The organism is Nocardioides sp. (genome assembly GCF_014360585.1).
Lineage (GTDB): Bacteria > Actinomycetota > Actinomycetes > Propionibacteriales > Nocardioidaceae > Nocardioides.
The window spans coordinates 1-55873 of sequence record NZ_JACIXG010000004.1 but is presented as its reverse complement, the minus strand read 5'-3'; the positions used below and the strand labels follow the sequence as shown (position 1 = coordinate 55873).

At 68.6% G+C, this 55873-nt stretch carries 58 protein-coding genes and 2 tRNA genes (1 of these 60 cut by a window edge); 42 read left to right on the top strand and 18 right to left on the bottom strand.

The genetic code is table 11. From position 1 onward, the window contains the following. The 3 genes in view from H5T77_RS02450 to H5T77_RS02440 are tightly spaced (each overlapping or abutting the next) and all read right to left on the bottom strand, a layout consistent with a single transcriptional unit that may run on beyond the window. Positions 1-91 carry the 5' portion of a TIGR03086 family metal-binding protein gene (locus H5T77_RS02450; protein ID WP_292644620.1) on the bottom strand. Its footprint begins 482 nt before the window's first position, so 91 of the gene's 573 nt are visible here — the first part of the coding sequence; it begins with the start codon at positions 89-91; its stop codon lies off the left edge, out of view. After that, a complete protein-coding gene (locus H5T77_RS02445) occupies positions 88-576 on the bottom strand; it encodes an SRPBCC family protein (protein ID WP_292644618.1) in 489 nt (162 codons plus the stop codon). The genes H5T77_RS02450 and H5T77_RS02445 overlap by 4 nt, the downstream gene beginning before the upstream one ends. Continuing rightward, positions 573-929 (bottom strand): ArsR/SmtB family transcription factor, encoded by a 357-nt coding sequence (locus H5T77_RS02440; protein ID WP_292644616.1) that lies wholly within the window; start codon positions 927-929, stop codon positions 573-575. The genes H5T77_RS02445 and H5T77_RS02440 overlap by 4 nt, the downstream gene beginning before the upstream one ends. Positions 930-1168: 239 nt before the next feature. Here H5T77_RS02440 and H5T77_RS02435 point away from each other — a divergent pair, with 239 nt between their 5' ends. Both H5T77_RS02435 and H5T77_RS02430 read left to right on the top strand, forming a co-directional pair. Continuing rightward, a complete protein-coding gene (locus H5T77_RS02435) occupies positions 1169-1999 on the top strand; it encodes a GH25 family lysozyme (protein WP_292644614.1) in 831 nt (276 codons plus the stop codon). A gap of 657 nt (positions 2000-2656) precedes the next feature. Next, on the top strand, positions 2657-3919 hold the full coding sequence (locus tag H5T77_RS02430) for an HNH endonuclease signature motif containing protein (protein WP_292644613.1): 1263 nt from the start codon (positions 2657-2659) through the stop codon (positions 3917-3919). Positions 3920-4348: 429 nt separating this feature from the next. Here H5T77_RS02430 and H5T77_RS02425 read toward each other — a convergent pair whose 3' ends face one another. Genes H5T77_RS02425 through H5T77_RS02415 form a run of 3 tightly spaced genes read right to left on the bottom strand, consistent with a single transcriptional unit; the run spans position 4349 to position 6582 of the window. After that, entirely contained in the window at positions 4349-4627 is a 279-nt protein-coding gene (locus tag H5T77_RS02425) for a YciI family protein (RefSeq protein ID WP_292644612.1), read from the bottom strand. Continuing rightward, positions 4627-5259 (bottom strand): MBL fold metallo-hydrolase, encoded by a 633-nt coding sequence (locus H5T77_RS02420; RefSeq protein WP_292644611.1) that lies wholly within the window; start codon positions 5257-5259, stop codon positions 4627-4629. The genes H5T77_RS02425 and H5T77_RS02420 overlap by 1 nt, the downstream gene beginning before the upstream one ends. 57 nt (positions 5260-5316) lie before the next feature. Further along, positions 5317-6582, bottom strand: a complete 1266-nt coding sequence (locus H5T77_RS02415; RefSeq protein WP_292644610.1) for an isochorismate synthase — start codon at positions 6580-6582, stop codon at positions 5317-5319. A 108-nt stretch (positions 6583-6690) separates the two neighbouring features. Between H5T77_RS02415 and H5T77_RS02410 the strand changes: the two genes are divergently transcribed. The 21 genes from H5T77_RS02410 to rarD all read left to right on the top strand — a co-directional run bounded on the left by H5T77_RS02410 (position 6691) and on the right by rarD (position 28021). Next, the gene (locus tag H5T77_RS02410; RefSeq protein ID WP_292644608.1) at positions 6691-7272 is read left to right on the top strand and encodes a hypothetical protein; all 582 of its coding nucleotides are present in this window, start codon (positions 6691-6693) and stop codon (positions 7270-7272) included. Between the two features lie 37 nt (positions 7273-7309). Continuing rightward, entirely contained in the window at positions 7310-7999 is a 690-nt protein-coding gene (locus H5T77_RS02405) for a demethylmenaquinone methyltransferase (RefSeq protein ID WP_292644606.1), read from the top strand. 19 nt (positions 8000-8018) lie between these two features. Further along, positions 8019-8699, top strand: coding sequence for an ankyrin repeat domain-containing protein (locus H5T77_RS02400; RefSeq protein ID WP_292644604.1), 681 nt, complete (start codon positions 8019-8021; stop codon positions 8697-8699). Between the two features lie 62 nt (positions 8700-8761). After that, positions 8762-9412, top strand: a complete 651-nt coding sequence (locus tag H5T77_RS02395) for an HD domain-containing protein (RefSeq protein WP_292644603.1) — start codon at positions 8762-8764, stop codon at positions 9410-9412. A 176-nt stretch (positions 9413-9588) separates the two neighbouring features. Next, entirely contained in the window at positions 9589-10647 is a 1059-nt protein-coding gene (locus tag H5T77_RS02390) for a hypothetical protein (RefSeq protein WP_292644602.1), read from the top strand. 208 nt (positions 10648-10855) lie between these two features. After that, the gene (locus H5T77_RS02385; protein WP_292644601.1) at positions 10856-11212 is read left to right on the top strand and encodes an NADH-quinone oxidoreductase subunit A; all 357 of its coding nucleotides are present in this window, start codon (positions 10856-10858) and stop codon (positions 11210-11212) included. 1 nt (position 11213) lies between these two features. Next, positions 11214-11768, top strand: coding sequence for a NuoB/complex I 20 kDa subunit family protein (locus tag H5T77_RS02380; protein ID WP_292644600.1), 555 nt, complete (start codon positions 11214-11216; stop codon positions 11766-11768). After that, entirely contained in the window at positions 11765-12403 is a 639-nt protein-coding gene (locus H5T77_RS02375) for an NADH-quinone oxidoreductase subunit C (RefSeq protein WP_366816604.1), read from the top strand. Before H5T77_RS02380 ends, H5T77_RS02375 begins: the two co-directional genes overlap by 4 nt. Continuing rightward, positions 12400-13716: an NADH-quinone oxidoreductase subunit D gene (locus tag H5T77_RS02370; RefSeq protein ID WP_292644598.1), complete on the top strand. Its 1317-nt coding sequence runs from the start codon at positions 12400-12402 to the stop codon at positions 13714-13716. Before H5T77_RS02375 ends, H5T77_RS02370 begins: the two co-directional genes overlap by 4 nt. 67 nt (positions 13717-13783) lie before the next feature. Further along, positions 13784-14530 (top strand): NADH-quinone oxidoreductase subunit NuoE, encoded by a 747-nt coding sequence (nuoE, locus tag H5T77_RS02365; RefSeq protein ID WP_292644596.1) that lies wholly within the window; start codon positions 13784-13786, stop codon positions 14528-14530. Then, positions 14523-15878 (top strand): NADH-quinone oxidoreductase subunit NuoF, encoded by a 1356-nt coding sequence (nuoF, locus tag H5T77_RS02360; protein WP_292644594.1) that lies wholly within the window; start codon positions 14523-14525, stop codon positions 15876-15878. The genes nuoE and nuoF overlap by 8 nt, the downstream gene beginning before the upstream one ends. Beyond that, on the top strand, positions 15871-18168 hold the full coding sequence (locus H5T77_RS02355) for an NADH-quinone oxidoreductase subunit G (protein ID WP_292644592.1): 2298 nt from the start codon (positions 15871-15873) through the stop codon (positions 18166-18168). The genes nuoF and H5T77_RS02355 overlap by 8 nt, the downstream gene beginning before the upstream one ends. Continuing rightward, the gene (nuoH, locus tag H5T77_RS02350; protein WP_292644590.1) at positions 18165-19475 is read left to right on the top strand and encodes an NADH-quinone oxidoreductase subunit NuoH; all 1311 of its coding nucleotides are present in this window, start codon (positions 18165-18167) and stop codon (positions 19473-19475) included. Before H5T77_RS02355 ends, nuoH begins: the two co-directional genes overlap by 4 nt. Next, positions 19472-20152 carry an NADH-quinone oxidoreductase subunit NuoI gene (gene nuoI, locus H5T77_RS02345; protein ID WP_292644589.1) on the top strand — a complete coding sequence of 227 codons (681 nt, stop codon included), beginning with the start codon at positions 19472-19474 and terminating at the stop codon, positions 20150-20152. Before nuoH ends, nuoI begins: the two co-directional genes overlap by 4 nt. Then, positions 20149-20853, top strand: a complete 705-nt coding sequence (locus H5T77_RS02340; protein WP_292644587.1) for an NADH-quinone oxidoreductase subunit J — start codon at positions 20149-20151, stop codon at positions 20851-20853. The genes nuoI and H5T77_RS02340 overlap by 4 nt, the downstream gene beginning before the upstream one ends. Beyond that, a complete protein-coding gene (gene nuoK, locus H5T77_RS02335) occupies positions 20850-21155 on the top strand; it encodes an NADH-quinone oxidoreductase subunit NuoK (protein WP_292644586.1) in 306 nt (101 codons plus the stop codon). Before H5T77_RS02340 ends, nuoK begins: the two co-directional genes overlap by 4 nt. Next, a complete protein-coding gene (nuoL, locus tag H5T77_RS02330; RefSeq protein ID WP_292644585.1) occupies positions 21149-23029 on the top strand; it encodes an NADH-quinone oxidoreductase subunit L in 1881 nt (626 codons plus the stop codon). The genes nuoK and nuoL overlap by 7 nt, the downstream gene beginning before the upstream one ends. Then, positions 23029-24453 carry a complex I subunit 4 family protein gene (locus tag H5T77_RS02325; protein ID WP_292644584.1) on the top strand — a complete coding sequence of 475 codons (1425 nt, stop codon included), beginning with the start codon at positions 23029-23031 and terminating at the stop codon, positions 24451-24453. Before nuoL ends, H5T77_RS02325 begins: the two co-directional genes overlap by 1 nt. A gap of 4 nt (positions 24454-24457) precedes the next feature. Then, positions 24458-26002: an NADH-quinone oxidoreductase subunit NuoN gene (gene nuoN, locus H5T77_RS02320; RefSeq protein ID WP_292644583.1), complete on the top strand. Its 1545-nt coding sequence runs from the start codon at positions 24458-24460 to the stop codon at positions 26000-26002. Continuing rightward, positions 25999-27018, top strand: a complete 1020-nt coding sequence (locus H5T77_RS02315) for a polyprenyl synthetase family protein (protein ID WP_292644582.1) — start codon at positions 25999-26001, stop codon at positions 27016-27018. The genes nuoN and H5T77_RS02315 overlap by 4 nt, the downstream gene beginning before the upstream one ends. An 85-nt stretch (positions 27019-27103) precedes the next feature. Next, the gene (gene rarD / locus H5T77_RS02310; RefSeq protein WP_292644580.1) at positions 27104-28021 is read left to right on the top strand and encodes an EamA family transporter RarD; all 918 of its coding nucleotides are present in this window, start codon (positions 27104-27106) and stop codon (positions 28019-28021) included. A 48-nt stretch (positions 28022-28069) separates the two neighbouring features. Here the strand turns inward: rarD and H5T77_RS02305 are convergent, their stop codons facing one another. Genes H5T77_RS02305 through H5T77_RS02295 form a run of 3 tightly spaced genes read right to left on the bottom strand, consistent with a single transcriptional unit; the run spans position 28070 to position 29558 of the window. Next, entirely contained in the window at positions 28070-28528 is a 459-nt protein-coding gene (locus H5T77_RS02305) for an RrF2 family transcriptional regulator (RefSeq protein ID WP_292644578.1), read from the bottom strand. Positions 28529-28567: 39 nt separating this feature from the next. Further along, positions 28568-29062, bottom strand: a complete 495-nt coding sequence (locus tag H5T77_RS02300; protein ID WP_292644576.1) for an SRPBCC domain-containing protein — start codon at positions 29060-29062, stop codon at positions 28568-28570. A gap of 4 nt (positions 29063-29066) precedes the next feature. Further along, the gene (locus tag H5T77_RS02295; RefSeq protein WP_292644574.1) at positions 29067-29558 is read right to left on the bottom strand and encodes a YajQ family cyclic di-GMP-binding protein; all 492 of its coding nucleotides are present in this window, start codon (positions 29556-29558) and stop codon (positions 29067-29069) included. A gap of 138 nt (positions 29559-29696) precedes the next feature. Between H5T77_RS02295 and H5T77_RS02290 the strand changes: the two genes are divergently transcribed. The 5 genes from H5T77_RS02290 (at position 29697) to H5T77_RS02270 (ending at position 32913) form a co-directional block, all read left to right on the top strand. Next, positions 29697-29779 (top strand) — tRNA-Tyr (locus H5T77_RS02290). A 704-nt stretch (positions 29780-30483) separates the two neighbouring features. Then, positions 30484-30966 carry a hypothetical protein gene (locus tag H5T77_RS02285; RefSeq protein WP_292644572.1) on the top strand — a complete coding sequence of 161 codons (483 nt, stop codon included), beginning with the start codon at positions 30484-30486 and terminating at the stop codon, positions 30964-30966. Continuing rightward, entirely contained in the window at positions 30963-32192 is a 1230-nt protein-coding gene (locus tag H5T77_RS02280; protein ID WP_292644570.1) for an NRAMP family divalent metal transporter, read from the top strand. Before H5T77_RS02285 ends, H5T77_RS02280 begins: the two co-directional genes overlap by 4 nt. Continuing rightward, positions 32192-32566 (top strand): hypothetical protein, encoded by a 375-nt coding sequence (locus tag H5T77_RS02275; protein WP_292644568.1) that lies wholly within the window; start codon positions 32192-32194, stop codon positions 32564-32566. Before H5T77_RS02280 ends, H5T77_RS02275 begins: the two co-directional genes overlap by 1 nt. Next, positions 32563-32913, top strand: coding sequence for a hypothetical protein (locus H5T77_RS02270; protein ID WP_292644566.1), 351 nt, complete (start codon positions 32563-32565; stop codon positions 32911-32913). The genes H5T77_RS02275 and H5T77_RS02270 overlap by 4 nt, the downstream gene beginning before the upstream one ends. A 3-nt stretch (positions 32914-32916) precedes the next feature. Here the strand turns inward: H5T77_RS02270 and H5T77_RS02265 are convergent, their stop codons facing one another. Next, entirely contained in the window at positions 32917-33231 is a 315-nt protein-coding gene (locus H5T77_RS02265; protein WP_292644564.1) for a hypothetical protein, read from the bottom strand. Between the two features lie 17 nt (positions 33232-33248). On the opposite strand from H5T77_RS02265, the gene H5T77_RS02260 reads away from it, so the two are divergent. The 5 genes from H5T77_RS02260 (at position 33249) to H5T77_RS02240 (ending at position 35614) form a co-directional block, all read left to right on the top strand. Continuing rightward, positions 33249-33328: transfer RNA gene (locus H5T77_RS02260), tRNA-Thr, on the top strand. 357 nt (positions 33329-33685) lie between these two features. Further along, positions 33686-34264, top strand: coding sequence for a TMEM165/GDT1 family protein (locus H5T77_RS02255; protein ID WP_292644562.1), 579 nt, complete (start codon positions 33686-33688; stop codon positions 34262-34264). A gap of 93 nt (positions 34265-34357) precedes the next feature. Continuing rightward, entirely contained in the window at positions 34358-34666 is a 309-nt protein-coding gene (locus H5T77_RS02250; RefSeq protein ID WP_292644560.1) for a nucleoside triphosphate pyrophosphohydrolase family protein, read from the top strand. A gap of 382 nt (positions 34667-35048) precedes the next feature. Then, a complete protein-coding gene (locus H5T77_RS02245) occupies positions 35049-35459 on the top strand; it encodes a PPOX class F420-dependent oxidoreductase (protein ID WP_292644558.1) in 411 nt (136 codons plus the stop codon). Then, a complete protein-coding gene (locus tag H5T77_RS02240; protein WP_292644556.1) occupies positions 35456-35614 on the top strand; it encodes a hypothetical protein in 159 nt (52 codons plus the stop codon). Before H5T77_RS02245 ends, H5T77_RS02240 begins: the two co-directional genes overlap by 4 nt. 7 nt (positions 35615-35621) lie before the next feature. On the opposite strand, the gene H5T77_RS02235 is transcribed toward H5T77_RS02240, so the two are convergent. Both H5T77_RS02235 and H5T77_RS02230 read right to left on the bottom strand, forming a co-directional pair. After that, positions 35622-36431 carry a carbonic anhydrase family protein gene (locus H5T77_RS02235; protein ID WP_292644554.1) on the bottom strand — a complete coding sequence of 270 codons (810 nt, stop codon included), beginning with the start codon at positions 36429-36431 and terminating at the stop codon, positions 35622-35624. A 95-nt stretch (positions 36432-36526) separates the two neighbouring features. Beyond that, positions 36527-37294: an IclR family transcriptional regulator gene (locus H5T77_RS02230; protein WP_292644552.1), complete on the bottom strand. Its 768-nt coding sequence runs from the start codon at positions 37292-37294 to the stop codon at positions 36527-36529. A gap of 177 nt (positions 37295-37471) precedes the next feature. On the opposite strand from H5T77_RS02230, the gene aceB reads away from it, so the two are divergent. The 8 genes from aceB (at position 37472) to H5T77_RS02190 (ending at position 44523) form a co-directional block, all read left to right on the top strand. Next, positions 37472-39061, top strand: a complete 1590-nt coding sequence (gene aceB / locus H5T77_RS02225; protein ID WP_292644550.1) for a malate synthase A — start codon at positions 37472-37474, stop codon at positions 39059-39061. Continuing rightward, a complete protein-coding gene (locus H5T77_RS02220; RefSeq protein ID WP_292644548.1) occupies positions 39058-40311 on the top strand; it encodes a DUF6986 family protein in 1254 nt (417 codons plus the stop codon). Before aceB ends, H5T77_RS02220 begins: the two co-directional genes overlap by 4 nt. 38 nt (positions 40312-40349) lie before the next feature. Beyond that, positions 40350-40817: a helix-turn-helix domain-containing protein gene (locus H5T77_RS02215; protein WP_292644546.1), complete on the top strand. Its 468-nt coding sequence runs from the start codon at positions 40350-40352 to the stop codon at positions 40815-40817. A 133-nt stretch (positions 40818-40950) separates the two neighbouring features. Beyond that, positions 40951-41457 carry a 2-oxo-4-hydroxy-4-carboxy-5-ureidoimidazoline decarboxylase gene (gene uraD, locus H5T77_RS02210; RefSeq protein ID WP_292644544.1) on the top strand — a complete coding sequence of 169 codons (507 nt, stop codon included), beginning with the start codon at positions 40951-40953 and terminating at the stop codon, positions 41455-41457. Next, a complete protein-coding gene (uraH, locus tag H5T77_RS02205; protein ID WP_292644542.1) occupies positions 41454-41813 on the top strand; it encodes a hydroxyisourate hydrolase in 360 nt (119 codons plus the stop codon). Before uraD (H5T77_RS02210) ends, uraH begins: the two co-directional genes overlap by 4 nt. A 1-nt stretch (position 41814) precedes the next feature. After that, positions 41815-42720, top strand: coding sequence for a factor-independent urate hydroxylase (pucL, locus tag H5T77_RS02200; RefSeq protein ID WP_292644540.1), 906 nt, complete (start codon positions 41815-41817; stop codon positions 42718-42720). Between the two features lie 9 nt (positions 42721-42729). After that, positions 42730-44142: a nucleobase:cation symporter-2 family protein gene (locus H5T77_RS02195; RefSeq protein ID WP_292644538.1), complete on the top strand. Its 1413-nt coding sequence runs from the start codon at positions 42730-42732 to the stop codon at positions 44140-44142. A gap of 147 nt (positions 44143-44289) precedes the next feature. Continuing rightward, positions 44290-44523: a ribbon-helix-helix domain-containing protein gene (locus tag H5T77_RS02190; protein ID WP_292644536.1), complete on the top strand. Its 234-nt coding sequence runs from the start codon at positions 44290-44292 to the stop codon at positions 44521-44523. A gap of 298 nt (positions 44524-44821) precedes the next feature. On the opposite strand, the gene H5T77_RS02185 is transcribed toward H5T77_RS02190, so the two are convergent. The 6 genes from H5T77_RS02185 to H5T77_RS02160 all read right to left on the bottom strand — a co-directional run bounded on the left by H5T77_RS02185 (position 44822) and on the right by H5T77_RS02160 (position 54751). Then, the gene (locus tag H5T77_RS02185) at positions 44822-46123 is read right to left on the bottom strand and encodes a guanine deaminase (RefSeq protein ID WP_292644534.1); all 1302 of its coding nucleotides are present in this window, start codon (positions 46121-46123) and stop codon (positions 44822-44824) included. Further along, entirely contained in the window at positions 46120-46956 is an 837-nt protein-coding gene (gene xdhC, locus H5T77_RS02180) for a xanthine dehydrogenase accessory protein XdhC (RefSeq protein WP_292644532.1), read from the bottom strand. Before xdhC ends, H5T77_RS02185 begins: the two co-directional genes overlap by 4 nt. 1 nt (position 46957) lies before the next feature. Next, complete coding sequence (gene xdhB / locus H5T77_RS02175; protein WP_292644530.1) at positions 46958-49351, bottom strand: xanthine dehydrogenase molybdopterin binding subunit; 2394 nt, start codon at positions 49349-49351, stop codon at positions 46958-46960. A gap of 118 nt (positions 49352-49469) precedes the next feature. Continuing rightward, positions 49470-50966 carry a xanthine dehydrogenase small subunit gene (locus H5T77_RS02170; protein WP_292644528.1) on the bottom strand — a complete coding sequence of 499 codons (1497 nt, stop codon included), beginning with the start codon at positions 50964-50966 and terminating at the stop codon, positions 49470-49472. Beyond that, entirely contained in the window at positions 50966-52918 is a 1953-nt protein-coding gene (gene uraD / locus H5T77_RS02165; protein ID WP_292644526.1) for a 2-oxo-4-hydroxy-4-carboxy-5-ureidoimidazoline decarboxylase, read from the bottom strand. Before uraD (H5T77_RS02165) ends, H5T77_RS02170 begins: the two co-directional genes overlap by 1 nt. 300 nt (positions 52919-53218) lie before the next feature. Continuing rightward, on the bottom strand, positions 53219-54751 hold the full coding sequence (locus tag H5T77_RS02160) for a PucR family transcriptional regulator (RefSeq protein WP_292644524.1): 1533 nt from the start codon (positions 54749-54751) through the stop codon (positions 53219-53221). Between the two features lie 199 nt (positions 54752-54950). Here H5T77_RS02160 and H5T77_RS02155 point away from each other — a divergent pair, with 199 nt between their 5' ends. After that, positions 54951-55775: a hydroxypyruvate isomerase family protein gene (locus H5T77_RS02155; RefSeq protein WP_292644522.1), complete on the top strand. Its 825-nt coding sequence runs from the start codon at positions 54951-54953 to the stop codon at positions 55773-55775. Positions 55776-55873: the final 98 nt, after the last annotated feature.

Genomic DNA, 55873 nt, shown 5'->3' with positions numbered 1-55873 from the left:
CCTCGGCGGATGGGACGAAGTCGACGATCTCGGCGAACCGGGCCGCGTCGTACGCGTGCTGCTCGCCCGGACTCAGGTCGGCGGCGCTCACGACAGCTCCGCGAGGAGCTCGTCGAGCTGCTCGTAGCCCTGGGTCACGCCCGTGTCCATGCCGCTGGCCATGATCGCGGCCTGGGTCTCGAAGGACTCGACGACGCTGAGGCCGGTCAACCGGGTGCGGTCGCCGGGGAGCGGTTCGAGGGTGAGGTATTCCAGCGAGGCGCCGTCGGGCGCGCCGCGCCAGGTGAAGGTCTGGACGATGCGCTCGTTCTCGCGCACCTCGTGGAAACTGCCGAAGAACTGGGTGAACTCGTCACCGTCACGCTCGGCCGAGTAGGCCCACGAGCCGCCGGTGCGGAAGTCCCACTGGGTGATGTTCATGCCGATGTCGCGCGGGCCGACCCACTTGGCGTACAGCTCTTTCTCGGCGTGGGCGCGGAAGACGAGCTCCGGAGGAGCGTCGAACTCGCGGACGATGGTGATCGTCGGGGTCTCCTTGGAGGCCTCGATCGTGGTCTCGTGTTTCGTGGTGGTCATGATGCGTCCTGTTCTCGTGATGCTTCTCGTGGTGTGCTTTCCTGCATCTCCTCGAGCAGCGCGTCCAGTCGGCGGTAGCGCTCCTCGGCCTGCTGTTGGTATCGGTCGATCCACTTCGTCATGAGGTCGAACACCTCCGCTTCGAGACGTACGGGGGCACGGCGCGACTCGCGGCTGACCAGGCCGGCCTCCTCGAGCACCTTGAGGTGCTTGGAGACAGCCTGGAGGCTGACGTCGTAGGGCGCCGCGAGCTCGCCGACCGTCGCGTCGGCTGACGAGAGCCGGGCGACGAGGTCGCGCCGGGTCGGGTCGGCCAGTGCTGCAAAGACTCGGGACAGTCTGTCCTCGCTCATGCGCCGCTCATCTCCTGCTATTTCTCAACCACTTGGTTGACAATGAGCCTAGGCGGCGATCCGCAGTTCGTCAACCGTTCGGTTGAGTAACTTGCTTACCGGAAAATAGCCCGCGGGGGACATCGGTTGCGGGACCATGTTGTGGCCGGACACTTCGTTCGGGCTGATGTCTGTCGATGCACTCTCCTCCTCGGGAAAGGCCTACCCCCATGAGTCCTTCGCGCCGCAGATCCATGAGAGTGACCGCCGTAGCCGCCGGTCTCCTCCTTGCTTTCTCCCTCTCTCCGACCCAGTCCGCCGTCGCCGCCGAGAAGGACGATCGCCAGCTCACCCAGAAGGCGAAGTCCCACGGCGTCACGCTGAAGCACGGGGCGTACGTCGGCTGGTCGACGCCCGGTTCGCACGCCAAGGGCGGTTCCCCCAGCGACACCCCGATCACCGCGCAGGCGACGGTGAGCGGCATGGACGTCTCTGGTCACCAGGGCAACGTCGACTGGGCCTACTGGTGGGGCCAGGGCAAACGGTTCGCCTACATCAAGGCGACCGAGGGCACCTACTACCGCAACAGCACCTACTTCCCGCAGCAGTACAACGGCTCCTACAACCAGGGCTTCATCCGCGGCGCCTATCACTTCGCCAACCCGTCCGACTCCGGCGGCGCCGCCCAGGCCGACTACTTCGTCAACAACGGCGGCGGTTGGTCGGCCGACGGCAAGACCCTGCCCGGGGTGCTCGACATCGAGTACAACCCCTACGGCGGGGGCACCTGCTACGGCCTGTCGCAAGCCTCGATGCGCTCGTGGATCTCGGCCTTCCTGAGTCGCTACCGCGCCCGCACCGGCCGCGACGCGGTCATCTACACGACCACCGACTGGTGGACGACCTGCACCGGTAACACCTCGCAGTTCTCGGCTGCTCATCCGTTGTGGATCGCCCGCTACGCCTCTACGCCGGGCACGCTGCCGGCGGGTTGGAACTACTACACCTTCTGGCAGTACACCTCTTCGCCGTTGGATCAGAACACGTTCAACGGGTCGCTGGAGCGGCTTCGGGCGCTTGCTCTGGGGTGATCTGTTTCGCCTCCGGGGTCGAGGTTGGCCAGTGGCCTCCTCGGCCCCGTCCCTGGTGGTCGAGCTTTCGACCCGCTCCGCTGGTCGGGACCTCGTCCCCGCTGGTCGAGTTTGTCGAGACCCTCATCCCCGCTGGTCGAGTTTGTCGAGACCCCGCCCCCGCTGGTCGAGCCGCCGGAGCCGCTAGGCGGAGGCGTGTCGAGACCAACACGGTCCCCTGCCGGAACGACCGGCCCCCGGTGGTCGAGCCTGTCGAGACCTCCCTGCCGGAACGTCCCACCCGAAGGCCGACCTGGGCCGCCGACCCTTCTTCGAGGGTGTTCTCGACATGCCCCGGCGTCAAGGACGGCCTTCGGCCGCCGGCTACGCCGGCCGCTATCGCGGTCCTTGACACCGGACCATGTCGAGAAAAGATATGGCTGGCTATCGGGGCGGCGGCCCGGGTGTGGCGCGGAGGAATCATTGCTCGAAACGGTGATGCGCGTGGGGTGCGAGGGTGGCCCTTCGGGCCACTTACCATCCACAAGTACGGGGCCGTTTCGCTCACCGCGAAAACAACGGTTGACCTGCGGAGATAGGTGGCCTAGATGCTTGTTGAAGGGTAGAATCAGACCCATCACAACACGCCTCTGAACACTCGGAGAGGAGGGGGCGGCGATGAGTCTCGAACCCGAGATCAACCACTGGGGAACCAACCCTCAGGACCCGATCGACGCAGAGCTCGCCGCCCTGGAATCCTCCCTCGACACCCTGCTCACCAGGGACCCTGCCTACTGGCGCACCGGCCAGAAGAAAGACCGGTTGAAGCGTCTGGAGATCATCCAGGCCAAGCACGCCGCGTTGAAGCTGCGGGTCCTCGCTGTCTCGGGTGACATTGCCGAGGAGACCGGCGCGAGAGATGTCTCGGGGTGGATGTGGACCGAGCTGCTGGTCGACAAGAAGGTCGGACGTTCCGAGGTGAAGCTGGCCGCCGGACTCGCGAAGTACGAGCTCGTCGCCGCCGGCCTGGCTGAAGGTGTCGTGTCCCCAGACAAGGCCCGGGTGATCGTCAAGGCCCTCGAGGCGGTCGAGGCCGACCCCGAAGCCAGCACCGAGAACCTGGTGCTCGCGGAGAAGCTGCTGGTCGAGTACGCCACCGAGATGACCGCGACCAAGCTCGAGATCATCGGGAAACGGATCCTGGCCGAGGTCGATCCCGAACGGTTCGAGGCCGCCGAAGCCAAAGCCCTCCAGCGGGAGGAAGAACGCGCCCAGCGGCGTACGTTCTTCACCTCTCGCGCCAACGGCGACGGGACCGTGGACATCCACGCCCGCGTTTCGAACGCGGTCGGTCACCGACTCCGGACCATCCTGGACTCCCTGGCGCAGCCGAGGAAGCTCTCCGCAGAAGACCGGGGCCGTAAAGCCCCCTATGACCGGCTGCTGGGCCAGGCCTTCGCCCGGGTCATCGAGACCTACGACGTCGACCAGCTCCCTCGGCATGGTGGCCACGCCACCACGGTGTTCATCACGATGAGTGTCGAGGACCTCCGCAACGACCTCGGCACCGCAGCGTTGGGGTTCGATGGGGAGCAGATCACCGCCGCGGAGGCGCGTCGGATGGCCTGCAACGCCGACCTCATCCCCGTCGTCCTGGGCACAGGCTCTGAGATCCTCGACTTCGGCCGCAGCATCCGCCTGGCCCACCCGGTCCAACACCGTGCGCTGCGGTTACGAGACAAGTGCTGCCAAGCAGAAGACTGTGACGCACCAGCCGCGTGGACCGAGGCACATCATCTGAAACCCTGGTCGGCAGGCGGCCGAACCGATCTCGCCAACATGGTCTTGTTGTGCCCCAGTGACCATCGCCGGATTCATGACCCGAACTACGACCATGAACGCCTCCCGGACGGACGGATCCGGTTCACCCGCCGCGTCTGACCGCGCTGCGGCCTCCCCGGTCTACCGGGTCGACCTTGTGAAGGGTTTCACGAACTCGGACCCTCTGTCATAGCCGACGACCTAGTGGCCTCCGACAAGACACGGGAGCGCCCCTTGTGAACGATTCACAAGGTGTCATCGGCTAGTACAGCGCCCGCGCAGACCTCACCTGCCAGGACCGACCACCCCGGTCCCCAAGCCCGTACGCGACCCAAACTCGCTGCGCCATACCCCGCCGCCGACCCGATAGCCAGCCAAAATTCTCGACGGATCACGGTGTCAAGGACCGCGAAGCGGCCGGCGAAGCCGGCGGCCGAAGGCCGTCCTTGACTCCGGGGTCCGGCGTGAACACCATCCATAACGGGTCGGCGGCCCCAGCCCGACGTGACACGGCCAGCAACCGACCCAATCCCCGCGATCGACGAAGTCCTAAAGCCCCAACTGGCCCTTCCAGGACCCAAGCACCGGCGTCCACTCGAAGACCCGGCGCTCCTTGATCAGTCCGGCCGCAAGGAACGGGTCGTCGTCCACGGCCGTCTCGACAGTTGCGACCACGCCCTCGAAGAGGAGGAGGCCGGAGCCGTCGGAGGTGGGGCCGGCGAGCACCAGGTCGGGCCGGCCGGCGAGGAACTCCCGGTGGGCGTCGAGGTGCTCGGCGCGTACGTCGGGGAGGTCGTTGTAGGTGTAGAGGACTGCGATGAGGGCCATCAGAGGTCAGCTCCGTCTGTGAGGCGTACGTAGCCGTGCTCGGCTGGGATGAGGTTGGCGGCCTGGGTGTCGAAGACGCCGGAGCCGAACTCGGAGTAGACCCGGTCGTGGATCGCGACTGTGCGGGAGGCGCCGACCTCGCGGGCGAAGTCGATCAGCTCGGAGGAGCGGGCCCATGGGGCGGAGACGGGCAGGAAGAGTACGTCGACAGCCTCACCCGGGCCGTCGAGTGCGTCGCCCGGGTGGAAGAGCTTCGTGTCCCCGGCCTGGATCAGGTAGCCCGAGTTGTCGAAGTGGGGCAGGTCGGCGTGGATCACCGCGTGCTTCTCGTTGACCGCGGTGACAGGGAGACCGACGTCGAACGACTCGCCAGGCTTCACCACGGTGGTCCGCTCGTGGACCGCCGGAGCGCTCTTCAGGATCTGCGCCGCGACTGCGCCGATGGTGTAGACCGGTGCGTCGCTGCCCTCCAGGAGGTCCGGGTTGTAGTGGTCTGGGTGCTCGTGGGTGATCAGCACCGCCGTCGCGCCGTCCAGCGCCTCGGGCTGGGAGAACACACCGGGGTCGACCACCACCACCGCCCCGTCGTGCTCGATCCGGACACAGGCATGGCCGAACTTCGTGATCCTCATGTCGCCGAATCTATCGCGGGCGTCCCACCCGCCTGGCGCCCTCTCGGACGGGGCCGCTCAGGAGAGGGCGTCGCGGATGGGGACGAACTTTGCCTGGGTCTCGGCCAGCTCGGTCTCCGGGTCGGAGCTGGCCACGATCCCGCAGCCGGCGAAGAGGCGGGCGGTGCGGTCGTCGATCATCTCGGCCGAACGCAGCGCGATGCCCCACTCGCCGTCTCCGGAGGCGTCCATCCAGCCGACGGGCCCGGCGTAGCGGGCGCGTTCCATCGACTCGATCTCGGCGATGAGCGCGACGGCTTCCTTGCGCGGGGTGCCGCCGACCGCGGCCGAGGGGTGCAGCGCGGCGGCCAGATCGAGCGAGCTCACCCCGTCGCTGGCGACGCCGGTGATGTCGGTGGCCAGGTGCATCACGTTCGGAAGCTTGAGCACGAAGGGCGCCTCGGGCACGTTCATCGAGGAGCAGTGCGGCTCCAGCGCGTCGGCGACCGACCTGGCGGCGTACTCGTGTTCCTCGAGGTTCTTCGACGACGCGGCCAGCGAGGCGGCGAGAGCGTGGTCGCTGGATCCCGTTGAATGGGCCTCCTCGCCGGTGGGCCAGATCGTGCCCGCGAGCACGCGGGAGGTGACCAGGCCACGCTCGCGGCGGACGAGCAGCTCGGGGGTCGCGCCGAAGAGGTCGTCGACGTGGAACGTCCAGCAGGTCGGGTACGCCGCGGCCAGCCGCCGCAGCACCGCCCGGATGTCGATCGGCGCGCTGGCCGCGGCCAGCAGGTCGCGGGCGAGGACGACCTTGTCGAGGTCCCCGTCCTGGAGCCGGGAGACGGCGTCGGCGACGATCCGCATCCAGTGCTCGCCGTCGACGTACGCGTCGGCGAAGACGACGTCGCGTGGGGCTTCCGGCGGCGGCATCGGAGCCAGCGGGGGAGGCGGCGTGGCGGCCGGGCCGACGGTGGTGACCCAGGCGACGTCACCGCGCTTGCCGACGATGACCGAAGGGATCTTGAGGACGGAGAATCCCGGAAGGTCCGCGAAGGCGAAGGAGCCGAACCCGACGAGCCCGGTGCCGGGCTCGCCGACGGCGTCAGACACCGTGGAGACGGCGGCGAGCTCGTCGAACCACTTGGTGGCGTGCGCGAACCGCTCGGGTCCCGACGTACGGATCTCGGCGGCGGTGCCCCAGCCGACCAGGCCCTCGCCGTGGCGGACCCAGGACAGCACGCGCCGGCGCGCAGGAAGCAGCGCGAGCAGGTCTTCGAGCGTCTCCGACCCGGCGTCGAGGGCCACGGTGGTGGCTACCAGGGACTGCTGCTCCGACTCACTCACGCACCCAGCGTATCGGCGTGGTGTCGGCGGCGACGAGTCGAAGTGATGTATGTGGCATGGTCGCCCCATTTGTCATCCATCACCAGATGGGTTGTAGCGTGCGCTGGCGTGAGTACCAACAAAGAGCAGTCGTTCATCGCAGAGAACGGCATCACCCTCGGCATCATCGCCTTGGCCCTCTTCGTCGTGCTGGGCGTTGGCCTGCCACGGTGGGTTGGCGACTCCGAATCCCACTCCGGTGTGAAGATCACGCTTCCGGAGACTCTGTCGGGCGGCTACAAGCCAGCTGACAAGAAGTCTTCCTACGACCTCGACGTGATCAAGAAGCAGGGCGCGTCCGAGGAGCAGCTGGACGTGTTCATCAAGCAGAACGCCGCCAGCTCGAAGACCGAGGACCGCAATGTCTCCGACGCTCTCGGGTTCTCGATGGCCTCGCGCACGTACATCACCAAGGACATGCAGAAGTCCGTGATGATCCGTGCCTTCGCCGGCGACGGCAGCGCTTACTACGGCGGTGGCGAGGTCTCCAAGGTGGGCGACAACGTCTGCTACGCCAGCGCCGACCAGCAGACCGGTCAGAGCCAGGCGACCTGCTCGCACGCCTCCAAGAATCTGACCGTCCAGGCGACCGCCGCCTCGAAGAAGGACGCGGCGAAGTACGCCGACGAGATCTTCGAGAAGCTGGCCTGAGTTCGGGTCTGACGGAGACCCGAGACAGAATCAGCCCGTGACCCGAGCAGATCTGGACAAGCAGCCCGGCGAGGTCCGTCGCATGTTCGACGCGGTGGCCAAGCGCTACGACCTCACCAACGACGTACTTTCGCTCGGCCAGGACCGCCGCTGGCGACGCGAGGTCATCAAGGCCGTCGCCCCGAAGCCGGGCGAGCTCGTGCTCGACCTCGCCGCCGGGACCGGCACCTCGTCCCAGCCGTTCCTGGACGCCGGAGCCGAGGTGGTCCCGACCGACTTCTCGATCGGCATGCTCAAGGTCGGCAAGGAGACCAAGCCGCACCTGCCGTTCACGGCCGGCGACGGTACCAAGCTGCCTTACCGCGACGGGACCTTCGACGCGGTGACGATCTCGTTCGGTCTGCGCAACATCGTCGACCCCGAAGCCGGCCTGCGTGAGCTGCGCCGGGTCACCCGGCCTGGCGGTCGGATCGTGGTCTGCGAGTTCTCGCACCCGACCTGGAAGCCGTTCCGGACGGTCTACGTCGAATACTTGATGAAGGCGCTCCCGCCGGTCGCGCGGGCGGTATCGTCCTCCCCGGACGCGTACGTCTATCTCGCTGAGTCGATCCGGGCGTGGCCCGACCAGGCAGGTCTCGCCGACATGCTGTCCTCAGCGGGCTGGCAGTCGCCGACGTGGACGAATCTCTCAGCCGGGATCGTCGCTCTTCATCACGCAACCGCTTGATCTCTGCGAAAGTTCGACTATGACCACGACGTTGCCATGGGACGGCATCTTGATGCCTCGCGAGGCCTACGGCCCCGCGGCGGTCAAGGCCAGGGACTCGCTCACCGATGCTGCCGCGCAGGGAGACTGGCGCCGCGCGCTCTCGCAGGTACGCAACGACTACACCGTCGGCGTGAACACCTGGAAGATCGGCGGCGAGTCGATGTTCACGCCGCTGCACCACGCCGCCTACCTCGGTGCGCCGCGGGAGACGGTCCAGGAGCTGCTCTCGCTGGGTGGCGTCAGGTCTCTGCCCACCGCCCATGGTGAGACGCCCTACCAGCTCGCCCAGCGCCGCGGTCACGACCACCTGCTCGACATGCTCGACCCGTACTTCCGCCCCGGCACCCCGCTCGGTGACAATCTCGAGAACGTCAACCTTCACGTGAACACGACGCTCGCCGAGCTGACCGCCGAGTTCCGTGGCGAGCACCAGCTGCGTACGTTCGACGTTCGGCTCATCTCCGAGGAGGGCGGCCCCGACGAAGCCTGGTTCACCGCTCCGGGGATGTACGGCGGCATCCGGATCGGCATGTTCTGGGGCCGCGCCCACCTGGAGTACAACTCCCGCCTGGGCGACTCCTACGCCGTCGTCGCCCCGGAGGGCTCGACCTACGTGAGCCGCTCCAGGCGCGCCGCCCCCGCTCTCCCCACCCGCTGAGGCAGACACCGGTGGGCGATCCTGTCGGGACCTCACGTACGCAAGCATGCGAGGGTCGTCCCATGGCTGACGCTCACGAGGATCTGATCATCGACCTGAACCCGCTCCCGGACGAGATCGGTGGGAGGCTGCGGGCTCAGCTGGAGTTCATCGCCGAGGCGGACAAGCTGAAGACGATCCTGCGGGCCTCGCCGCTGGCAGCGGCGGATCGGCGGGAGAACGACGCCGAGCACTCCTGGCATCTGGCGCTGATGGTGCTGCTGCTGGCGGAGTACGCCGACGAGCCCATCGACGTGGGGCATGCGATCAAGCTGGTGATCATTCACGACATGGTCGAGATCTACGCCGGCGACAGCCCGGTCTTCGATGCTGCCTCGGTCGTTGACCAGGTCGAGCGCGAGATCGCCGCAGCCGATCGGCTCTTCACGATGCTGCCGCCGGACCAGGCGGGTGAGATCCGTGCCCTGTGGGACGAGTTCGAGGCCGCCCAGACCCCCGAGGCGCGCTTCTGCAAGGCCATGGACCGCCTCGAGCCGATGCTCCTCAACTGGCTCAACCGCGGCGGAACCTGGGGCATGCCCGGCGCGACCGAGTCCCGGGTCCGTGCCCGCGAGGCCGGCGTCGTCGCCGCCTCGACCACCCTCGGTTCCGCCACCGACGCACTCGTCCGTGCGGGGCTCGCCAAGGGCTGGATCCGCCCCGATCCCGACTGACCATCGCCGAGTCGGCGCATCCTGACGCGCAAGCAGGTCGAGTCGGCTCGTCATAACGAGCCGACTCGGCGAGATTTCGGGTGAGGACGGGCCGACTCGGCATATTCCCTCCTGGGTATCCGTTACGCTGCGGCGACTTTGGGCTGCGGGGACGCTGAGGGGAGCTGCTCGTGGACGTGGATGTGGTGCCGGGATCGGTGACAAGCTGGACCGTCACGATCGACGATCAGCGTCGGCTCATACGGGCCATGGTGAGTCTGCGGTTGCGGAGCGTGGCCTATTGGGCCCAAGGGCTGGTTCCGCCGGTGTTGTTGACCGGATCGTTCTGGTTCGGCACGCATGACTTCGGTCTGGGAACCTTCGGCAGGGTCGCGCTCGCGATGCTCTTGATCCTCGGAGGCGTCTGTCTCACGTTCACGCTGACGATTCCGCTGTGGACAGTCTCTCGCCGCGTGGAGCGCGAGTTTCCTGTTGGGGCCACTCTCGTCGCATGGGCGACGGAGAGCGGGTTGGGCATGCGTACGCTCAGGCGACTCACCTTCTATCCCTGGTCGCGGCTGACGCTGACCGATGCCGGGCCGGTGCTCGTGCGGTGTCGGCAGGATGGTGCGAAGACGCTGGCCGTACCGGCGTATCTTCCGACCGGGCCCGATGAGGTGGCGCGGTCGGTCGACTTTCCGGCCCAGCTCATCGGTCCGGAGATCAGACGCGAGCTGGCGAGGGGAGCGAGCCGGGAGCCTGTGGGGACCCCGACCGCGGGGGAGCCGGTCGTCGTCGATCGGAGCTTGCGGTTGCGGCTCGTCCGGGCGTGGCTTCGGGCGCAGTTCGGCGTTTCGACGTGGTTGTACCCGGCCATGTTCGGCTTCAACATCGCATTCTGGCTTGCCAGTGACTCCTACAGGATGGCGATCTTCATAACTGTGCTGACGGTGCTGGGTCCGTTCGCCTGGATGCTCACCGGCGAGGGCCGGATGTCCGGGATGTATTCGGTCGGTGCCACCGTCACCGGTTCGGCGGGTGAGTGGCTCGAGGTCCAGGGGCCGTGGGGAAGCGTTGCCTGGCCCCCGGGATGGCTGAAGCTACGCCGGCTGACCAAGCACACCGTGACGTACGAGATGGTGCAGGTCGGCCCAGACGGAAGGCCAGCCACACCAGCCAACGTCGACAAGCGGATCATCGTGATCCCCCGAGCCTTCCTCGACACGCCGAAACCTGCAGCCAGCACCGCTTCCTGACCGTTCACAACTCCGCGCTGGCGTGGTTCTGCCAGCGTTTGCGCCCGTATGCCGATGCACCTTCCTGCCATGGCGGGAAAGTGCCGCGCGCCATTTCGGCAACCGACTTGCATTCCGCCACAGGAGTGGCAGGATGTGAGTTGGCCCACATTGTGATTCCATTCACAAAGTCTCAAGAAGGGGTGGGTCGCTCAGGGTAGGAGGCGAGATGGAGCTCTACGTGCCGGTGCTCGCGTTGGCGGGACTGGCGACGCTCTTCGCGGTCGGTTCGTTGATCATGAGCTCGGTCGTCGGACCGAGACGCGTCAACCAGGCCAAGGCGGATCCCTACGAGTGTGGGATCGAGGCCACTCCACAGGCGCTGGGTGGTCGCTTCCCGGTGAAGTACTACATCACCGCGATGCTCTTCATCATCTTCGACATCGAGATCATCTTTCTCTACCCGTGGGCCGTCAGGTTCGACGCGATGGGATGGTTCGGCCTCGCGGAGATGGGCCTCTTCCTGCTGACGGTGTTCGTGGCGTACGCCTATGTGTGGCGCCGCGGCGGATTGGACTGGGACTGACGTGGGTATCGAAGAAAAGCTCCCCTCCGGCGTACTTCTGACCACGGTCGAAGGCATGGCCGGCTACTTCCGCAAGGCGAGCCTGTGGCCGGCGACGTTCGGGCTGGCCTGCTGCGCCATCGAGATGATGACGAGCGGCGGGCCGAAGTACGACCTGGCCCGATACGGCATGGAGGTCTTCCGCGCGAGCCCGCGGCAGGCCGACCTGATGATCGTGGCGGGCCGGGTGAGCCAGAAGATGGCGCCGGTCCTGCGCCAGATCTACGACCAGATGCCCGAGCCGAAGTGGGTGCTCGCGATGGGCGTCTGCGCCAGCAGCGGCGGGATGTTCAACAACTACGCGATCGTCCAGGGCGTCGACCACATCGTTCCCGTCGACATGTATCTCCCCGGCTGCCCGCCGCGGCCCGAGATGCTGATCGACGCGATCCTCAAGCTCCACGACAACATCCAGGGCGGCTCGCTGGGCGTCAACGCCGAGCGCGAGGAGGTCGCCAACGAGACCGCCGCGCTGCGCCAGCTGCCGCTGATCGACCAGACGGGACTTCTGCGGTGAACGACCAGAACATCGGCCAGAACAGCGGCATGTTCGGCGTGGAGGACACCGGCGACACCAGCGGTTACGGCGGTCTCACCCGCCAGCAGGCGACGCCGAGCCGCACCAGCGATGTCGGGGTGCAGCCCTACGGCGGCTGGTTCAAGGAGCTCGCCGACGCCCTCGCCTTCACCGAGGCGGAGGCGGTCATCCACCGTGGAGAGCTGACCTTCCACGTACGCCGCGAGCGGCTGCTCGAGGCCCTGCAGGTGCTCCGCGACGAGCTGCGCTTCGAGCTCTGCTCCGGGGTCTCCGGGGTGCACTACCCCGCTGACCAGGGCAAAGAGCTGCACGCGGTCTACCACCTGCTCTCGATGACCTACAACCGCCGGGTGCGCATCGAGACCTCCGCTCCCGATGCTGACCCGCACGTGCCGAGCGCGGTGGCCATCTACCCGACGCTCGACTGGCACGAGCGGGAGACCTACGACATGTTCGGGATCGTCTTCGACGGCCACCCGGGTCTGACCAGGATCCTGATGCCCGACGACTGGCCCGGCCACCCGCAGCGCAAGGACTACCCGCTCGGTGGGATCCCCGTGGAATACAAGGGCGCGACCATCCCGCCGCCGGACACTCGCAGGAGCTACTCATGACCGCGACAGACGCTGACGACGCGCGCACGTTCACCGTCACCGGCCAGGACTGGGACGACCTGACCGACGCCCTCAAGGACGTCAAGGACGAGCGGATCATCGTCAACATGGGTCCGCAGCACCCCTCGACCCACGGGGTGCTCCGGCTGATCCTCGAGCTCGAGGGCGAGACCGTCACCGAGGCGCGTGCCGGGATCGGCTACCTCCACACGGGCATCGAGAAGAACCTGGAGTTCCGCCCCTGGACCCAGGGCACGACCTTCGTCACCCGGATGGACTATCTCTCGCCGATCTTCAACGAGACGGCGTACGTCCTCGGGGTGGAGAAGCTGCTCGGCATCGGCGCCGAGGTGCCGGAGAAGGCCGACGTCATCCGGGTCCTGCTCATGGAGCTCAACCGGATCTCCTCGCATCTGGTAGCGATCGCGACCGGTGGCATGGAGCTCGGCGCGCTGACCGTGATGACGATCGGCTTCCGCGAGCGCGAGCTGTGCCTGGACCTGTTCGAGTTCATCACCGGCCTGCGGATGAACCACGCCTACATCCGTCCGGGCGGCATCGCCCAGGACGTGCCGGAAGACACCGTCGCGCGGGTGAGCGAGTTCATCGAGCTGATGAAGAAGCGGCTGCCGGAGCTCGCCGCGCTCTGCAACGCCAACCCGATCTTCAAGGGTCGCCTGGAGCAGGTCGGCTACCTCGACCTCGAGGGCTGTCTCGCGCTCGGCCTCACCGGCCCGGTCCTGCGCTCGACCGGCTACCCGTGGGACCTGCGCAAGACCCAGCCCTACTGCGGGTATGAGGACTATGACTTCGAGGTCATCACCTGGGACACCTGCGACTCCTACGGTCGGTTCCGGATCCGGCTGGCCGAGATGTGGGAGTCGCTGCGGATCATGGAGCAGGCCCTCAAGCGGCTGAAGGATCTCGACGGCGCGCCCGTCATGGTGGCCGACAAGAAGATCGCCTGGCCCTCGCAGCTCTCCGTCGGCGCCGACGGCCAAGGCAACTCCCTCGACCACATCCGCCACATCATGGGCGAGTCGATGGAGGCGCTGATCCACCACTTCAAGCTGGTGACCGAGGGCTTCCGGGTGCCGGCAGGCCAGGCGTACGTCGCGATCGAGTCGCCGCGCGGAGAGCTCGCCGCCCATGTGGTCAGCGACGGCGGCACCAAGCCTTACCGGGTCCACTTCCGAGACCCGTCGTTCACGAATCTTCAGGCCACGAGCGTCATGTCCGAGGGCGGCATGGTCGCCGACGTGATCGTGGCGATCGCGTCCATCGACCCGGTGATGGGAGGCGTCGACCGATGAACCACCCCACTCGATTCTTCGCCTCCCCCGCTTCGCTCCTCCGCCGAACAATCGATCGGGGACCCCGATGACGCTTGCTGCAGAGACCTTCGACGAGCTGCGCGAGATCGCGGCCCGCTACCCCCAGGCGCGTTCCGGGCTGCTGCCGATGCTCCACCTGGTGCAGTCGGTCGAGGGCCGGGTCACTCCCGAGGGCATCCAGGCCTGCGCCGATGTCCTGGGTCTGACCCCGGCCGAGGTGAGCGGGGTGGCGACCTTCTACACGATGTACAAGCGCCATCCCGTCGGCACCCACCACGTCGGCGTCTGCACCAACACGCTGTGCGCGGTCATGGGCGGCGACGAGATCTTCGCCTGCCTTCGCGAGAAGCTCGAGGTGGGCAACGACGAGACCACGGCCGATGGCGCGATCACGCTCGAGCACATCGAGTGCAACGCGGCGTGCGACTACGCGCCGGTGGTGATGGTCAACTGGGAGTTCTTCGACAACCAGACCCCGGAGTCGGCCTCACAGCTGGTCGACGACCTGCGCGAGGGCCGCGAGGTCGTGGCCTCGCGCGGAGCCAGGATCACGAGCTGGCGCGAGGCCGAGCGGGTCCTGGCCGGCTTCGAGGACGGGCTCGTCGACGAGGGGCCCGCTGCTGGTCCGGAGTCGCTGGTCGGCCTCGAGCTCGCCCGTGAGCGCGGCTGGGCCGCACCTGTTCACGCGCACGGCTCCGCCGACGTGACCGAGGAGATGCCCGAGGCCGTCGAGGAGGCCGACACCCGTCGTGCCGAGTCGGAGACGATCGCCGAGGAGGCGTCCGATGACTGACACTCTCACCCCGGTGCTGACCAGCAACTGGGGCGACGAGCGGGCCTGGACGCTGCCCGCCTACGCTCAGCAGGGCGGCTACGACGCGCTCGACTTCGCTCTCGGGTTGGCTCCCGAGGACGTGCAGACGATGGTCAAGGACTCCGGGCTCCGCGGCCGCGGTGGCGCCGGCTTCCCGACCGGGGTGAAGTGGGGCTTCCTGCCGCCGGCCGACCCCGAGAACCCCAAGCCGCGCTACCTGGTGGTCAACGCCGACGAGTCCGAGCCGGGCACGTGCAAGGACATCCCGCTGATGATGGCGAGCCCGCACACCCTCGTGGAGGGCGTGATCATCTCCTCCTACGCCATCCGGGCGGAGCGGGCCTTCATCTACGTACGCGGTGAGGTGCTGCACGTGATCCGGCGGCTGCAGGCGGCGGTCCGTGAGGCCTACGCCGCCGGCCACCTCGGCAAGAACATCCACGGCTCCGGCTACGACCTCGAGCTGGTCGTGCACGCCGGCGCCGGGGCCTACATCTGTGGCGAGGAGACCGCGCTGCTCGACTCGCTCGAGGGACGCCGTGGCCAGCCCAGGCTGCGCCCGCCGTTCCCGGCCGTGGCCGGTCTCTACGCGAGCCCGACCGTGATCAACAACGCCGAGTCGATCGCCTCGGTGCCCGCGATCGTGAAGAACGGTGCCGACTGGTTCGCCGGCATGGGCACCGAGAAGTCCGCCGGTGTCGGCATCTTCTCGCTCTCGGGCCACGTCAAGAAGCCGGGCCAGTACGAGGCTCCGCTCGGCATCACGCTGCGCAAGCTGATCGAGCTGGCCGGCGGCGTACGCGAGGGTCACGAGCTGAAGTTCTGGACCCCGGGTGGCTCCTCGACCCCGTTGTTCACCCAGGAGCACCTCGACGTGACGCTGGACTTCGAAGGCGTGCAGGCGGCCGGCTCGATGCTCGGCACCCGCGCGCTGCAGATCTTCGACGACTCCGTGTGCGTGGTCCGGGCGGTGCTGCGGTGGACGGAGTTCTACAAGCACGAGTCCTGCGGCAAGTGCACCCCGTGCCGAGAGGGCACCTGGTGGCTGGTGCAGGTGCTGGAGCGGCTGGAGAAGGGCGACGGCAAGCCGGAGGACCTCGACCTGCTGCTCGACCAGTGCGACAACATCCTCGGCCGCTCGTTCTGCGCGCTGGGTGATGGCGCGACGAGCCCGATCACGAGCTCGATCCAATACTTCCGGGACGAATACCTGGCCCACCTGGAACAGGGTGGTTGTCCCTTCGATCCCAAGAAGTCGACCGCATGGGCGGAATCGGTGGTCGAGCCTGTCGAGACCACCCGCGAGGAGGCATCGCCCAATGACTGACGTCACCGTGAAGATCGACGGCCACGACGTGACCGTGCCCGAGGGCACGCTGGTGATCCGGGCCGCCGAGCAGGTCGGGATCGAGATCCCGCGGTTCTGCGACCACCCGCTGCTCGCGCCCGTCGGCGCTTGCCGGCAGTGTCTCGTCGACATCCCCGACGCCGGCAACGGCCGCGGATTCCCGAAGCCGCAGGCATCCTGCACGATCCCGGTCGCCGAGGGCATGGTGGTGGAGACGCAGAACTCCACAGCCGTCAAGGCGCAGCACGGGATCATGGAGTTCCTGCTGGTCAACCACCCGTTGGACTGCCCGGTGTGCGACAAGGGCGGCGAGTGTCCGCTGCAGAACCAGGCCATGTCCCACGGCCAGGGGGAGACCCGGTTCGACGGGACGAAGCGTACGTTCCCCAAGCCCATCAACCTGAGCCCCAACGTCCTGCTCGACCGGGAGCGCTGCATCGTCTGCCAGCGCTGCACCCGCTTCGCCGAGGAGATCCCGGGCGACCCGGGGATCGCGCTGATCCAGCGTGGCGCGCAGCAGCAGATCGGCATCGCCGACGACAAGCCGTTCTCGTCCTACTTCTCCGGCAACGTGATCCAGATCTGCCCGGTAGGAGCGCTCACCAGCGAGGACTACCGCTTCCGCGCACGTCCGTTCGACCTGGTCTCCACACCGAGCGTCGCCGAGCACGACGCCTGTGGCGCCGCGATCCGGATCGACCACCGCCGGGGCAAGGTCATGCGCCGCCTCGCCGGCAACGACCCCGAGGTCAACGAGGAGTGGATCTCCGACAAGGACCGCTTCGGTTTCCGCTACGCGGTCCGCGACCGGCTCACCTCGCCGATGGTCCGTGAGGACGGTGAGCTCCGGCCGGCGTCCTGGCTGGAGGCCGTCGCGGTCGCCGCCCAGGGTCTGGCCGCCGCCGGCTCGGTGGGCGTGCTGCCGGGTGGCCGTCTGACGCTGGAGGACGCGAAGGCGTACGCCACCTTCGCCCGCGAGACGCTTCGCACCCCGCACATCGACTTCCGCTCGCGTCCGCTCTCGGAGGAGGAGACCGGGTTCCTGCGCTCACGCGTGGCCGGCACCTCGCTCACCTACGCCGACCTCGACGCAGCCGACCACGTGATCCTCGTCGGGCTCGAGCCCGAGGACGAGGCCGGCACCCTCTTCCTGCGGCTGCGCAAGGCCAACCAGCAGGGCCTGCGGATCACCACCCTGAGCCCGTACGCATCGGAGGGCTCCCGCAAGCTCGGAGCCACGGTCGTCCTGACCGCTCCCGGTGCTGAGTCGGAAGCGTTGTCGCAGGTCAGCGACGTTACCGAGACTTCGGTGATCCTGGTCGGCGAGCGATTGGCGACCAGTCCCGGCGCCTACACCGCCGCTGCCGAGCTCGCTGATCGCACCGGTGCCAGGCTCGCCTGGGTGCCGCGTCGCGCCGGCGACCGAGGTGCGGTCGAGGCGGGCCTGCTTCCCGGCGAAGGCGGTCTCGACGCCGAGGCCATCGTCCGCGGTGGTCTCGACGCGCTGCTGATCGCCGGGGTCGACCCCGACGACACCGCCGACCCCGCCGCCTTCCTGGCCGCTCTCGACCAGGCCGGCTTCGTGGTCAGCCTCGAGCAGCGGGTCACCGCGGTGACCGAGCGCGCCGACGTCGTACTCCCTGTCGCTGCCGCCTCGGAGAAGGCCGGCACCTTCGTCACCTGGGAGGGCCGCCGCCGTCCGTTCGAGAAGGTCTTCGACAAGCCGGCCGCCTACTCCGACGCCGAGGTCCTCGGACACATCGCGACCTCGCTGGTTGAGCCCGCGAGCGCAGCGAGCGGTGTCGAAACCAACACAGTCGCATCGAGCGCGGCAGGGGACCGTGTTGGTCTCGACACGCCTCCGCCGCCCTCGCTTCGCGAGGGGGCTCCCTCGTTCGGCGCGTCCGGACGAGCAAGCTCGCCGGCCGACCTCACTCGGTCGCCTAGCGGCTCCGGCGGCTCGACCGACGGGAGTGGTTTCCGTCTCGCGACCTGGCGCCTGATGCTCGACAACGGGACGCTGCAGAGCGGCGACAAGGCGCTGGCCGCGACCGCGCGCCCGGCGTGCGTACGGATCCCGGCGGCGCTCCACGAGCAGCTCGGTGACGTCGTGACGATCACCGGTGACCGGGGGAGCTGGACGCTTCCGGCACTTCCGGGGGAGCTGGCCGAGGGCACGATCTGGGTGCCGACCGACTCGTTCGGGCGCGGCGTATGGGCTGATCTGGCTTCGCCGGGGTCGACCGTGAGCGTGGAGGGGACCAAGTGAACGGGCTGGAGCAGTTCGGCCAGGACCCCTGGTGGATCATCGCGATCAAGGTCCTGCTGGTCTTCGTCGTCTGCGTCGTGCTGACGCTGTTCAACATCTGGTGGGAGCGCAAGGTCGTGGCGCGGATGCAGAACCGCATCGGCCCCAACCGGCACGGACCCTTCGGTCTGCTCCAGTCACTCGCCGACGGTGTGAAGCTGGCGCTGAAGGAGGACCTGACCCCGGAGAAGGCCGACAAGATCGTCTTCATCACCGCGCCGATCCTGGCCACGGTGCCGGCCTTCGTGACGTTCTCGGTGATCCCGTTCGGCCCCGAGGTCAACCTCTTCGGCGTACAGACGCCGCTGCAGCTGACCGACATGCCGGTCGCGGTGCTGTTCGTGATGGCGATCGCCAGCATCGGCATCTACGGGATCGTGCTCGGTGGCTGGGCCTCGGGCTCGACGTACTCCCTGCTCGGTGGCCTGCGAAGCAGTGCCCAGATGATCTCCTACGAGGTCTCGATGGGTCTGGCGCTCGTCACCGTCTTCCTGATGGCCGGGAGCCTGTCCACGAGCCAGATCGTCGAGGCGCAGAAGGACTGGTGGTTCGGCGCCCTGCTGCTGCCGTCGTTCCTGATCTACTGCATCTCGATGGTCGGCGAGACCAACCGCGCGCCGTTCGACCTGCCCGAGGCCGAGGGTGAGCTGGTCGGTGGTTTCCACACCGAGTACTCCAGCCTGAAGTTCGCGCTCTTCTTCCTGGCCGAGTACATCAACATGGCCACCGTCTGCGCGCTCGCCACCACGCTCTTCCTGGGCGGTTGGCGGGCACCGCTCGGCCTCGGCACCGTCTGGGCCGGCGCCAACGAGGGCTACTGGCCGGTGCTCTGGTTCTTCCTGAAGATGTTCTTCTTCATCTGGGTCTTCATCTGGCTGCGCGGCACCCTGCCGCGGCTGCGCTACGACCAGTTCATGGCGCTCGGCTGGAAGGTCCTCCTTCCCGCGAGCCTCGCCTGGATCATCATCGTCGCAGTGATCAAGATGGCCGCGATCCAGGGCGACTTCAGCCCCAACTGGATCCTCTTCGGTTTCGGCCTGGCCATCACCGTGGTGGTCGTGCTCGGCTTCATGAACCGGCTTCCGGAGAAGGAGCCCCAGGCCGCAGAGGCGCCCGGCGGCTACCCCATCCCCGCGCTGCCGCAGGGTGGGGCCGTGCGCGGCGCCGCCCAGCCGCTGGTGTTCGGACCGAGCGCCGTGGAGCCGACGAGAAGTGGCGTACGCATTCTTCCCTCTCCTGAGGATGCACTGCCTGAGGAGGCAAAGTGAGCAAGGACGACCGCACGTTCAAGGAGCGGTTCTGGGACCCGGTCAGCGGGTTCGCGGTGACCTTCCAGACACAGTTCAGGAAGCCGGTCACCGAGCAGTACCCGCAGCAGAAGGAGCCGACCGAGGAGCGCTTCCACGGTCGACACCAGCTCAACCGCCACGCCGACGGCCTGGAGAAGTGCGTCGGGTGCGAGCTGTGCGCGTGGGCCTGCCCCGCCGACGCCATCTACGTCGAGGGCGCGGAGAACACCGAGGAGGAGCGCTACTCGCCGGGGGAGCGCTACGGCCGCGTGTACCAGATCAACTACCTGCGCTGCATCCTGTGCGGGCTCTGCATCGAGGCCTGCCCGACCCGAGCGCTGACGATGACGAACGAGTACGAGCTCGCCGACACCTCGCGCGAGAGCCTGATCTACGAGAAGCAGGATCTGCTCGCGCCGCTCGAGGACGGGATGGAAGCGCCTCCGCACCCGATGTTCCTTGGCGACGACGACACGTCTTACTACGCGCCGGAGCCGTCCGCTGGTCGAGGGCCACTTCGTTCAGACCCTCGGCCGCCTGCGGCCGAGCGTGTCGAGACCAACACAGTCGGATCGAGCGCGGCAGGGGACCGTGTTGGTTTCGACACGCCTACGCCTAGCGGCTCCGGCGGCTCAACCGACGGGGGACGTCGATGAGCTTCGTGATCCTCGCCTCGGTCATGGTGATCGCGGCGTTGGGGCTCCTGTTCGCGCGCAAGCCCGTGCACGCCGCGCTCTCGTTGGCGGTCGTCATGATCGGGCTCGCGATGATCTACGCGATGCTCGAGGCGCCGTTCCTGTTCGCGGTGCAGATCGTGGTCTACACCGGCGCGATCCTGATGCTGTTCCTGTTCGTGATCATGCTCGTCGGGGTCGACACCTCCGACACCCTGAAGGAGACGATCGCGGGGCAGAAGGTGCTCGCGATCGTCCTCGGCACGGGGCTCGGAGCGATCCTGATCACGGGCGTCGGCCAGGCGAGCATCGGCACGATGCGCGGGCTGTCCAGCGCCAACGAGGGCGGCAACGTACAGCGCCTCGCCGACCTCCTCTTCTCCCGCTACGTGATCGCCTTCGAGGCGACCAGCGCGCTGCTGATCACCGCCGCGATCGGCGCGATGGTGCTGGCCCACCGGGAGCGGATCGACCCGAAGCAGACCCAGACCGACCTGGCCCAGGGCCGCGTCGCCGACTACGCGAAGAGCGGCAAGCACCTCGGCCCGCTGCCCCCACCGGGCACCTTCGCGCGGCACAACAGCAACGACACCCCGGCGCTCCTGCCGGACGGGTCGCAGAGCACGAAGTCGGTGCCGGCCATCCTCGCCGGCGGACGCACAGATGAAGGAGAGGACGAATGACGGACAACACCACGGCGTACGTCATCTTGTCCGCCATCCTCTTCACGATCGGCACCATCGGGGTGCTGACCAGGCGCAACGCGATCGTCGTCTTCATGTGCGTCGAGCTGATGCTCAACGCGGCGAACCTGGCCCTGGTGGCGTTCAGCCGGCAGCACGGCAACCTCGACGGGCAGGTGACCGCGTTCTTCGTGATGGTCGTCGCTGCCGCTGAGGTGGTCGTCGGGCTGGCGATCATCATGACCATCTTCCGCACCAGAAACACGGCTTCGGTCGACGAGCCAAGGATGCTCAAGTGGTAACTGCTGCACTCGCCAACCCCATCGAGGCTGACGGGGTCTTCTCGCTGATCTGGCTGGTCATCGCGCTGCCCCTGGCCGGTGCGACCCTGATCCTGATCGGGCGCCCGCTGGCGCCGGCGCTCTTCGACCGGATCGGGCACTGGCTCGCGGTCGGGCTCGCGGGTGCGTCCTTCGTGCTGTCGCTCGTCCTCTTCATCGCCACCCTCGGTCGCGACGAGGAGAGCAGGCAGGTCGTCCAGCACCTCTACACCTGGTTCGACACTGGCGACCTCAGCGTCGGGATGGACCTCCTCTACGACCAGCTCTCCAGCCTGTTCCTGCTGCTCATCACCGGTGTCGGCACGCTGATCCACGTCTACTCGGTCGGCTACATGGCCGACGACGAGCGGCGCACCCGGTTCTTCGGCTACCTCAACCTGTTCCTCGCCGCGATGCTGATGCTGGTGCTGGCGGAGAACTACGTCGGCCTCTTCCTCGGCTGGGAGGGCGTCGGCCTGGCGTCCTACCTGCTGATCGGCTTCTGGCAGCACAAGCCGTCGGCGGCTGCTGCCGCCAAGAAGGCGTTCGTGATGAACCGGGTCGGCGACATGGGGCTCTCGCTGGCGATCGCGCTCTGCTTCGTCACCTTCGGGTCGACGTCGTTCTCGGCGATCGACATCAGCGAGACCAGCACGACCACCCTCAACTGGCTCGGCATCCTGCTGCTCGTCGGAGCCTGCGGAAAGTCCGCCCAGGTGCCGCTGCAGGGCTGGCTGCTGGACGCCATGGAGGGCCCGACGCCGGTCTCCGCGCTGATCCACGCCGCGACGATGGTGACCGCGGGCGTCTACCTCATCGTCCGGTCCTCGGTGGTCTTCGACGCCGCCGAGGCAGCCTCGACCGCCGTCGTGGTCGTCGCCCTGGTCACGATCATCTGGGGTGCGGCGATCAGCTGCGTGAAGGACGACATCAAGAAGGTCCTGGCCGGCTCGACGATGAGCCAGATCGGCTACATGATGCTGGCCGCCGGGCTGGGCGGCCCGGGCTACGCGTTCGCGATCTTCCACCTGCTCACCCACGGCTTCTTCAAGGCCAACATGTTCCTCGGGGCCGGGTCACTGATGCACGGCATGAACGACGACGTGAACCTCAAGCACTACGGCGCCCTGAGCCGGGCCCTCCCGGTGACGTTCGTGACCTTCGCGATGGGCTATCTGGCGATCATCGGGTTCCCCGGCTTCGCCGGCTTCTGGTCGAAGGACAAGATCCTCGAGGTCGCCTTCGCAGAGAGCTGGCTGGTGGGCATCCTCGCCCTCCTGGCCGCCGGCGTGACCGCGTTCTACATGACCCGTCTGATGATGCTCGCCTTCTTCGGGCGCAAGCGCTGGCCCGAGGGCGTACACCCGCACGAGTCGCCGCGGATCATGACCGGTCCGCTGGTGGTCCTGGCCGCGCTGTCGGTCCTCGGCGGAGTCTTCGCCCTGGGTGGCTGGATCGAGCACTGGCTCGAGCCGGTCGTCGCCATCGGCCACGGCGGACACCACGGACCGCTCCCGGTCTGGGCGACCTCGGTGCTCGCGGTGCTCGTCGTCGCGATCGGGGTCGCGGCCGCCGGGTTCGTCTTCGGCCGCCGCCCGACCACGACCGAACCGACCCCCTACCTGCACGTCCCGCACGTCGAGGACGTCGTGGTGCCGCCCGGGATGGCGCTCACCCGCGGTGCCCTCGCGACCGACAAGTACGTGGTCGACGGCCTGATGAGCGGTGGCCCGGTCGCCCTCGCGGCGATCGCCGGTGAGCTCCGCAAGGCACAGACCGGTTACGTACGCTCCTACGCCCTCTCCGTCCTCGGCGGCACTGTGCTGGTGGCCCTCGCGATCCTGGTGGTCAACTGATGCTGACAATCCTCGTCCTCATTCCCTTCGCGGGTGCGCTGGTCACTGCGGTGATGCCGGCCCGGCCCAAGATGTGGGCCTTCGGCTTCGCGGTCGCGACCCTGATCGCCGGCATCGTGACGATGTTCACGGCCCCCGACGCCGACCGCGTCTGGATGGAGCCGCTCGGCGTCCACTGGGCGCTCGAGATGGACGGCTTCGGCAAGCTGATGGTGCTGCTGACCGTCGTCCTGGTGCCGCTGGTGATGGTGGCGGCGGTCAAGGACCACGACAAGCGGTGGTACGCCTGGGCGCTGGCCCTGGAGGCCTTCGCCCTGCTCACCTTCCTCGCCGGTGACCTGTTCCTCTTCTACATCGCCTTCGAGGCCACGCTTATCCCGGCGTACTTCATGATCGGCCAGAACGGCGGACCCGGTCGGGCCAAGGCCGCGGTCAAGTTCCTGATGTTCCAGCTCGGTGGCGGCCTGGTGCTGCTCGGTGCGCTGATCGGCTTCTACGTCGTCTCCTCGCAGGCCGGCCCGCCGTCCTACCTGATCAGCGACCTCGCCCAGCTCGACATCGGCACCACGGCGGAACGCTGGATCTTCGTGGCGATGTTCATCGCGTTCGCGGTCAAGGCGCCGCTGTTCCCGGTGCACACCTGGCTGGCGGACACGACCGAGCATGCGACCCCGGCGACGTCGGTGCTCCTGGTGTGCATCCTCGACAAGATCGGCACCTTCGCCATGATCCGGCTCTGCCTGGGCCTGGTCCCGGAGGCGTCCGCCTGGGCGACCCCGGTCGTCGTGGTGCTGGCGCTGATCTCGATCGTCTACGGCGCGGTCCTGGCGATCGGGCAGGACGACCTGCTCCGCCTGATCGGTCTCACCTCGCTGAGCCACTTCGGGCTGATCACGCTCGGCATCTTCGCGGCCACCCGCGAGGGCCTGGTCGGGTCGATCCTCTACATGGTCAACCACGGTGTCGCGACCGCGGCGATGTTCCTGATCGCCGGGTTCCTGATCACCCGCAAGGGCACCGCGTCGATCTCGTCGATGCGCGGGCTCGAGAAGGCGACACCGGTGCTCGCCGGCACGTTCCTCATCGCCGGTCTGGCCACCGCCGGTCTACCCGGGCTCTCCCAGTTCGTCTCCGAGATCCTGGTCCTGATCAGCGCCTTCGACTACCACTGGCTGGTCGGCGTCATCGCGGTCTCCGCGATCGTGCTCGCTGCGATCTATGTCCTGTGGGCCTACCAGCGGATCTTCACCGGACCGCCTCAGGTCTCCAAGAAGCCGGTCGCCGATCTGGATCGGCGGGAGATCGGCGTGATCACGCCGCTGCTGGTGGCTCTGCTCTTCTTCGGGTTCGTCCCCGGCCCGCTGATCTCAGCGGCCAAACCCGTGGTTGATCCCCTCGTCAACGTGATCCAGGCAGGTGAGTGACGCGATGTTCGAGTCTCCCGGAATTTCGTACGCCACCCTGTGGCCCGTCCTGCTGGTGCTCGGCGCGGCCTGCATCGGTGTCGTGGTTGAGGCCTTCGCGCCGCGCGCCGCGCGGTTCAACACACAGGTCTCCTTGGCGCTGGTCGGGCTCGCCGCCGCCCTCGCGGGGACCGCGATCGTCGGTGCCGGGCCGCACCTGGGCGTCGCGACCGGCGAGGGTGCCCTCATCGTCGACGGACCCGGAGTCTTCTCCCAGGGGCTGGTGCTGCTGGTCTCGCTCGGTGGCGTCGCGCTCTTCGCCGAGCGCCGTCTCGACAACGGCGTGAGCGCCTTCGCGGGTCAGGCAGCGGCGCTGCCGGGCACGCCCGCCGAGCGTACGGCCTCCCAGCGCGGGCTGGAGCACACCGAGGTCTATCCGCTGATGATGTTCGCGGTCGGCGGGATGATGCTCTTCTGCGTCTCCGGCGACCTGCTGATGCTATTCGTTGCGCTCGAGGTGCTATCGCTCCCGCTCTACCTGCTCACCGGCCTGGCGCGCCGTCGCCGGCTGCTGTCGCAGGAGGCGGCGCTGAAGTACTTCCTGCTCGGTGCGTTCTCCTCCGGCATCTTCCTCTACGGTCTCGCGCTGGTCTACGGCTTCGCCGGATCGATGTCGCTCTCGGAGATCGGTGCGGCGGTGGCCGAGGACGGCTCCAGCCCGCTGCTGCTGCTCGGCATCGGCCTGATGGCCGTCGGGCTGCTCTTCAAGACCGGCGCGGTGCCGTTCCACTCCTGGACGCCCGACGTCTACCAGGGCGCCCCGACGCCGGTCACCGCGTGGATGAGCGCGGCCACCAAGATCGCCGCGTTCGCCGCGATGCTGCGGCTCTTCTACGTCGCCTTCGGGGCCGAGGGCGACATCTGGCGTCCGGCCATCGGTGTCGTCGCGGTGCTGACGATGCTGCTGGGCGCCTCCTTCGCGGTGGTCCAGACCGATGTGAAGCGCATGCTCGGCTACTCCGCGGTGGCCCACACCGGCTTCCTGCTCACCGGGCTCCTCGGCGTGCAGAACGACTCGTTCGGGTCGACCCAGGCGGTGCTCTTCTACCTGACCGCCTACGGGTTCGCGACGCTCGGCGCCTTCGCGATCGTCTCGATGGTGCGAGGACCCAACGGTGAGGCCGGCTCGCTGGACCGTTGGGCCGGCATGGGGCGTACCAACCCGTGGGTCGCAGGGACCTTCGCCGTCTTCCTGCTCTCGATGGCCGGGCTGCCGCTGACCGGCGGTTTCATCGGCAAGTGGGGCGTCTTCGCGGTCGCGCTGGGCGCCGGTCAGTGGCCCGTCGTCGCCGTCGCGATCGGCTCGAGCGTCATCGCGGTCTTCTTCTACGTACGCGTGATCATGCTGATGTTCTTCACCGACGCGCACGACGATGCAGCCGTCGTCGTCACACCGTCCTACGCCACCACCGTGGTGATCGCACTGAGCGCTGTCGCCACCGTCCTGTTGGGTGTAATTCCGGGCCCTGTTCTCAGCCTGTTGGTGGATGCGGGAGGATTCATCGGGTGAGCACCAGCGCACCCACCGATCGAGCCCCTGAACTCGCCCTCCCGATCACCGATCCCGAGCTCGAGCAGCGGTTGCGCGCTCGGCTGGTGGACGTTGAGGAACGGCTGGGCGGTTACACGCGGAGCCGCTCCCCGTTCGTCACGGAGGCGGCCACCCACCTCATGCAGGCCGGAGGCAAGCGGTTCCGGCCGTTGCTGGTGCTGCTGGCCGCCGAGTGCGGCCCGGACAAGCTCGCCGACGAGGTCATCACCGCCGCCTGCGTCGTCGAGCTCACCCACCTCGCCTCGCTCTACCACGACGACGTCATGGACGAAGCGCTCGTACGCCGCGGCGAGGACTCCGCCAACGCCCGCTTCGACAACCACATCGCGATCCTGACCGGCGACTTCCTCTTCGCCCGCTCCTCGGAGCTGACCGCCCAGCTGGGCCCGGAGGCCGTACGCATCCAGGCGGCCACCTTCGCCAAGCTCGTCGAGGGTCAGATCCTCGAGGGTGTCGAGCCGCCCGAGGGTGTCGACCCGGTCGATCATCACCTCGAGGTGCTGGCCGGGAAGACCGGTGTCCTGATCGCCACCTCGGCCCTCTACGGTGCGCTCTTCGCCGGTGCCGACAAGGAGATCCAGAAGGCCCTGCTGGCATACGGCGACATCGTCGGCGTCGCCTTCCAGCTCTCCGACGACATCCTCGACATCGCCTCCGACTCCGACAAGTCGGGCAAGACGCCGGGGACGGACCTCCGTGAGGGCGTTCCCACGCTCCCGGTGCTGCTGGCCCGTCGATCCACCGACGCCGGCGACGCCCGGCTCCTGGAGCTGCTCGACAGCGACCTCACCGACGACGCGACACTGGCCGAGTGCGTCGGCCTGCTCCGTGCTCACCCGGCGCTGGCTGAAGCGCGTGCCTACGTCCAGGCCCGCGCAGAGGAGGCCAAGGCGGCCCTCGCTCCTCTCCCCGAAGGACCTGTGCGCGCGGCTCTCGAGGCGTTCGCCGACGTGGTCGCGGTCCGCTCAGCCTGACCGCCGAGGCAGGGGCTCGGCGGGCGAAGTTCCGCAGCGCGATATTCGGTAAAGGGATTCCCGGCCCTGGCAGTACCGTTGCGACGTGAACGAGCAGCGGCGTGGAGTGATGTTCGGCGCCGCGGCGTACATCATGTGGGGTGCGTTCCCGCTCTATTTCCCGCTCCTGGAGCCCGCCGGCGCGTGGGAGATCCTGGGGCACCGGATCCTGTGGTCGCTCGTCGTGGCCGGAGCGCTGGTGCTCATCGTGGGGCGCCGCAAGCAGGTGGCGGCGATCCTGCGCGACCGGCGCAAGCTGGTGCTGCTGGCGGCTGCGGCCGCGGTGATCTCGATCAACTGGGTGACGTACATCTGGGGCGTGAACAACGGGCGGATCGTGGAGACGAGCCTGGGCTACTTCACCAACCCGCTGGTCACGATGTTGATGGGCGTGATCATCCTGCGGGAGCGGATGCGGAAGCTGCAGTGGGTGGCGCTGGGGATCGCCTTCACCGCGGTCCTCGTCCTCACCTTCGACTACGGGCGGCTGCCGTGGGTGGCGCTCGTGCTGGCGTTCTCCTTCGGCACCTACGGGCTGCTGAAGAAGAGCGCAGGGGTCGGTCCGTTCGAGTCGCTGGCCGTCGAGACCGCCGTGACGGCTCTGTTCGCGCTCGCTCTCGTCGTCGCCCTCCAGGCCACCGGGAACGGCACGCTCTCCGGGAACGGCCTGCTCCACGTCGTCCTCCTGATCAGCCTAGGAGTCGCCACCGTGGTGCCGCTGGCCTGCTTCGGCGCGGCCGCGATCCGGGTGCCGATGGTGACGATCGGGCTGCTCCAGTACCTCGCGCCCATCCTGCAGTTCGCCGTCGGCGTCTTCATCGCCCATGAGGCGATGCCTCCCGGGCGCTGGGCCGGCTTCGCGATCGTCTGGGTCGCGCTGATCATCTTCAGCGTCGAGGCTGTCCATCACCGCCGCAAGGTGCTGCGGGCGAGTGTCGCTCCGCTGAGCACTACCGGCGCCTAGATCGGGCCGGAACCCACCCCCGCCTCGGCGAAACACCGCGCGAGAACCTCAGTGAGGCAGCCAGGCATCGTCGCGGGCGGTGCGGGTGGTGACCTCGTCGGGCAGCTCGCGGGTGGCGAGCTCGGCGATCGAGACCTTCTCGAAGACCTCGCGCAGCGAGTCGCGCGCGGCGATCCAGACGTGCTGGAGGACGTCGGCGCGCTCGTTGTAGGTGACCGCCTCCGGGCGGAGCCCGTAGACCGAGACCAGCGGGCCGTCGACCGCGCGGATCACGTCGGCGACGGAGACGTCCGAGGCCTTACGAGCCAGCCGCCAGCCGCCTGACTGGCCCCGTTGCGAGATGACGACACCGGCCTTGCGGAGGTCGGCGAGGATCGCCTGCAGGAAGCCGTGGGGGATGTCCTGGGCGCGGCCGAGCTCCTCGGCGCTGACAGCTTTTCCGTCCTCACGCGCGGCCATCTCGATGAGGGCGCGGAGAGCGTAATCGGACTTGGCAGATACTCGCACGGCCACATTCTTGCAGATGAATGCAGAATTTCGCTCAATCTAGTGGTCAAGTCCACTTTCACTCGCGAGGGCCTCTGCGCGCCTCTTGAGGGCGTCCGCGTGCCGCCGGAATCCGTCCGCGACGCGCTCCGGACCAGCCAGCCCGACCAGCGGACCGGAGAACTCCTCGACGGTCTCATAACGCGTCGGGCCGTCGGTTCGCTGGGCCAGTCGTTGGTGTCGTACGCCGCGGACCAGGCCGAGCCGCGCGGGCCAGCCCTCGTAGACATAGGCGAGGTACGCCTCCACGACCCCGCCCTCGCCGACGACCGGTGCCTCGAGCGCCGAGATCCGCTCCGGTGAGCGCGCGCGGGCGCCGTTGGCCCAGGCCACATGCAGGACGATCGGATTGCCCACCGCAGCCGGCTGAGCGGTCTCGGCCCGGACGACGAAAGGGTTCCATGCGGCGTACGCCTCGGTGTCGACCATCACCCGCCAGACCACCTCGATCGGGGCATCGATCTCGGCGGTGGCCTTCGGGTGCTCGTAGGCCACCGGCTCAGCGGTAGTTGATGAACTGCACCGCGAAGTCGTAGTCCTGCCCCTTGACCAGCGAGATCACGGTCTGCAGGTCGTCGCGCTTCTTTGAGGAGACACGGAGCTCGTCGCCCTGGATCTGCGCCTTGACCCCCTTGGGCCCCTCGTCGCGGATCAGCTTGGAGATCTTCTTCGCGTCCTCGGAGGAGATGCCCTCCTTGAGCGTGATCGAGATCTTCGACAGCTGCCCCGACTGGCGCGGCTCGCTCGCGTCGAGGATCTTCAGCGACTGCTGGCGCTTGATCAGCTTGTCCTGGAAGACCGAGAGCACCGCGCTCGCGCGGTCGTCCGCGGAGGCGGAGATCTCGATCGCCTGATCACCGCTCCACTCGATGGTCGCGTTGGTCCCCTTGAAGTCGAACCGCGTCGCGACCTCGCGCGCGGTCTGGCTCAGCGCGTTGTCGACCTCCTGACGGTCGATCTTGCTCACGATGTCGAACGATGAGTCAGCCATGACTCTTCTCCTCTAGCTTCTGACCAGGTCTGTGGTGCCTTCACCCTAGAACCTCGTGCCGTTTTCGTGCGCCGCCAGCCCCTGCGCTATCGTTTATTGCTGTCGCGATCCCCTTCGCAGGGGCACGCGTACAACCCAGGCAGATTGCCCGAGCGGCCAATGGGAGCGGACTGTAAATCCGTCGGCTTATGCCTTCGAAGGTTCGAATCCTTCATCTGCCACACTGGGAGAACACCCCGGTGGCCAGCGGAAACGTTGGCCACCGGGGTGTTTCGCTTGTCTGGCTGTGTCCGGCCATAGCCCACTGACTGACGGTGTTCACGTCCGATACGCGTCCGCGATGTCGGCCCTCGACTCCTAGTTGATCTCGCGATCGACCACCTGTCGGGCGGCCTCCGCGGTGTCTGTCGCCAGTGCGTAGGCATGGTGCTCGAGCGACTGCGCGAGCTCGGCCAATGGTCGGAGGCGGTCCGCAGATCGGCGGTCACGACCCTCTTGGGACCGGGCAGCGTCGAAGCCTGGACCTCCCGACCACCTGGATGTCCTCGAGTGCGCCGGCGATATCGTCGGTCGCGCCGACCGGCGCTCGCGTGAGCGAGGTACTCGACTGTGATGACGGCTCCGTCGGCGCCGAGGATCCGGCGCACGACCTCGCACAGCCGCCAGGTCTGGGGCTGGTCCTCCGGAAGGGCCGTCAGAGTGCGGCCAACTGGGACAGGAGTCGACCGCGCTCGTCGTTGGGAGAATCGACCATCGCTTCGCCCCGTGCCTCGACTGTGATGCCGGGTCCCAGCATATTTCCCAGTCGTGGGGGTACCCCTGGTCTGTCCGCTCAACGAACGCTGTCCGAGGAGGACGCCGCGATGACTCACACGATGGCCCTGACCACCGGGTGGTTGTTGCTGTTGGCCGCCATCGTGGGCCTGTGCTGGTTCCTGCTTCGGGCGGGCCGTTGATGCGCCGAGACCTGACACGCAGCCCCCTCATCGTCGTGGCCGCCCTGCTGCTTGCCGGTTGCGTCCCGCAGTCCCCGGACCAGGACACCTTCCGGGACCGGAGCGAGCTCGCGATCGAGCAGACCGTCTCGGCGGTGGAGTCGACGCTCCTGGTGCTGCGGCTGCTGATGCGCGAAGACATGTTGACGAACTATGCGGAGATCGCCGTCCACGACGCCCAGGACTCCCTGTCCGCCGCGAGTGGTGGATATGACGCGCTGAACCCGCCCAGGCAGCTGGACCAGCTCTATTCCTCGACCTCGACACTGATGTCGGACGCGTCGAGTGCGGTCACCGACACCCGGATCGCGGTGTCACGAGATAGCGCCGGGGACTTCGCGAAGCTGGAGAAGCAGCTCTCGAAGCTCGCGAAGGACCTGCACCGCAAGCTGGAGGAGGTGCGCGCCCGATGAAGAAGATCTTCGCGCTCACCCTGGGCGTGCTGACCGCCATCGGCGGCTTCGTCGACATCGGGGACCTGGTCACCAGCGCCCAGGTCGGTGCCCGCTTCGGGCTGTCGCTCGCGTGGGTCACCGTGGTCGGGATCCTCGGGATCATGGTCTTCGCCGAGATGTCCGGGCGGGTGGCAGCCGCGAGTGGGCGCTCCACGTTCGACCTGGTCCGGGAGCGCCTGGGGCCGCGGCTCGGCCTCGCCAACCTGACCGCGTCGATGGGAGTGACCGGGCTGACCTTCATCGCCGAGATCGGCGGTATCGCGCTGGCGCTCGAGCTCGCCACCAGCGTCCAGCGGTTCTTGTGGATCCCGATCGTGGCAGCCCTGGTGTGGCTGGTGCTGTGGCGGGTGAAGTTCTCCATCATAGAGAACGCCTTCGGTCTGCTCGGGCTGGGCCTGATCGCCTTCGCGGTCGCCTTCTGGCAGATGGGACCGGACTGGGGTCACCTCGCCGAGCAGGCGGCCACCTTCGCCAAGCCCGGCGACGAGGACTGGTCGACGTACGCCTACTACGGCGTGGCGTTGTTCGGGGCCGCGATGACGCCCTACGAGGTCTTCTTCTTCTCCTCCGGAGGAGTCGAGGAAGGGTGGTCCGAGCGGGACATCCCGGTCATGCGGGCCAACGTCTTCATCGGCTTCCCGCTCGGCGGCCTGCTGTCCCTGGGCATCGCCGGAGCGGCCGCGCTCACGTTGGGTCCGCTGGGCGTGGACGTCAGCTCCCTTTCGCAGGTCGGCCTTCCGGTGGCCACCGAGCTCGGAAAGATCGGGCTGGCAGTCGCCCTGGTGGGCTTCTTCGGAGCCACCTTCGGTGCCGCCTGCGAGACGGGATTGTCGGTGGGCTACAGCATCTCGCAGTACTTCGGCTGGCAGTGGGGCAAGTACGTCACCCCCACCCAGGCCTCCCGCTTCCACGCGATGATGCTGCTCTCTGCGGTCCTGGCGGCAGTCGTGCTGCTGACCACGATCGACCCAATCATGGTGACCGAGTTCTCCGTGGTCTTCTCCGCCGTGGCGCTCCCGTTGACCTATCTCCCGATCCTGATCGTCGCCAACGACGAGGACTACATGGGCAAGCACACGAACGGCGTGCTGGCGAACTTCTTCGGCAGCGTCTACATGGTGATCGTCGTGGTGGCGTCGGTGGCGGCACTGCCGTTGATGGTCTGGACCAAGATGGGACAGTGATGAAGGAGACCTACGACGCTGCGCTGCAGCTCCTCGACCGGCAGATCATCGCAAGCGACACCCGGATGGTCGGCAAGGTCGACGACGTGACGATCGAGCGGCAATCGGACGGCACCTGGCGGGTCACCGAGCTGCTGGTGGGTCCCGGGGCACTGGGCCCACGTACCGGCGGACTGATCGGCTTCTACATGAAGGCGGTGTGGGAGCGCCTGTCCGGATCCACCACTGGTGAGCCGGACCGGATCCGGATCGAGGATGTCGACCACATCGACAACGCCGTGCACCTCAAGATCCCCCGGTCCGACGTCGACGTGGAGGGGTTCGAGGTCTGGATGCGGGAACACGTGATCACTCGAATCCCGGGGGCGAAATGACGACGCAGCACGAGCGACACCGGCTCGGTGACCTGTTGCACATGCCGGTGGAGGACCACACGGGCCAGTCGGCCGGGTACGTCGGCGACGTCCGTTTCGAGCGTCGCGAGGACAACCAGCACGGCTACCGGCTTGCCGGGATCATCGTGGCCCAGCGGGGGACCGGCTCGCTGCTCGGCTACGACCGCAACCGCACCCACGGACCGTGGGTGCTGCGCAGGTTCGTGCGCTGGCTGCACCGGCACGCGTTCTATGTCGAGTGGGACGACATCGACGCGATCGACTGGAACGAGGGAGTGGTGCGGGTCAAGCCCGGCGACTTCGAGCGGCTTCGGGACATCCGCTGAGGGTCAGTCGGAGTCCCGCACCGGAGTGACCGACGTCAGCATCCGGCGGAGCACGACGACGAGGCTGCCGGCGGCGAAGAGCTCCTCCTTGGTCTGCCTGCGCATGTCCCGGGTCGTGGCGGCGAAGTCGTCGATCGACCGACAGCAGGTGCTCAGCTTGTCCTCGGCGGCGACGGAGTCCTCGACCAGCCTGAGCAGGGCCGCAGCGCCGTGGAAGGCTTCGGCAGCGTCGGGGCGCAGCTCCGGGCCGAGGGCCACCTGTGGCAGGCCTGCGTGCTCCTGGTGAGGTCCGTACGTCCGGGGCGCGTCCGCGCCCACGGCGTAATGAGTGTTCAGGCAGGTCAGGGTTGGTGTGACCGACGCTCTGTAAGTTCGTCGGCTTTTACCTTCGAAGGTTCGAATCCTTCATCTGCCACACCGGGGTGTTTCGCTTGTCCGGCCGTGTCCAGCCGTAGCTCGCTTTCAGCAGATGTTCACGTCCCCGGCGGGTTACCCATTGCTCGAACGGCGAGTGACCAAGATCAACAGTCGCCCCGCTGGGAATGCTCCTGGACCGTGCCCTAGGCTCGTCCTCGAAGGGGAGTAGTCCTCAACAGTTGCGTCGACACACTGGCCTCACCGGCCCGGCGCAACAGGCCACGACGCGAGCATCGCTCGCAAACCGGCGGACGAGACCTTCGATCAGACACCCGTATCAACGTGACGTGCCTGGTCGAAGGGAAGTCCACGTCTACGCGGGCTCCTCCGGCCAGTGTGCCGGAGAGGAAACCCTGTGTACGCCTTCCTGCTTTCGACAGCAGTGATCTTCGTCGCCGAGCTCGGTGACAAGAGCCAACTCATGGCGATGACGTTCGCCACCCGCTATCGGGCTCGCGACGTGATCCTCGGGATCACCGCCGCAACTGCGATCGTCCACCTGGCATCGGTCGGCATCGGCGCCCTCATCGGTGATGCCTTTGCCGACTATCAGCAATACATCACCCTCGTTGCGGGGGTCGCGTTCCTGCTGTTCGCCGCCTGGACCCTGCGTGGAGATGAACTCACGGAGGACGAGGCCAGCAAAGCCCGCAACAGCCGTGGCATGGCCCTCCTGGCCGTCGGGGTTGCGTTCTTCCTCGCCGAGCTCGGCGACAAGACGATGCTCGCGACGATCACCTTGGCAACCCAGGAAGGTTGGCTGGGCACCTGGATCGGGTCGACCCTCGGCATGGTCGCGGCCGATGCTCTCGCGATCGGCGTCGGCGCGCTCCTGGGGCGTCAGCTTCCAGAGAAGGTCATCAAATACGGCGCAGCCGCACTGTTCGCGATCTTCGGCCTCCTCCTCATCGTCGACGGTGTCGCGCACATGTGACGATCGAGTAGGTGGAACAGCGACCAACCCACGCCTTGTCCAGCTGCCGCTCTTGCACCGGAGACGAGCCAAGTGGCGCGATATGTTCCGGTCATGGATCTGAACGCCTACCAGCAGGCGGCGCTGCGCACCGCGGCGACCAAGGACAAACCCAACGAGGTGTTCCACCTGTTGCTGGGTCTGGTCGGGGAGACGGGCGAGATCGCTGAGAAGGCGAAGAAGATCGTGCGTGACCATGACGGCGACTTCGACCAGTGGGACCTCGATGATCTCGCCAAGGAACTGGGCGACACACTTTGGTACCTAGCGGTCCTCGCTGACCACTTCGGGCTCCCGCTCGCGGACGTTGCGGAGCTCAACATCAAGAAGCTCGCCGACCGTCAGCAGCGGGGCGCACAATAGGTGGAAGCGGCGACGATCGCTGACAGTCTCCGATGCTCGCTACCTTCGTCCGGTGTTTGCCTGCAGGTCAACGAATGACCTCATAGGTTCAGGGCCGGCGCGCCCGAGGCAGGAGTCGGACCTTGGTGGAATCAGCGCTGACACACACGTTCGGCGTCGGCTTCGCCGTTCTTTCCTATGGCTACTGGCGCTGGGGCGTCGAACACAATCGAGAAGGCGTTTGCCTGGGCACTGGTCTGATGCCGCTCGGTCGACGCGGGCCGAGTCGTTCGCTGTGAGGACGGGTCGGGGTGGTTGAATCGGCCACCTCTGGGAAAGCGCCCCGATGCCCAGCACAGACCCAGATCATCGGGGTGCCTCGCTGGTCACCTGAAGGAGCACCATGACAGTCGACGCATCATCGCCCGCGGAGAACGACGAGTTCTGGCGGGAGCGCCGGATCTGCTTCTTGACCACGAGCCGACCCGACGGCAGCCCCCACCTGGTCCCGGTCGGGGTCACCTTCGATCCGGTGGCCGGCATCGCGCGGGTCATCAGCAGCGCGGGTAGCAAGAAGGTGCGCAACGTACGCGCGGCCGGGTCCGGGGCCCAGGTCGCGGTCAGCCAGGTGGATGGGCGGCGGTGGTGCACCCTCGAGGGCGCGGCGGTTGTGAAGGACGACGCCGAGTCGGTGGCCGAGGCCGAGCGACGCTACGCCGAGCGCTACAAGCAGCCCCGGCCCAACCCGGAGCGCGTGGTCATCGAGATCTCCGTGACCCGCGTGCTCGGCAACACCCGTCCGTCGGGGTGGTGAGCGCGGCGGTCGGGCCGAAGGAGGTCTTCTGGGTCGAGGGCGCGAGCCACGTGGACCTGTACGACCGGGAGCCCTACGTCGGGACGGCCGTCGAGCGACTTGGCATCTTCTTCGCCCAGAACCTCGCCCAGAACCTCGGCGTCCGGGTCAGCTGATCCAGCCTCAGCGGGGCCCGCGGTCGGTGAGGACCACGCGGTCGGTGATGTCCTGGACATCGCGGCGGTTGCCGGTCGGGAACATGGTGCGGAACCGGTCGATCTGGCGGGGCGAGGCGGTGATGGGTTCGGTGAGCATGACCCACTGGACGTGCTCGGTGTAGGGCGCGGTCGTGAGGGAGCCGTCGTAGCGGTAGGACGTGTGCCGGCGCGGCAGGAGGGCGCCGACGTCGATGTGGCTGACGTGGTCGGCGGTCGAGCACTCGGAGACCAGATGGTCGTAGAGGCGGCCGAGGGCCCGGTTGGTGAGGCCCGGGCGGACCCAGACGCCGACGACCAGGGTGTGGCCGGCATCGTCCTGGTGCACGAAGTGCATCTCGATCGGGTAGTCCCGGGCGGAGAGCAGATGCTCGCTCGGGGTGTGCCAGTGGAACTGCGCCAGGCCGTACGTCACACCACCCATCTCGAGCGACCCGGCGCCGGGCGAGAGCTCGGCGCGTACGGTCTCCTCGTCGCCGCGGACGGTGCAGCCGTCGGGCTCGTCGGCGTCCTCGCGGACGTACTTCATCGTGACGGTCGCGTCGTGAGGATAGTGGACGTGCAGGGCGGGCAAGTGCGCCTGCTGGGTGCCGCCCCGGTAGATGCGGATGGGGCTCTGGTGCGGTGTGGGATGCGGGGCTGAGTGCGGGACGGTGTTCGGGGCGCTGGTGGAGGTCGAGGAGGCGGCCGCGGACGAGGAGAGGGCGGTGAGCCCCGCGATGGCGGCGGCTCCCTGGAGCAGGGCTCGACGGTCCAGCCCGACGTCGGTGCGTTTCATGGTCAGATCTCCCGAGATCTATCGGGTCGAGATGCGACCCGTGGACCTCAATACGTACCACGAACTGCGGTCGAGCAGCCGCCATCGGCGCCGCGTCAGGCCAGGTCGGTGGCGAGCTGCTTGCCTGCCTCGGTGAGCAGCGGGACGGCGCGCTCGATGAGCTCGTCGCTCATCCGTCCGGTGGGGCCGCTGATCGAGATCGCCAGGCGCGGGGCGTAGTCGGCGACTGCGACGGCGACGCAGCGTACGCCTGCCTCCTGCTCGCCCTCGTCGATGGCGTAGCGGCGCTCGCGGACCTGTTCGAGCTGGTCGAGATAGTCGTCGCGCGAGGTGATCGTGGTGGAGGTGTAGGGGACCATCTCGGTGCGCCGGAGGATGTCGCGGACGTGGTCGGGCGCCATGTCGGCGAGGATGGCCTTGCCGACGGCGGTGCAGTGCGGAGAGACGCGGCGGCCGACCTCGGTGAACATGCGCATCGACTGGCGCGACTCGGTGTGGGCGACGTAGACGATCTGGTCGCCGTCGAGCATCGCCAGGTTGGCCGACTCGCCGACCTCGTCGACGAGTCGTGCGAGGTGGGGGCGGGCCCAGGTGCTGAGCATGCGGGAGGAGCTCTCGCCCAGCCGGATCAGTTTGGGGCCGAGGACGTACTGCCGGTTGGCCTCCTGGCGGAGGTAGCCCAGGTCGACGAGGGTGCGCACCAGCCGGTGGATGGTCGGCAGCGGCAGCCCGGAGGTGGCGGCGAGCTGGGAGAGCCCCATGGTCCCGCCGGCATCGGCCATCGTCTCCAGCAGGCCGAAGGCCCGCTCGATCGACTGCACGGCACCGGCGCGCGCCTTCGGCGCCTTCTCGTTCTCGCTCACAGGCTCCCCTATCTTCCGGCCACGATCTGATGGGTGCTGACTTCCGAATGACGGAAGTCTAGCGTCGGGTAGAGGAAAACCTGTCGGTTGCGTCCCTTGTCAGGGGAGATTAATATCCGCAATGCGGAAAGAAGAATCCATTCAAAGGAAAACTGTGGCCCTGAGAGGGTGGAGCTCGTGAACATTCAGATCACCGGTGGCGACGTCGAGCGAGGAGCCGAGATCCTCACCCCTGAAGCCCTCGAGTTCCTCGCCGAGCTGCAGCGTCGCTTCGGGCCACGCCGCGACGAGCTGCTGGCCGCCCGCCGGGTGCGGCGTGAGGAGGTCGCGCGCACCGGCCGGCTCGACTTCCTGCCGGAGACCGCAGAGGTACGCGCCGCCGACTGGACCGTGGCGCCGGCGCCCGAGGATCTCCAGGACCGCCGGGTCGAGATCACCGGCCCGACCGACCGGAAGATGACGATCAACGCCCTCAACTCCGGGGCGCGGGTCTGGTTGGCCGATATGGAGGACGCCAGCACGCCCCACTGGAGCAACGTCGTCGACGGCCAGGTGAACCTGTACGACGCCGTGCGACGGCAGATCTCGGCGATGTCGCCGCAGGGCAAGCTCTACGAGCTCAAGTCGGACCATCGGCTGGCTACGATCGTGATGCGCCCGCGCGGGTTGCACTTCGACGACCGGCACGTGCTGGTCGACGGCGAGCCGGTCGTCGGCGCCCTGGTCGACTTCGGGCTCTACTTCTTCCACAACGCCCGCGAGCTGGTGGAGCAGGGGAGCGGACCGTACTTCTATCTCCCCAAGCTGGAGAGCCACCTCGAGGCGCGGCTGTGGAACGACGTGTTCACCTTCGCTCAAGCAGAGCTCGGGATCCCGCACGGCACCGTGCGTGCGACCGTGCTCATCGAGACCATCCCGGCTGCGTTCGAGATGGACGAGATCCTCTACGAGCTGCGCGACCACGCCTCGGGGCTCAACGCCGGCCGCTGGGACTACCTGTTCAGCCTGATCAAGTACTTCCGCGACGCCGGACCCTCGTTCGTGCTTCCCGACCGGGCGACCGTCGGGATGGCCTCGCCGTTCATGCGCGCCTACGCCCAGCTGCTGGTCAAGACCTGTCACCGGCGCAACGCCCATGCCATCGGCGGCATGGCCGCCTTCATCCCGAGTCGCCGGGACCAGGAGGTCAACGCCGTCGCCTTCGCCAAGGTCCGTGAGGACAAGGAGCGGGAGGCCGGCGACGGCTTCGACGGCTCCTGGGTGGCCCACCCCGACCTCGTCCCGATCTGCCGGGGGACCTTCGACAGCGTCCTGGGCGACCGGCCGAACCAGGTCGACCGGCAGCGTGACGATGTCGAGGTGCGCGCCGAGGACCTGCTCGACGTCGCCTCGGCGGGTGGCGTGATCACCCTCGAGGGGCTGCGCGACAACGTCGAGGTCTCCCTCGTCTACCTCGACTCCTGGCTCCGCGGCTCCGGCGCCGTCGCCATCCACAACCTGATGGAGGACGCCGCCACGGTCGAGATCTCCCGCTCGCAGATCTGGCAGTGGGTGCACAACGAGTCGAGGCTCGACGACGGGACCCCGGTGACCGAAGAGCTGGTACGCCGCATCCTGGACGAGGAGATGGCGAAGCTGCTCACGGCCGCCGACGGGATCGAGCACCGCCTGGAGCAGGCTCGAACCATCTTCGAGGAGGTCGCGCTCGCCGACGACTACCTCGACTTCCTGACCCTGCCGGCCTACGACCTGGTGGTCGGCGCATGAGCGAGCTCGAAGACCTCGTCGGCAGGCTGGACCGCGCGCTCGCCGGCGCCGACGCGGCGCTGGCCGCGAGCTATCCGGGGGACCGGGGCGTACGTCAGCCGGTGCACACGGTCTATGTCCCGGGCGACAGCTACGACGAGAAGACGGTCGCTCAGTGGGCAGCCGAGTCCGGTCGGGCGCTGGCCGAGCATGCGGGCTCGGCTGCTGAGATCGCCGAGGCGTTCGACCTGAGCCCGGAACTGGCCGATGCCGTCTACGACCGGGTGCGGGCCAAGCTGGCCGCCGAGGCGATCGAGGATCTCCGGATCGACTTCGAGGACGGCTACGGAGCCCGCCCCGACGCGGACGAGGACGCCGCCGTGACGGCCGCCGCCCGAGCGCTCGCCGCCACCGTGCGCGACGGCGCCGCGCCACCGTTCCACGGCATCCGGATCAAGTCCTTCGAGGCTCCGACGCGGCATCGTGGCCTGCGTACGCTGGACCTCTTCCTGGAGGAGGTCGCCGGGGAGGGCGGGCTGACCGACGGCTTCGTCATCACGCTGCCCAAGGTGACCTCCGTGGAGCAGGTCGCCGCGATGGTCACCGCGCTGGACGCGCTCGAGGCAGCCCACGGGATCGCCGCGGGGAGCCTGCGGTTCGAGATCCAGGTCGAGACGCCGCAGGCGATCCTGGGTTCCGACGGCACGGCGCTGGTCGCCCGGATGATCGCGGCCGGGGGCGGACGGGTCACCGGCCTGCACTACGGGACCTACGACTACTCCGCATCGCTCGGGGTCGCGGCCGCCTATCAGAGCATGGAGCACCCGGTCGCCGACCACGCGAAGGACGTGATGCAAGTGGCCGCGGCCGGCACCGGCGTCTTCGTCTCGGACGGCTCGACCAATGTGCTCCCGGTCGGTGACCGCGAGGCCGTACGCTCGGCCTGGCGGCTCCATTCCCGCCTGGTGAGCCGGTCGCTGGCTCGCGGGATCTACCAGGGCTGGGACCTGCATCCGGCTCAGCTCCCGAGTCGCTACATCGCGACCTACGCGTTCTTCCGTGACGGGCTCGATGTCGCCTCGGCCCGCCTGCGGGCGTACGTCCACGGCGGCGAGTCCAGCTATCTCGACGAGCCCGCGACCGCTGCCGCGCTCGCCGCGTTCGTCCTGCGCGGAGTGGAGTGCGGGGCGGTCGCGGCCGACGAGGTCGAGCGGCTGGCCGGGATCGACCGGGCCGAGCTGGCGGGGCTCGCGCGCCGACGGATCGGCTGACGCACACCGCGCGGCGGCAGGCTGGATAGCCTGCCGTCATGCGCGTCGAAGCCGAGTTCACCACCGAACCGTTCCGGGGCGAGGGCGAGCCGCCCGAGCATGCGACGGCGGCGCTCGAGGCGGCCCGCGAGGCCGGCCTGGAATGTGACTTCGGGCCGCTGGGCACGTCGGTGCGCGGCGAACGAGACACGGTGCTGGCCACGCTTGCCGCCGTGGTGGCCGCAGGTCTGGACCACGGCGCCGACCAGATCACCTTCCAGGTGCGGGTCGAGGGTCACAGCGCGCCGCGGCGTACGGCCTCCGGGTTGGAGGCGCTGCTCGCCGAGGTCGCCGACGAGCTCGGTGGCGACCTGCGGACGTTGGACCGGCAGGGGAAGCAGCGTGCTGTCCGGCTGCTGGAGGAGCGAGGTGCCTTCGACTTCCGCAAGAGCGCCGAGATCGTGGCCGCAGCGCTCGGCGTCACCCGGTTCACCGTCTACAACTACCTGAACCGCGACCGAGACTAGTTCGAAACCTCCCTGTCACCTGCGCTCTCACTGTTTAACCCAAGGTTTTCAACAAACTGTTGACGGTGACGTACGACACATGTCACTGTGGTTATGCGGAAATGCTTTTCCGCATCGTGAGAGAGCAAGGACTATGGATCTCCAAACTTTCAACACCGCTTCCCCGGACGAGGTACGTCCCGTCCTGCAGGCCTGCTGCGCCGCACCGGCCTGGGTCACCGCCGTCATGGACGGTCGCCCCTACGCCGACACGGACGACGTCGCCCGCGTCGCCGACGAGGCTGCCCGGCAGTTCACCGCGGTCGACGTCGACCAGGCGCTCGCCGCCCACCCCCGGATCGGGGAGCGCGCCGAGGGCGAGCACGCCGAGGCCGCCTGGTCGAGGCGCGAGCAGGCGGCAGTCGGCACCGACCAGGCCACGGCGCAGGCTCTCGCCGAGGGCAACCGGGCCTACGAGGAGCGCTTCGGCCGGGTCTTCCTGATCTGCGCCTCGGGCCTCTCGGCCGACGAGGTCCTCGCCTCGCTGCGCGACCGGCTCGCCAACGCGCCGGACACCGAGGCGGCCGTGGTCGCCGACGAGCTCCGCAAGATCGCGCTGCTGCGTCTCGAGCGGCTCCTGACCGAGGAGGTCTCCGCATGACCAGTCAGAACAGCACCAGTGCCATCACCACCCACGTGCTCGACACCGCGCTCGGCCGCCCGGCCGCCGGTGTCCCGGTTCGGCTCAGCCGGATCGACCCTCGAGACCCCGACAACATCGTCGTCCTCGCCGATGCCGTCACCGACGACGACGGCCGGGCGACCGGCCTGGGACCGGATCAGGTCCCGGCCGGCACCTACCAGCTCCGATTCGGCACCGCCGCCTACTACGCGGCGACCGGTCAGGAGTGCTTCTTCCCGCAGGTCACCGTCACCTTCGCGGTCACCGACCGGCGGCACCACCACGTGCCACTCCTGCTGAGCCCGTTCGCCTACTCCACCTACCGAGGGAGCTGACATGCCCATCCACCTTGGATCGAACCAGTACGGCAAGGCCGAGAACCGCGTCGTACGCATCTACCGCGACACCCCTCGCCACCAGATCCGCGACCTCAACGTCTCCACCGCACTGCGCGGCAGCTTCGCCGAGGCCCACACCAGCGGCGACCAGCAGGACGTGCTGCCGACGGACACCCAGAAGAACACCGTCTTCGCCTACGCGAAGAAGGTCGGCGTCGCCTCGATCGAGGAGTTCGCGCTCGCTCTCGCCGACCGCTACCTCGAGGCCTGCCCGGCCGCCAAGGGAGCGCGGGTCGAGGTCGATGAGTACGCCTGGGACCGCATCCAGGTCGACGGCGAGGGTCATGACCACTCCTTCGTCCGCTCAGGTGGCGGCGTACGCACCACGGTGGTGAACGTCGACGGCCGCGGTGAGGACCGGGTCGCCCATGTGGTCTCCGGCATCAAGGACCTGGTCGTGCTCAAGTCGACCGGCTCGGAGTTCCATGGCTTCCTCAAGGACGAGTACACCACCCTGCAGGAGACCACCGACCGGATCCTGGCGACCTCGCTCGTCGCCCGCTGGCGCTACGTCGGCACGGAGGTCGACTGGGACAAGTCGTACGACTCGATCCGGGCCCTGCTGCTGCAGCGGTTCGCGGAGATCCACAGTCTCGCCCTGCAGCAGACCCTGAACGGGATGGGCACCTCGGTGCTCGAGCAGCACGGCGATGTCGCCGAGATCAAGTTCTCCGCGCCCAACAAGCACCACTTCCTCTCCGACCTCTCTCCCTTCGGTCTGGAGAACCCCGGCGAGGTCTTCCATGCCGCCGACCGGCCCTACGGCCTGATCGAAGCCTCGGTCGTACGCGACGAGGCCCCTGATGCCGGCAACGCCTGGCACGCCATCCCCGGATTCTGCTGAGGACCGGCCATGTTAGGTCGCAGGAGGCAGGCCACCGCGCCGACCACGACCCGACCAGAGGACGAGCGGCATCCGCCTGGCCAGCTCCTCGCCTACGGCACCCAGCACATCCTGACGATGTACGGCGGCGTGATCGCGCCGCCGCTCATCGTCGGGGGTGCTGCGGGCCTGTCGGGCACGGACCTCGCGCTGCTGGTGACCGCCGGACTCTTCGTCTCGGGCTTCGCGACGCTGCTGCAGACTCTCGGCATCGGCCCCTTCGGCAGCCGGCTGCCGATCGTGCAGGGCATCTCGTTCGCCAGCGTGTCGACGATGGTCACCATCGCCAGCGAGGACGGGCTGCGCCCGGTCTTCGGCGCGATCATCGTCGCCGGGGTGATCGGGCTGGTCCTGTCGTCGTTCTTCGCCCAGCTGGTCCGGCTGTTCCCCGCCGTCGTCACCGGCACGATCATCACGGTCATCGGGCTGTCGCTGATGCCGGTGGCGTTCCGGTGGGCGATGGGCAACGACGCCACCGCTCCGGACTACGGCTCGATGACCAACATCGCGTACGCAGGCCTGACGCTGCTCATCATCTTGGTGATCAGCCGGGTGTTCCAGGGCGCGATCTCGCGTCTGTCCATCCTCATCGGAATCGTCGCCGGGACCGTGGTCGCCACGATCGCCGGCCGGTCCGACTTCTCCTCGGTCGGCGAGTCCGACCTGGTCGCGCTCCCGCCGATCCTGCACTTCGGCGGTCCGACGTTCGAGGTCGGCGCGATCGTCTCGATGACGATCGTGGTGCTGGTGATCATGACTGAGACGACGGCGGACATCCTGGCCATCGGCGAGATCGTGGAGACCGACGTGGACGCCAAGCGTGTCGCCAACGGTCTCCGCGCCGACATGGCGGCCACCACGGTCGCCCCGCTGTTCGGTACGTTCCCGTGCAGCGCGTTCGCGCAGAACGTCGGGTTGGTGGCTCTGACCGGCGTGCGGAGTCGGTACGTCGTCGCGACGGGTGGCCTCGTGCTCCTGCTGCTCGGCCTGCTGCCGATCGTCGGCGCCGTCGTGGCGGCGATCCCGTATCCCGTGCTCGGTGGCGCCGGCGTCGTGCTGTTCGGCTCGGTCGCGGCCAGCGGCATCCGCACGCTGTCGCGCGTGGACTACGAGGACAACCTCAACATGGTGATCGTCTCCGTCGCGATCGCCGTCGGCATCCTGCCCATCGCGGCGCCGACCTTCTGGGACGCCTTCCCGGAATGGCTCGGGGTGATCATGCACTCCGGCATCAGCGCCACCGCCCTGGTCGCCGTCGTGCTCAACCTGTTGTTCAACGAGATCACCGTCGGCAACCGCCCGGGTGCGTCGGTCTTCGCCGCCTCAGAAGACCGCCGCGACAACCTCGGTGACCGCCTGGACGACGACATCGAGCGGTCGTGACCGGCTGAGGCCGCCGGTTTCTGTAGGACGAGTCGGCTCGTCATGACGAGCCGACTCGGCCTGACTTCGTGTCAGGATGCGCCGACTCGACCTTGGGAAGAAGGGCGGGTGCTACAGGCATCCGGATTTTCGTCATACGATTTTCTAGTGGGTACTGACGAGCGGATTCAGCGGTGGGCGGACGAGGCCGAAGGGGGCTACGACGTCGAGCAACTGAAGCGTCGCGGACGTGGCCGGCCAGGGCGCGGCGCCGAGCCGATGCAGGTCGTTGCCGTCCGGCTCACTGCCGACGAGCTCGCAGCTTCGGACGCACTGGCTGAACGAGAGCACTTGTCCAGGTCCGAGGTGATCAGGCGCGCCCTGGCCGAGTACGCCGCATGAAGATCCGTGATCAGGAGCCTTTCGCTAAAGGTCCGGGAACCATTCAGTGACCGCCTCGACGTTCACACCGTGACTGCCGCGCCACCACCACAGCGGCTACGTGCTGTCTTCGAAGTGAGCGTCGGTGTGTTCGCCGTGAGATATGTCGACAAATCGCTCACGACAACCAGGATGCTCAGGAGCGTCTCCCCTGTGGCCTTGCCGAGACGTCACTCCCGCCGGCCGAGTAGGCACGACGCTGACCACTCGACCGACGTACGTGACGTCTCGGCCGACCTACCTGACGCCTCGGCGGGGGTCAGCCGACGAGGTGGGGGTCGGGGGCGTCGACGAGCTCGCCCTCGATCCACACGCTGCGTACGTCGGCGGGGGTGCCGAGGGCGAACATCTTCGCCAGGGCGTCGCCGGGGTCGGAGGCGTGGGTGAGGCCGACGTCGAGGGGCGTGTCGGCGGCGGGCTTGATCCACTGGGCGTCGAAGCGGCGGCCGACGCAGAAGTCGCCGACCGCGGCTCCTAGCCCGAGGGCCTCGGCGCCGGCTCGGGTGGCCAGGTGAAGGAGGTGGGTCGGCGTCAGCGGGTGGCCGGCCTCGCCGAGCTGCTGCTGGGCGACGTACGCCGCCAGGCCCTCCTTGAGGAGGGAGAACCCGGTGCCGGCGCCGACGTCGGAGCCCATCGCCACGCGCACCCCGTGGGCGCGGTGGCGGGCGAGCGGGAAGAGGCCGCTGCCGAGCGCGGCGTTGCTGGAGGCGCAGTGCGCGACCGAGGCGCCGCGAGCGGCGAGCAGGGTGAGCTCGGAGTCGGTGGGGTGCACGTTGTGCGCCAGCACGGTGCCTGGGCCGACCAGGCCATGGCGGTCGTAGGAGGTCACGTAGTCGCAGCCGCAGAGCTCCTCGACGACCTCGATCTCGCGGACGTTCTCGTTGACGTGGGAGGTGAACATGGCGCCTGGCGTCGCGTTCAGCACGTCGGCGCAGGCCGCGAGCAGGTCGTCGGTGCAGGACAGCGAGAACCTTGGCGTCACGGCGTAGCGGGCCCGGCCGACCCCGTGCCAGCGGGCGGCGAGCGCGAGCGACTCCTCACGGGCCCGGTCGGGGTCGGTGAACAGGTCCTCACGGATGAGCCGGTCGCTGACCACGAGGCCGCTGGTGATCCGTAGCCCGACCCGGGCGGCCTCGGCGAAGACAGTGTCGACTGCGGGGGCGAAGTGGCTGCCGAAGACCAGCGCCGTGGTGGTGCCTGCGCCGACCAGGCCGCGGACGAAGTCGGTGGCGACCCCTGCGGCGTAGGCCGGGTCGGCGAGGCGCGCCTCCTCGGGGAGGGCGCATTGGTCGAGCCAGTCGAGAAGGGGCAGGCCGAGGCCGCCGATGACTCGCACCTGCGGGAAGTGCACGTGGGTGTCGACGAACCCGGGTAGCACGAAGCCGCCGGAGAGGTCGACGACGTCCTCCTGGGGGTGCTGACGGTGCAGGTCGGCGTAGCTTCCGCGGGCGCGGATCACGCCGTCGCGTACGAGCAGCGCGCCGTCCTGCTCCGTGCGGAGCCGACCGCCGGTGAAGGGGTCGTCAGGGGTGTCGAGGAAGGTCCCTCGGTAGAGCGTCATGGGTTCACCTTGGTGTGTTGTTCAGAAGCGGTCGGGTCACCCGAGAAGAGCTGCAGCAGCCGAGCAGCGACGCTCACTGCGATCGTAGCCGGGGCCTTGCCACCGAGATCGGGGAGACCGATGGGCGTGGTGATGCGGGCGATCGCCTCGGGGGCGTGGCCCTCGTCGGCGAGCTTGGCCTTGAACCGGCTCCACTTGGCGCTCGAGCCGATCAGCCCGATCGATCCCAGATGGGAGGCGCGGAGAGCAGCGTCGCACAGCGCGGCATCCTCGGCGTGGTCGTGGGTCATCACCAGGACATGGGTGCCCTCGGGCAGCTCGCCGATGACGAGCTCGGGCAGCACCGGCACCTGGTGGACGTGGATGCCGGCGACGGCGTCGTCCAGCCCTCGCAGCTGCTCCGGCTCGAGCTGGGTCGCGCGGGAGTCGACCAGGTGCAGCTCGAGGTCGTGACGAGCGAGGATGCGCGCCAGCTCGAGCCCGACGTGACCCATCCCGAAGATGGCCACGGAGGGTACGAGGGGCAGCGGCTCGAGCAGCAGCTCGACCTCGCCCCCGCAGCACTGGACGCCGTGCTGGTAGGGCGCCTTGTCGGAGAGCGACACCTTCAGGGCCTCCGGCACAGCGAGGCCCTCGGTCAGCATCGCCCGCGCGCGCTCGATCGCGACAGCCTCGAGGTTGCCGCCACCGACGGTGGCCCAGGTGCGGTCGGCAGAGACGACCATCTTGGCCCCTGCCTCGCGCGGGGAATGACCGCGCACGGACGTCAGGGTCACCAGTACGCCGGGGACCCGCTGCTCGCGTAGCCGCTGGACGGCTCTCATCCACTCCATTTCATCCCTTCCGTCCGGCCATGGCCGGCTCGGCGCCGGCGTCGCTGGGTGCAGGCTCGGGGGCCTGCGGCGTACGGGCTCGGTCGAGCGCCCAGTAGACGGCCTCCGGGGTGGCGGGGCAGCCGAGGTCGACGCTGGCGCCGCCGGGGCCGAACGCGGCGGCCGCCTCACGCAGCGCCTCGCGTACGGAGAAGGCGAGCATCAGCGGGGGCTCGCCGACCGCCTTGGAGCCGTAGACGGCACCCTCCTCGTGGGCCTTCTCGAGCAGCTTCACCCGGAAGTCCTCGGGCATCTCGGAGAAGCTCGGCAGCTTGTAGGTGCTCGCCGCCTGCGTCGCCAGCCGTCCGCGGTTGGGCCCGTCCGAGGTGTCCCAGCGCAGGTCCTCCAGGGTCAGCCAGCCGGCGCCCTGCACGAAGCCGCCCTCGATCTGGCCGATGTCGATCAGCGGGCTCAGGCTGTCGCCGACATCGTGGACGATGTCGACGCGCCGCAGCGTGTAGGCACCGGTGAAGCCGTCGACCTCGACCTCGGAGGCGGCCACCCCATTGGCGAAGTACTTGAACGGCTCGCCCCGCATGACCGCGGGGTCCCAGTGCAGGCCCTCGGTGCGGTAGAAGCCGGCCGCCCACAGCTGCACGCGCTGGTGGTAGGCGGCGTTGACCAGCTCGTTCCAGCCGATCTCCCCGGAAGCCGGGGAGAGGCCGCGGACGACGCCGTCGTCGAAACGTACGTCGCTGGGGCTGATCCCGAGACGGCCGCCGGCGACCTGGGCGAGCCGCTCGCGGATCTGCTCGCAGGCGTTCTTGATGGCCGCCCCGTTGAGGTCGGCACCCGAGCTGGCCGCGGTCGCCGAGGTGTTGGGCACCTTGTCGGTGCGGGTGGGGGCGAGGCGTACGCGGGACAGCGGCAGGCCGAGCGCGGTGGCGGCGACCTGCAGCATCTTGGTGTGCAGGCCCTGGCCCATCTCGGTGCCGCCGTGGTTGATCAGCACCGAGCCGTCCTTGTAGACGTGCACGAGGGCGCCGGCCTGGTTGAAGGCGGTGAGGTTGAAGGAGATGCCGAACTTCACCGGCGTCATCGCCAGGCCGCGCTTGGTGTGCGGGTGGCGGTGGTTGAACTCCGCGATCTCGGCTCGCCTGCGGGCCACCTCGCCGGACGAGGCGACCTGGTCCCAGCAGGCCGTCAGCCGGTCCGCCTGCCGCACCGGCTGGCCGTACGGCGTGGTCTGGTCCTGCTGGTAGAGGTTGCGGCGGCGCAGCTCGAGCGGGTCGATGCCGAGCAGCGGGGCGCACCGGCCGAGCAGGTCCTCCATGACCAGCATCCCCTGCGGGCCGCCGAAACCGCGGAAGGCGGTCTGCGAGGTCTTGTTGGTGCGTGCGACCCGGCCGTCGACCCGGATGTCGGGCACCCAGTAGGCGTTGTCGATGTGGCACAGCGCGCGGGCCAGCACCGGCTCGGAGAGGTCGAGGCTCCAGCCGCCGTCGGCGGTGAGGGTGGCCTCGAGGCCGAGGATGTGACCCTCGTCGTCGAACCCGACCCGCCAGGTGCTGTGGAAGCCGTGACGCTTGCCGGACATCGTCATGTCCTGGGTGCGGTTGAGCCGCAGCCGCACCGGGCGCCCGGTGAGGGTGGCCCCCAGAGCGGCGATGGCGGCGTAGCCGTGCGGCTGCATCTCCTTGCCGCCGAACGCACCGCCCATCCGCAGGCACTGGACGGTCACCTCGTGGCTCGGGACGCCGAGGACGTGAGCGACGATCTCCTGGGTCTCGGACGGGTGCTGGGTGCTGCTGTGCACCAGCACCTGGCCGCCTTCGTCGACCAGGGCCAGCGAGACGTGGGTCTCGAGGTAGAAGTGCTCCTGCCCGGCGAACTCGAACTCGCCCTCGAAGACGTGCGCGGCGCCCGTCAGCGCGGCCTCGGCGTCACCGCGCTCCAGGTGGCGCGGGGTGCCCTGGAAGCTCTCCGCAGCGATCGCCTCCTGCACGGTGACCAGCGAGGGCAGCGGCTCGTAGTCCACCTCGACCGCGGCCGCGCCCAGCCGGGCCGCCTCCTGGGTCTCGCCGAGCACCCAGCACACCGCATGGCCGTGGAACATCACCTCGGTGGGGAAGAGCGGCTCGTCGTGCTTGACCCCGGCGTCGTTGACGCCGGGCACGTCGTCGGCGGTCAGCACGCGGACGACCCCCGGGACCGCGTACGCCTTCTCATGGCGGAGCGCGGTGACCAGCGCATGGGTGTGCGGGGCCTGGACCGGCCAGGCGTGCAGCGTGCCGGCGATCCGCCCGACCAGGTCGTCGGTGTAGAGCGCCTCACCGGTGACGTGCAGCGCGGCGCTCTCGTGCGGGAGCGGGATCCCGACGATCGGGTTCTCGGGACGTTGGGACAGGGCGCTCATGCGGGCACCTCCTCGGATGCTGACCGAGGTACCTCGGCGTGGATGCGGTTCCCTCGCGGAACTCCACGAAGGAGGTGGTCGCTCACCGAGTTACCTCGGTGAACATTCCGCGGGTCACTCATGCCGGCACCTCCTGTGCTTTCGGTGGTCGAGCTTGTCGAGACCCGGGGTGGGCGTGGAACAGGCGCAGCAGCGACTGGCCGAGCATCGCCGAGCGGTAGGACGCGCTGGCGCGGTGGTCGTCCATCGGGGTGCCCTCCTCGGCGAGGACGGCCGCGGCGCGGCGTACTGACTCCTCGGTCCAGGGCCGCCCGACGAGGGCGTCCTCGGTGGCGACGGCACGCAGCGGGGTGGCGGCGACGCCACCCAGACCGATCCGAGCCCGGACCACGGCGCCGTCGGCGATCTCGAGTGCGTAGCCGATAGCCACGCTGGAGATGTCGTCGAAGCGGCGCTTGGCGATCTTGTGGAAGCCGACGAGCGGGGCCAGCGGCAGCGGGAGCTGTACGCCGCGGATCAGCTCGTCCGTGGCCCGGACCGTCTCGCGGTAACCGGTGAAGTAGTCGGCCAGCGCGACGACCCGATCGCCGCGCGGCGAGGCCAGGACGACGTCGGCATCGAGCGCGAGCAGCGCCGGTGGGGCGTCACCGATCGGGGAGGCGGTGCCGATGTTGCCGCCGATCGTCGCGCTGTTGCGGATCAGACGCGAGGCGAACTGCGGGAAGAGCTCGGCCAGGAGCGGGACCCGGCCGTTGAGCTTGCGCTCGATCTCGGTCAGCGTGAGGGCCGCGCCGATCTCCACGTAGCCGGTCCGGAAGGCGAGCTCGCGCAGCTCGGGCAGTCGGTCCACCGCGACGACCAGAGGCGCCCGGCGGCCGCGGAGGTTGACCTCGACGCCCCAGTCGGTCGAGCCGGCCACGACCTGCGCCTCCGGTCGCTCGGTGAGAAGGGCGAGCGTCTCGGTCAGCGTCTCCGGGCGTACGAACTCGGCGCCGTCGACGGCGATCCGGGTCGGCCGCGGCTCGGGCGGTGGCTGCTGCTGCCGCGCGGCGAGTGTGTCGCCGTCCTCCGGCGAGCCCAGGGCGAAGGCCGCGTCCCGGATCGGGCGGTAGCCGGTGCAGCGGCACAGGTTGCCGCTCAGCGCATGCAGGTCGACGCCGTTCGGGCCGTGCTCGTGGTCGCACGGCTCGGCACTGCCACCGGTGGTCGAGCCTGTCGAGACCCGGCTCGGACGGTAGAACTCCGCGGCGAGGCTGCAGACGAACCCAGGGGTGCAGTAGCCGCACTGCGACCCGCCACGCACGGCGAGCTCCTGTTGGACCGGATGGAGGTCGCTGCTGCTGCCGAGGCCCTCGCTGGTGACGACCTCCTGGCCGTCGAGCGCGGCGACCGGCACCAGGCAGGCGTTGACCGAGGTCCACTCGGTCGGCGAGGTGGTGCCGGGCCGAGCGACCATCACGGAGCAGGCGCCGCACTCGCCCTCGGCGCAGCCCTCCTTGGCGCCGGTCAGGCCGCGACCGCGCAACCAGTCGAGGGCGGTGGTGTGGGCGGCGACCCCGGTCAGGGGCAGCAGGTCCCCGTTGACGGTGAGACCTGGGGTGGCGGGTGTGCTCATCACTGGCTCCGGATCGGGTTGCGGGTGCGGGCGCTGTGGATGGGGTTGGCATCGCGCAGGAAGTCGTCGAAGCGGTGGCCGGCGATCTTGGCGATCTCGATCAGCGCGGCGGCGTGCTCCTGGCGTTCACAGTTGCCGAGGCGGTCCCGGCCCTCGGCGAGGATCCGGTCGAGCGAGGTGGTGTCGCGTACGGAGATCACCAGCGGGAAGCCGAACCGCTCGTGATAGGCGTCGGTGACCGAAGTCAGCGCCTCCTGGTCGGGCTCGGCCAGGTGCGTCAGGCCGCGCGAGGACTGGTCGCGCAGCGACTCCTCGCCGACGACCCCGTCCGAGACCAGGCGCGAACCCAGCTCGGGGTAGGCCTCGATCAGCTCGCGCTGCTCCTCGACGGTGCCGCTGAAGAGGGCGTCCTGGAAGGCTCGGCGCAGGGCGTGGGTGTCGGTGAACGGCCGCTGGTCCCAGGCCCGCTCGACCATCCATCGCGGACCCTGGAAGAGACCGTCGAACGTCTCCACGAACTCCGTACGTCCCATCTGGTTGACCTGGTCGAGCCGGACGCCCTCGCCGGGCTGGCCGGCGACGGTCGGACCGAAGTCGGGACCGACGTGGTGGAACAGGACGTTGAGCAGGATCGCCGAGAGGCTGCCGAGGGTGATGCCGCTGCCGAAGATGATCTCGGCCCACCCCGGGACGGCCTGGGAGACCTCGGGCTGCGCGGTGACGTACATGGCCAGGCCGACGCTGGTCGCGACGATGACGACGTTGCGGTGGTCGTGGAAGTCGACCTTGCTGAGGGTCTGGAAGCCGACGACGGCGACCGTTGCGAACATCGCCAGGGCCGCGCCGCCGAGGACCGGGTGCGGGATGCCGGCGACGATCGCGCCGACCTTGGGGAGCAGCCCGATCAGCACCATGATCGCACCGGCGGCGGCGACGACCCACCGGCTCTTGACCCGGGTCAGCCGGACGAGGCCGACGTTCTCGGCGAAGCAGGTGTAGGGGAAGGAGTTGAAGACGCCGCCGATGGTGGTGGCCAGACCGTCGGCACGCAGGGCCCGGGCGATGTCGGTGCGACCGACCCGCTTCTCCACGATCTCGCCGGTGGCGAAGACGTCACCGGTGGTCTCGACGGCGGTGATCAGCATGACCACGATCATCGACACGATCGCGGCGGCGGAGAACTGTGGCCAGCCGAAGTGGAACGGCGTGGTGACGCCGACCCAGTCGGAGCCGGCGACCGCGTCGAAGTGGGCGTCGCCGAGGATCCAGGCGACCAGGGTGCCGACGACCAGTCCGACGAGCACGGCGACGGTGGCCATGAAGCCCTTGAACACCCGCTGGATGACCACGATCAGCGCCAAGGTGCCCAGGGCGTACGCCAGGTTGCGACCGCTCGTGGGGTCTGAGGTCGGTCCGGCGCCACCGGTCGCGTCCGCGGCGGCGACGGGCAGCAGGGCGATGCCGATGATGGTGATCACCGAACCGGTGACGACCGGCGGGAAGAACCGGATCAGCCGGCTGAAGTAGGGGGCGATGAAGAAGGTCGCCAGACCGGCGACGATCACCGCGCCGTAGATGACGAGCAGCCCGTCGGTGCCGCCGCCCGCGGCCATCCCGATCGCGATCATCGGCGAGACGGCGGTGAAGGTGACGCCCTGTAGCAGCGGCAGACGGACGCCGACCTTCCAGAAGCCCACCGACTGGATGATCGAGGCGATGCCGCAGGTGAACAGGTCGGCGTTGATCAGGTGGATCAGCTCCTCCTGGCTCAACCCGATCGCGTTGGCGAGCAGGATCGGCACGATCACCGCACCGGCGTAGAACGCGAGCACGTGCTGGAGGCCGTAGACGGCGAGCTTGCCCGCCGGGAGCACCTCGTCGACGGGGTGGGTGGTGCCGGAACCACTCTTCCGCTGCGGCCGTAACGACCTCAGGACTGCTCTGGCATTCATCGCCTCACACCTTTCTCGGGGGCTCGCGGTTGGTGAGCGTGACGTACACCACAGCCTGGTCTTTTCTGGCCCCGAGTGGCACCCGCCGATCATCCGAAGATGGGGTCTGCGCGGATGCGGCCTTTGTGTGATGCTCCAGAATGACGTGCTTCCTGTATCGGGGCGGTTTCGGCGGCGTGAAACACCGCTCTGGATCGCGTGTAACACGCTGTTCGTAGGTCTATCCGGTCGTTATAAAAGGCGAGTAGTCCTACGAACGACGTGTTACAGCCGGCCCCGGCCGACTCGACCAAGGCCCGCTCACAGAGATCTGAGTGCCAGAAAGACGTCGACCCGGTCCTCCATCGTCGTCAGGTCGCGACCGGTCAGTTCCTCGATCCGGGCGATCCGGTAGCGCACGCTGTTGACGTGCAGATGGAGCGACTCCGCGGTTCGTGCCCACGAACCGGCGTACGTCAGGAACCGGTCGAGCGTGAGCACGAGATCGCTGCCGGAGCGCTGGTCGTGCTCGAGGACCGGGCCGAGGACGCGTTGCGCGTAGGTGCGGCGGATGTCGTCGGGAACCGTGGCGAGCAGCAGCACGTGGGAGGTCACCTCCTCGGAGCTGGACAACGCCACCGAGCCCCCGCCGGAGCGGGCGACCCGGTGCGCGAACCGTGCCTCCTCGAGCGCGCCGGCCAGCGCCTCGATGCCGCTCTCGCCGCTCAGGCCGACCGACAGCGAACCGCGGACCAGCGCCGGCCCCAACCGGGTGAGCGAGCGGCGCAGCTGGTCGGTGAGGTCCGGCCGGGACGGGAGGAAGGCGACCGCGCAGCCGTCGCGGGCGTTCGCGACCACGGACGGCCCCAGCCCGAGGGCCACGTCCTCGAGCACCGCGGCCACCGCGTCCGGCGGACCACCCGGCCCGAGCTCGGCGACGGCGAGGACGAGCGGCCGATCGGGATCGAGCCCGGACTGGCGTAGCCCGGTTGCGATCTCGGCGGGGGAGGCACCGGCCTCCAGGCGGGCGAGGGTCGCCGCCGCGAGCGGTCGCCGGACCCGAAGGCCCTCGTCGCGCCGCGATCGGTCCAGTGCGGTGATGGCGCCGAACTCGTGGACCATGTCGAGGTCCTCCCGCGGCCAGGTGGTGTGGTCGCCCTCGACGGCGACCGTCCATCCGGTGAGGCGGTCGGCCAGGCCCGATCCGATGGGGAACAGCGAGTAGCGGCGGTCACCCACCTCGGCCACGGCGGGCAGCAGGTCGGCGGTCAGGAAGCGACGGGTCAGCGCGTCGACCGTCTCCGGCTCCAGATCGCCGGGACCTGGCACGACATGTCGGCCGCTCGCGGTGAGCACGCGGCAGGCGTGGCCGATCTCGGAGGCCACCCGGGCAGCCAGCTCGTCCAGGCTTCGGCCCGAGGCGATGGCGGAGAGCAGCTGGCGCTGGCGGGCCAGGCTGGCCGACATCCGGGCGCTCGCGCCGGCGGCGCCGGCGGCCGCGACGTACTCGGTCACGTCGGCGAACGCGACGTCTCCGGGGACCTCGACCAGGGCGACCCGGTGGCGACGGCAGGCCTCCACGAGGTCGTCGGGGACCGCGCCGAGGAGTGCCGCGCCGGCCAGCAGACAGGTCGCCCCACCCTCCGCGATCGAGGACACGAAGGTCTCGCTGTCCTCGGGTCCACGACGCCAGACGAGGCCGGTGAGCACGAGCTCGCCGCCGCTCAGGTAGCGACCGGGTTCGAGCAGGTCGATCGTGATCGTGCGCCCGACAGGTCGTTCGAGCGCGCTCTCAGGGGCGTGCAGGAGTCGCAGGCCCAGGCTGGGCGTCTTCAACAGCTCTGCAAGTAGCACGGTGCCTCCACCGGTCGACCGGTCCCATTCGGCCGCGTCTTGGAGGAACGTACAACGCCCGCACGTGTACGCGGGAGGCCCGTTGTCGTTTCTTCACCACTTTGCGGCCAAGTTCTGCTCGGGGTTGACGTGACTCCGCTCACATCCTTATATTTCGAATGTCAGAAATCAAATTCCGCATTACGGAAGGAATGGTGAGATGTCCCACCAGCTCCGGTACGAGGTGAACTGCTCGATCCTGTTCACCGAGCTCCCGCTGCTCGAGCGCCCCGCGGCGGTGAAGGCCGCCGGCTTCGACGCGGTCGAGTTCTGGTGGCCGTTCGCCGACGCGGTGCCGTCCGACAAGGACGTGGACGCCTTCGTCGACGCCGTCGAGGGCGCCGGGGTGCGCCTGGTCGGCCTCAACTTCTTCGCCGGTGACATGCCGGCCGGTGACCGCGGCCTGGTCTCGTGGCCGGCCCGGTCGGCGGAGTTCCGCGACAACATCGACGCCACCATCGGCATCGGTGAACGGCTCGGCTGCACCGCGTTCAACGCGCTCTACGGCAACCGCGTCGACGACGCCGCAGCCGAGGCGCAGGACGAGCTCGCCGCCGAGAACCTCGCGCTGGCTGCTCGCGCGGCGGCCCGCATCGGCGGCACCGTGCTGGTCGAGCCGGTCAGCGGTGCCGACCGCTACCCGCTGCTCACTGCCGCCGACGCGATCGCGGCGATCGACCGCGCCGGCGAGGCCAACATCGGCCTGCTCGCCGACCTCTACCACCTCGCCGTGAACGGCGACGACGTCGACGAGGTGATCGCTGCGTACGCCGCTCGCATCGCTCACGTCCAGATCGCCGACGCCCCGGGCCGCAACGAGCCCGGCACCGGCGATCTCCCGCTCGAGCGGCAGCTCGCCGCGCTGGAGGCCGCCGGGTACGCCGGCTGGGTCGGGCTGGAGTACAAGCCCGCCAAGGGCTCGACCGAGAGCTTCGACTGGCTGCCGCATGAGCGCCGCCCCAGCTGCCGAGTCGGCTCGTCCTGACCGAAATCAGCGTCGAGGGGGGGGGGCATAAACAACCCACCCCCCACCGAAAATGGTGAGATTTGGGCCACACCGCGGGCCCCGGGCACCCCCCCGCC

Bases quoted from the DNA above. Each gene is read 5' to 3' on its own strand.
- H5T77_RS02445 (WP_292644618.1), bottom strand. From the start codon at position 576: ATGACCACCACGAAACACGAGACCACGATCGAGGCCTCCAAGGAGACC.
- H5T77_RS02440 (WP_292644616.1), bottom strand. From the start codon at position 929: ATGAGCGAGGACAGACTGTCCCGAGTCTTTGCAGCACTGGCCGACCCG.
- H5T77_RS02430 (WP_292644613.1), top strand. From the start codon at position 2,657: ATGAGTCTCGAACCCGAGATCAACCACTGGGGAACCAACCCTCAGGAC.
- H5T77_RS02425 (WP_292644612.1), bottom strand. From the start codon at position 4,627: ATGGCCCTCATCGCAGTCCTCTACACCTACAACGACCTCCCCGACGTA.
- H5T77_RS02420 (WP_292644611.1), bottom strand. From the start codon at position 5,259: ATGAGGATCACGAAGTTCGGCCATGCCTGTGTCCGGATCGAGCACGAC.
- H5T77_RS02400 (WP_292644604.1), top strand. From the start codon at position 8,019: ATGACCACGACGTTGCCATGGGACGGCATCTTGATGCCTCGCGAGGCC.
- H5T77_RS02395 (WP_292644603.1), top strand. From the start codon at position 8,762: ATGGCTGACGCTCACGAGGATCTGATCATCGACCTGAACCCGCTCCCG.
- H5T77_RS02385 (WP_292644601.1), top strand. From the start codon at position 10,856: ATGGAGCTCTACGTGCCGGTGCTCGCGTTGGCGGGACTGGCGACGCTC.
- H5T77_RS02370 (WP_292644598.1), top strand. From the start codon at position 12,400: ATGACCGCGACAGACGCTGACGACGCGCGCACGTTCACCGTCACCGGC.
- nuoE (WP_292644596.1), top strand. From the start codon at position 13,784: ATGACGCTTGCTGCAGAGACCTTCGACGAGCTGCGCGAGATCGCGGCC.
- nuoF (WP_292644594.1), top strand. From the start codon at position 14,523: ATGACTGACACTCTCACCCCGGTGCTGACCAGCAACTGGGGCGACGAG.
- H5T77_RS02355 (WP_292644592.1), top strand. From the start codon at position 15,871: ATGACTGACGTCACCGTGAAGATCGACGGCCACGACGTGACCGTGCCC.
- H5T77_RS02340 (WP_292644587.1), top strand. From the start codon at position 20,149: ATGAGCTTCGTGATCCTCGCCTCGGTCATGGTGATCGCGGCGTTGGGG.
- nuoK (WP_292644586.1), top strand. From the start codon at position 20,850: ATGACGGACAACACCACGGCGTACGTCATCTTGTCCGCCATCCTCTTC.
- H5T77_RS02325 (WP_292644584.1), top strand. From the start codon at position 23,029: ATGCTGACAATCCTCGTCCTCATTCCCTTCGCGGGTGCGCTGGTCACT.
- nuoN (WP_292644583.1), top strand. From the start codon at position 24,458: ATGTTCGAGTCTCCCGGAATTTCGTACGCCACCCTGTGGCCCGTCCTG.
- H5T77_RS02295 (WP_292644574.1), bottom strand. From the start codon at position 29,558: ATGGCTGACTCATCGTTCGACATCGTGAGCAAGATCGACCGTCAGGAG.
- H5T77_RS02280 (WP_292644570.1), top strand. From the start codon at position 30,963: ATGAAGAAGATCTTCGCGCTCACCCTGGGCGTGCTGACCGCCATCGGC.
- H5T77_RS02275 (WP_292644568.1), top strand. From the start codon at position 32,192: ATGAAGGAGACCTACGACGCTGCGCTGCAGCTCCTCGACCGGCAGATC.
- H5T77_RS02270 (WP_292644566.1), top strand. From the start codon at position 32,563: ATGACGACGCAGCACGAGCGACACCGGCTCGGTGACCTGTTGCACATG.
- H5T77_RS02250 (WP_292644560.1), top strand. From the start codon at position 34,358: ATGGATCTGAACGCCTACCAGCAGGCGGCGCTGCGCACCGCGGCGACC.
- H5T77_RS02245 (WP_292644558.1), top strand. From the start codon at position 35,049: ATGACAGTCGACGCATCATCGCCCGCGGAGAACGACGAGTTCTGGCGG.
- H5T77_RS02235 (WP_292644554.1), bottom strand. From the start codon at position 36,431: ATGAAACGCACCGACGTCGGGCTGGACCGTCGAGCCCTGCTCCAGGGA.
- H5T77_RS02220 (WP_292644548.1), top strand. From the start codon at position 39,058: ATGAGCGAGCTCGAAGACCTCGTCGGCAGGCTGGACCGCGCGCTCGCC.
- H5T77_RS02215 (WP_292644546.1), top strand. From the start codon at position 40,350: ATGCGCGTCGAAGCCGAGTTCACCACCGAACCGTTCCGGGGCGAGGGC.
- uraD (WP_292644544.1), top strand. From the start codon at position 40,951: ATGGATCTCCAAACTTTCAACACCGCTTCCCCGGACGAGGTACGTCCC.
- uraH (WP_292644542.1), top strand. From the start codon at position 41,454: ATGACCAGTCAGAACAGCACCAGTGCCATCACCACCCACGTGCTCGAC.
- pucL (WP_292644540.1), top strand. From the start codon at position 41,815: ATGCCCATCCACCTTGGATCGAACCAGTACGGCAAGGCCGAGAACCGC.
- H5T77_RS02195 (WP_292644538.1), top strand. From the start codon at position 42,730: ATGTTAGGTCGCAGGAGGCAGGCCACCGCGCCGACCACGACCCGACCA.
- H5T77_RS02185 (WP_292644534.1), bottom strand. From the start codon at position 46,123: ATGACGCTCTACCGAGGGACCTTCCTCGACACCCCTGACGACCCCTTC.
- xdhC (WP_292644532.1), bottom strand. From the start codon at position 46,956: ATGGAGTGGATGAGAGCCGTCCAGCGGCTACGCGAGCAGCGGGTCCCC.
- xdhB (WP_292644530.1), bottom strand. From the start codon at position 49,351: ATGAGCGCCCTGTCCCAACGTCCCGAGAACCCGATCGTCGGGATCCCG.
- H5T77_RS02170 (WP_292644528.1), bottom strand. From the start codon at position 50,966: ATGAGCACACCCGCCACCCCAGGTCTCACCGTCAACGGGGACCTGCTG.
- uraD (WP_292644526.1), bottom strand. From the start codon at position 52,918: ATGAATGCCAGAGCAGTCCTGAGGTCGTTACGGCCGCAGCGGAAGAGT.
- H5T77_RS02155 (WP_292644522.1), top strand. From the start codon at position 54,951: ATGTCCCACCAGCTCCGGTACGAGGTGAACTGCTCGATCCTGTTCACC.